Source organism: Natrinema sp. CBA1119 (assembly GCF_002572525.1).
GTDB lineage: Archaea > Halobacteriota > Halobacteria > Halobacteriales > Natrialbaceae > Natrinema.
The window spans coordinates 1,752,181-1,807,775 of the sequence record NZ_PDBS01000001.1 but is presented as its reverse complement, the minus strand read 5'-3'; the positions used below and the strand labels follow the sequence as shown (position 1 = coordinate 1,807,775).

55 protein-coding genes, 3 tRNA genes, 3 rRNA genes and 1 pseudogene (2 of these 62 only partly in view) are annotated in these 55,595 nt (G+C 61.3%); 15 read left to right on the top strand and 47 right to left on the bottom strand.

Annotation, left to right across the window (positions count from 1 at the left end):
* From CP556_RS25910 to CP556_RS08830, 6 genes and pseudogenes are all read left to right on the top strand, one after another.
* A protein-coding gene (locus tag CP556_RS25910; RefSeq protein ID WP_176548157.1) for a hypothetical protein crosses the window boundary here: on the top strand, positions 1-128 show its 3' portion. Its footprint begins 13 nt before the window's first position; 128 of the gene's 141 nt are visible here — the last part of the coding sequence; the start codon falls outside the window, past its left edge; its stop codon occupies positions 126-128.
* A 56-nt stretch (positions 129-184) separates the two neighbouring features.
* A complete protein-coding gene (locus tag CP556_RS08850) occupies positions 185-880 on the top strand; it encodes a DUF7119 family protein (RefSeq protein ID WP_098725277.1) in 696 nt (231 codons plus the stop codon).
* Between the two features lie 82 nt (positions 881-962).
* A tRNA-Lys gene (locus CP556_RS08845) sits at positions 963-1,036 on the top strand.
* A gap of 371 nt (positions 1,037-1,407) precedes the next feature.
* Complete coding sequence (locus CP556_RS08840; RefSeq protein ID WP_098725276.1) at positions 1,408-2,214, top strand: SWIM zinc finger family protein; 807 nt, start codon at positions 1,408-1,410, stop codon at positions 2,212-2,214.
* A gap of 374 nt (positions 2,215-2,588) precedes the next feature.
* A pseudogene (locus CP556_RS27225) lies at positions 2,589-2,845 on the top strand (DUF8150 family protein); the annotation flags it as partial.
* A gap of 250 nt (positions 2,846-3,095) precedes the next feature.
* A complete protein-coding gene (locus CP556_RS08830; protein WP_098725275.1) occupies positions 3,096-4,427 on the top strand; it encodes a tyrosine-type recombinase/integrase in 1,332 nt (443 codons plus the stop codon).
* Between the two features lies 1 nt (position 4,428).
* Here the strand turns inward: CP556_RS08830 and CP556_RS25905 are convergent, their stop codons facing one another.
* From CP556_RS25905 to CP556_RS08815, 4 genes are all read right to left on the bottom strand, one after another.
* Positions 4,429-4,599: a hypothetical protein gene (locus CP556_RS25905; RefSeq protein WP_176548156.1), complete on the bottom strand. Its 171-nt coding sequence runs from the start codon at positions 4,597-4,599 to the stop codon at positions 4,429-4,431.
* Positions 4,592-4,918 (bottom strand): hypothetical protein, encoded by a 327-nt coding sequence (locus CP556_RS08825; RefSeq protein ID WP_098725274.1) that lies wholly within the window; start codon positions 4,916-4,918, stop codon positions 4,592-4,594. The genes CP556_RS25905 and CP556_RS08825 overlap by 8 nt, the downstream gene beginning before the upstream one ends.
* A gap of 109 nt (positions 4,919-5,027) precedes the next feature.
* Positions 5,028-5,837: a hypothetical protein gene (locus CP556_RS08820; protein WP_098725273.1), complete on the bottom strand. Its 810-nt coding sequence runs from the start codon at positions 5,835-5,837 to the stop codon at positions 5,028-5,030.
* Positions 5,834-7,555 carry a hypothetical protein gene (locus CP556_RS08815; protein WP_098725272.1) on the bottom strand — a complete coding sequence of 574 codons (1,722 nt, stop codon included), beginning with the start codon at positions 7,553-7,555 and terminating at the stop codon, positions 5,834-5,836. Before CP556_RS08815 ends, CP556_RS08820 begins: the two co-directional genes overlap by 4 nt.
* Before the next feature lie 538 nt (positions 7,556-8,093).
* Between CP556_RS08815 and CP556_RS08810 the strand changes: the two genes are divergently transcribed.
* On the top strand, positions 8,094-8,333 hold the full coding sequence (locus tag CP556_RS08810) for a PhiH1 repressor (RefSeq protein WP_098727337.1): 240 nt from the start codon (positions 8,094-8,096) through the stop codon (positions 8,331-8,333).
* 9 nt (positions 8,334-8,342) lie between these two features.
* Here CP556_RS08810 and CP556_RS08805 read toward each other — a convergent pair whose 3' ends face one another.
* Together CP556_RS08805 and CP556_RS08800 are read right to left on the bottom strand one after the other, a co-directional pair.
* Positions 8,343-8,606 carry a hypothetical protein gene (locus tag CP556_RS08805; protein WP_098725271.1) on the bottom strand — a complete coding sequence of 88 codons (264 nt, stop codon included), beginning with the start codon at positions 8,604-8,606 and terminating at the stop codon, positions 8,343-8,345.
* Positions 8,607-8,706: 100 nt separating this feature from the next.
* Positions 8,707-9,729, bottom strand: coding sequence for a Cdc6/Cdc18 family protein (locus tag CP556_RS08800; protein WP_176548155.1), 1,023 nt, complete (start codon positions 9,727-9,729; stop codon positions 8,707-8,709).
* 447 nt (positions 9,730-10,176) lie between these two features.
* Between CP556_RS08800 and CP556_RS25900 the strand changes: the two genes are divergently transcribed.
* Positions 10,177-10,344, top strand: coding sequence for a hypothetical protein (locus CP556_RS25900; RefSeq protein WP_176548154.1), 168 nt, complete (start codon positions 10,177-10,179; stop codon positions 10,342-10,344).
* 87 nt (positions 10,345-10,431) lie between these two features.
* Here the strand turns inward: CP556_RS25900 and CP556_RS08795 are convergent, their stop codons facing one another.
* Genes CP556_RS08795 through CP556_RS08765 form a run of 7 tightly spaced genes read right to left on the bottom strand, consistent with a single transcriptional unit; the run spans position 10,432 to position 12,484 of the window.
* Entirely contained in the window at positions 10,432-10,653 is a 222-nt protein-coding gene (locus CP556_RS08795) for a hypothetical protein (protein WP_098725269.1), read from the bottom strand.
* On the bottom strand, positions 10,653-10,850 hold the full coding sequence (locus CP556_RS08790) for a hypothetical protein (RefSeq protein ID WP_098725268.1): 198 nt from the start codon (positions 10,848-10,850) through the stop codon (positions 10,653-10,655). The genes CP556_RS08795 and CP556_RS08790 overlap by 1 nt, the downstream gene beginning before the upstream one ends.
* Positions 10,851-11,090 carry a hypothetical protein gene (locus CP556_RS08785; RefSeq protein ID WP_176548153.1) on the bottom strand — a complete coding sequence of 80 codons (240 nt, stop codon included), beginning with the start codon at positions 11,088-11,090 and terminating at the stop codon, positions 10,851-10,853. It lies immediately after the preceding gene.
* Positions 11,087-11,419, bottom strand: coding sequence for a hypothetical protein (locus tag CP556_RS08780; RefSeq protein ID WP_098725266.1), 333 nt, complete (start codon positions 11,417-11,419; stop codon positions 11,087-11,089). Before CP556_RS08780 ends, CP556_RS08785 begins: the two co-directional genes overlap by 4 nt.
* On the bottom strand, positions 11,419-11,835 hold the full coding sequence (locus CP556_RS08775) for a hypothetical protein (RefSeq protein WP_098725265.1): 417 nt from the start codon (positions 11,833-11,835) through the stop codon (positions 11,419-11,421). The genes CP556_RS08780 and CP556_RS08775 overlap by 1 nt, the downstream gene beginning before the upstream one ends.
* Positions 11,835-12,287, bottom strand: coding sequence for a hypothetical protein (locus tag CP556_RS08770; RefSeq protein ID WP_098725264.1), 453 nt, complete (start codon positions 12,285-12,287; stop codon positions 11,835-11,837). The genes CP556_RS08775 and CP556_RS08770 overlap by 1 nt, the downstream gene beginning before the upstream one ends.
* On the bottom strand, positions 12,284-12,484 hold the full coding sequence (locus CP556_RS08765) for a hypothetical protein (RefSeq protein ID WP_098725263.1): 201 nt from the start codon (positions 12,482-12,484) through the stop codon (positions 12,284-12,286). Before CP556_RS08765 ends, CP556_RS08770 begins: the two co-directional genes overlap by 4 nt.
* Before the next feature lie 188 nt (positions 12,485-12,672).
* On the opposite strand from CP556_RS08765, the gene CP556_RS08760 reads away from it, so the two are divergent.
* Genes CP556_RS08760 through CP556_RS26615 form a run of 3 tightly spaced genes read left to right on the top strand, consistent with a single transcriptional unit; the run spans position 12,673 to position 13,796 of the window.
* The gene (locus CP556_RS08760) at positions 12,673-12,954 is read left to right on the top strand and encodes a MarR family transcriptional regulator (protein ID WP_141551655.1); all 282 of its coding nucleotides are present in this window, start codon (positions 12,673-12,675) and stop codon (positions 12,952-12,954) included.
* Positions 12,947-13,150 carry a hypothetical protein gene (locus CP556_RS25260; RefSeq protein ID WP_141551654.1) on the top strand — a complete coding sequence of 68 codons (204 nt, stop codon included), beginning with the start codon at positions 12,947-12,949 and terminating at the stop codon, positions 13,148-13,150. The genes CP556_RS08760 and CP556_RS25260 overlap by 8 nt, the downstream gene beginning before the upstream one ends.
* Positions 13,143-13,796 (top strand): J domain-containing protein, encoded by a 654-nt coding sequence (locus CP556_RS26615; protein ID WP_098725262.1) that lies wholly within the window; start codon positions 13,143-13,145, stop codon positions 13,794-13,796. The genes CP556_RS25260 and CP556_RS26615 overlap by 8 nt, the downstream gene beginning before the upstream one ends.
* Here CP556_RS26615 and CP556_RS08750 read toward each other — a convergent pair whose 3' ends face one another.
* Complete coding sequence (locus tag CP556_RS08750) at positions 13,797-14,129, bottom strand: hypothetical protein (protein ID WP_098725261.1); 333 nt, start codon at positions 14,127-14,129, stop codon at positions 13,797-13,799.
* Between the two features lie 894 nt (positions 14,130-15,023).
* On the opposite strand from CP556_RS08750, the gene CP556_RS08745 reads away from it, so the two are divergent.
* A complete protein-coding gene (locus CP556_RS08745) occupies positions 15,024-17,480 on the top strand; it encodes a BGTF surface domain-containing protein (RefSeq protein ID WP_098725260.1) in 2,457 nt (818 codons plus the stop codon).
* A gap of 139 nt (positions 17,481-17,619) precedes the next feature.
* Entirely contained in the window at positions 17,620-18,255 is a 636-nt protein-coding gene (locus CP556_RS08740; RefSeq protein WP_098725259.1) for a hypothetical protein, read from the top strand.
* A 300-nt stretch (positions 18,256-18,555) separates the two neighbouring features.
* Here the strand turns inward: CP556_RS08740 and CP556_RS26610 are convergent, their stop codons facing one another.
* From CP556_RS26610 to CP556_RS08585, 29 genes are all read right to left on the bottom strand, one after another.
* Positions 18,556-21,309, bottom strand: a complete 2,754-nt coding sequence (locus tag CP556_RS26610; protein WP_255291432.1) for a fibronectin type III domain-containing protein — start codon at positions 21,307-21,309, stop codon at positions 18,556-18,558.
* A complete protein-coding gene (locus tag CP556_RS08730; RefSeq protein ID WP_098725258.1) occupies positions 21,309-23,384 on the bottom strand; it encodes a fibronectin type III domain-containing protein in 2,076 nt (691 codons plus the stop codon). The genes CP556_RS26610 and CP556_RS08730 overlap by 1 nt, the downstream gene beginning before the upstream one ends.
* A complete protein-coding gene (locus CP556_RS08725; RefSeq protein WP_098725257.1) occupies positions 23,385-24,548 on the bottom strand; it encodes a hypothetical protein in 1,164 nt (387 codons plus the stop codon). It lies immediately after the preceding gene.
* Positions 24,549-25,205 (bottom strand): hypothetical protein, encoded by a 657-nt coding sequence (locus CP556_RS08720; protein WP_098725256.1) that lies wholly within the window; start codon positions 25,203-25,205, stop codon positions 24,549-24,551.
* A 276-nt stretch (positions 25,206-25,481) separates the two neighbouring features.
* Positions 25,482-26,531 carry a glycine zipper 2TM domain-containing protein gene (locus tag CP556_RS08710; RefSeq protein ID WP_255291431.1) on the bottom strand — a complete coding sequence of 350 codons (1,050 nt, stop codon included), beginning with the start codon at positions 26,529-26,531 and terminating at the stop codon, positions 25,482-25,484.
* Between the two features lie 310 nt (positions 26,532-26,841).
* Positions 26,842-27,393 (bottom strand): hypothetical protein, encoded by a 552-nt coding sequence (locus tag CP556_RS08705; protein ID WP_098725253.1) that lies wholly within the window; start codon positions 27,391-27,393, stop codon positions 26,842-26,844.
* Positions 27,394-28,305, bottom strand: coding sequence for a phage tail tube protein (locus CP556_RS08700; protein WP_098725252.1), 912 nt, complete (start codon positions 28,303-28,305; stop codon positions 27,394-27,396).
* Entirely contained in the window at positions 28,302-28,586 is a 285-nt protein-coding gene (locus tag CP556_RS08695) for a hypothetical protein (protein WP_098725251.1), read from the bottom strand. The genes CP556_RS08700 and CP556_RS08695 overlap by 4 nt, the downstream gene beginning before the upstream one ends.
* On the bottom strand, positions 28,583-29,134 hold the full coding sequence (locus tag CP556_RS08690; RefSeq protein ID WP_098725250.1) for a hypothetical protein: 552 nt from the start codon (positions 29,132-29,134) through the stop codon (positions 28,583-28,585). The genes CP556_RS08695 and CP556_RS08690 overlap by 4 nt, the downstream gene beginning before the upstream one ends.
* Positions 29,131-29,586: a hypothetical protein gene (locus tag CP556_RS08685; RefSeq protein ID WP_098725249.1), complete on the bottom strand. Its 456-nt coding sequence runs from the start codon at positions 29,584-29,586 to the stop codon at positions 29,131-29,133. The genes CP556_RS08690 and CP556_RS08685 overlap by 4 nt, the downstream gene beginning before the upstream one ends.
* Positions 29,586-30,323, bottom strand: a complete 738-nt coding sequence (locus CP556_RS08680) for a hypothetical protein (RefSeq protein ID WP_098725248.1) — start codon at positions 30,321-30,323, stop codon at positions 29,586-29,588. Before CP556_RS08680 ends, CP556_RS08685 begins: the two co-directional genes overlap by 1 nt.
* A gap of 4 nt (positions 30,324-30,327) precedes the next feature.
* Positions 30,328-30,633: a Rho termination factor N-terminal domain-containing protein gene (locus CP556_RS26375; RefSeq protein WP_098725247.1), complete on the bottom strand. Its 306-nt coding sequence runs from the start codon at positions 30,631-30,633 to the stop codon at positions 30,328-30,330.
* An 11-nt stretch (positions 30,634-30,644) separates the two neighbouring features.
* Positions 30,645-30,830, bottom strand: a complete 186-nt coding sequence (locus CP556_RS08670) for a hypothetical protein (protein WP_098725246.1) — start codon at positions 30,828-30,830, stop codon at positions 30,645-30,647.
* 11 nt (positions 30,831-30,841) lie between these two features.
* Positions 30,842-31,882: a phage major capsid protein, P2 family gene (locus CP556_RS08665; protein WP_098725245.1), complete on the bottom strand. Its 1,041-nt coding sequence runs from the start codon at positions 31,880-31,882 to the stop codon at positions 30,842-30,844.
* Positions 31,883-32,129: 247 nt separating this feature from the next.
* Positions 32,130-33,623 carry an XkdF-like putative serine protease domain-containing protein gene (locus CP556_RS08660; RefSeq protein ID WP_098725244.1) on the bottom strand — a complete coding sequence of 498 codons (1,494 nt, stop codon included), beginning with the start codon at positions 33,621-33,623 and terminating at the stop codon, positions 32,130-32,132.
* A 486-nt stretch (positions 33,624-34,109) separates the two neighbouring features.
* Positions 34,110-35,969 carry a phage portal protein gene (locus CP556_RS08650; RefSeq protein WP_098725242.1) on the bottom strand — a complete coding sequence of 620 codons (1,860 nt, stop codon included), beginning with the start codon at positions 35,967-35,969 and terminating at the stop codon, positions 34,110-34,112.
* Positions 35,970-36,065: 96 nt separating this feature from the next.
* Complete coding sequence (locus CP556_RS08645; RefSeq protein ID WP_141551653.1) at positions 36,066-37,658, bottom strand: phage terminase large subunit family protein; 1,593 nt, start codon at positions 37,656-37,658, stop codon at positions 36,066-36,068.
* Entirely contained in the window at positions 37,645-38,382 is a 738-nt protein-coding gene (locus CP556_RS08640) for a hypothetical protein (protein WP_098725241.1), read from the bottom strand. The genes CP556_RS08645 and CP556_RS08640 overlap by 14 nt, the downstream gene beginning before the upstream one ends.
* Before the next feature lie 44 nt (positions 38,383-38,426).
* Positions 38,427-38,687 carry a hypothetical protein gene (locus CP556_RS08635; RefSeq protein ID WP_255291430.1) on the bottom strand — a complete coding sequence of 87 codons (261 nt, stop codon included), beginning with the start codon at positions 38,685-38,687 and terminating at the stop codon, positions 38,427-38,429.
* An 80-nt stretch (positions 38,688-38,767) separates the two neighbouring features.
* A complete protein-coding gene (locus CP556_RS08630) occupies positions 38,768-39,277 on the bottom strand; it encodes a hypothetical protein (RefSeq protein WP_098725240.1) in 510 nt (169 codons plus the stop codon).
* 2 nt (positions 39,278-39,279) lie between these two features.
* Positions 39,280-39,756: a hypothetical protein gene (locus tag CP556_RS08625; protein ID WP_098725239.1), complete on the bottom strand. Its 477-nt coding sequence runs from the start codon at positions 39,754-39,756 to the stop codon at positions 39,280-39,282.
* Positions 39,757-39,928: 172 nt separating this feature from the next.
* Positions 39,929-40,186, bottom strand: a complete 258-nt coding sequence (locus tag CP556_RS08620; RefSeq protein WP_098725238.1) for a MarR family transcriptional regulator — start codon at positions 40,184-40,186, stop codon at positions 39,929-39,931.
* A complete protein-coding gene (locus CP556_RS08615; protein ID WP_098725237.1) occupies positions 40,173-43,676 on the bottom strand; it encodes a hypothetical protein in 3,504 nt (1,167 codons plus the stop codon). The genes CP556_RS08620 and CP556_RS08615 overlap by 14 nt, the downstream gene beginning before the upstream one ends.
* A complete protein-coding gene (locus tag CP556_RS08610; RefSeq protein WP_176548152.1) occupies positions 43,673-43,912 on the bottom strand; it encodes a hypothetical protein in 240 nt (79 codons plus the stop codon). The genes CP556_RS08615 and CP556_RS08610 overlap by 4 nt, the downstream gene beginning before the upstream one ends.
* 152 nt (positions 43,913-44,064) lie before the next feature.
* Positions 44,065-44,140, bottom strand: a tRNA-Cys gene (locus tag CP556_RS08605).
* Positions 44,141-44,288: 148 nt separating this feature from the next.
* Positions 44,289-44,410 (bottom strand): 5S ribosomal RNA (gene rrf, locus CP556_RS08600).
* 129 nt (positions 44,411-44,539) lie between these two features.
* Positions 44,540-47,460: ribosomal RNA gene (locus CP556_RS08595) — 23S ribosomal RNA — on the bottom strand.
* Positions 47,461-47,686: 226 nt separating this feature from the next.
* Positions 47,687-47,758, bottom strand: a tRNA-Ala gene (locus tag CP556_RS08590).
* A 154-nt stretch (positions 47,759-47,912) separates the two neighbouring features.
* Positions 47,913-49,385 (bottom strand): 16S ribosomal RNA (locus CP556_RS08585).
* Together the 16S, 23S and 5S rRNA genes with 2 tRNA genes alongside form the textbook arrangement of a ribosomal RNA operon.
* A 908-nt stretch (positions 49,386-50,293) precedes the next feature.
* On the opposite strand from CP556_RS08585, the gene CP556_RS08580 reads away from it, so the two are divergent.
* Positions 50,294-50,671: a winged helix-turn-helix domain-containing protein gene (locus CP556_RS08580; protein ID WP_098725236.1), complete on the top strand. Its 378-nt coding sequence runs from the start codon at positions 50,294-50,296 to the stop codon at positions 50,669-50,671.
* Positions 50,668-50,964 carry a DUF7521 family protein gene (locus tag CP556_RS08575; RefSeq protein WP_098725235.1) on the top strand — a complete coding sequence of 99 codons (297 nt, stop codon included), beginning with the start codon at positions 50,668-50,670 and terminating at the stop codon, positions 50,962-50,964. The genes CP556_RS08580 and CP556_RS08575 overlap by 4 nt, the downstream gene beginning before the upstream one ends.
* 297 nt (positions 50,965-51,261) lie before the next feature.
* On the opposite strand, the gene lpdA is transcribed toward CP556_RS08575, so the two are convergent.
* The 4 genes from lpdA to pdhA all read right to left on the bottom strand — a co-directional run.
* Positions 51,262-52,728 carry a dihydrolipoyl dehydrogenase gene (gene lpdA / locus CP556_RS08570; protein WP_098725234.1) on the bottom strand — a complete coding sequence of 489 codons (1,467 nt, stop codon included), beginning with the start codon at positions 52,726-52,728 and terminating at the stop codon, positions 51,262-51,264.
* A 71-nt stretch (positions 52,729-52,799) separates the two neighbouring features.
* Positions 52,800-54,464: a dihydrolipoamide acetyltransferase family protein gene (locus tag CP556_RS08565; RefSeq protein ID WP_098725233.1), complete on the bottom strand. Its 1,665-nt coding sequence runs from the start codon at positions 54,462-54,464 to the stop codon at positions 52,800-52,802.
* Position 54,465: 1 nt separating this feature from the next.
* On the bottom strand, positions 54,466-55,461 hold the full coding sequence (locus CP556_RS08560) for an alpha-ketoacid dehydrogenase subunit beta (RefSeq protein WP_098725232.1): 996 nt from the start codon (positions 55,459-55,461) through the stop codon (positions 54,466-54,468).
* 4 nt (positions 55,462-55,465) lie between these two features.
* Positions 55,466-55,595, bottom strand: partial view of a pyruvate dehydrogenase (acetyl-transferring) E1 component subunit alpha gene (pdhA, locus tag CP556_RS08555; protein WP_098725231.1) — the end only. Its footprint extends 977 nt past the window's final position; 130 of the gene's 1,107 nt are visible here — the last part of the coding sequence; the start codon falls outside the window, past its right edge — the gene reads right to left on this strand; its stop codon occupies positions 55,466-55,468.

The following is a 55,595-nucleotide window of genomic DNA, read 5'->3' as shown; positions in this document are numbered from 1 at the left end:
CCGAATGCAAACCAGAGCCGATCAAGCAGGAAGCCGAAGAGCGTGACGACGCTCACCTCGACGATATCGAAGAGGGAGCCGGTTGTACGGAGATCTGGGAACATCTCGCCGAACAGCGCGAGGAATAACCGAGTCTTCAGTCCCGATAACGACCTTTTTGACAGCGGAGCTCCTACCGAGGTTCATGACCGACAATCGCCCCGATGATCGTTCGCACAGACGTGACGAGAGCGATCGATCGATCCCGACGGATCGCGAATCGCCCGTCGGTTCACCGGTTATCCGGGGCGATGAATCGGTCGCCGGAACCCGCGCCCGCGAAGCCGTCCAGTTCGATCCAGACGACCCCGAGAGCCTCGCAGACGCCGCCGAAACCGTCCGCCGGTTCGCCGGCGGTGAGACCAACGACGATCACCTCTACATGCTTCGCGGGGCAGCTGCCTGCGCTGCCCTCGTTCGCGGCGAAGGCTCCTACAAGGCCGCCGCCGAACGCGCCGGCGGCGACGCTACCGTCTCCTTTATCCGCAAGTGGGCTCGCGTCCACGATCTCCCGCGCTCGGTCCGCAAACAGGTCGCACTCGGTCAGATCGCCCCGACAGCCGCCAAACACATCGCCCGTGTCGGCGGCGAATCACGGCTCCTCCTCGCGTGGGCTACCCTCGACGGAGACCTCACCGTCCGCGACGTCCGCAGCGTCGCCAGCGCGATCAACAATGGTGCCTCCATCGATCAGGCCCTCGACGAACACGATATTACCCTCGGCCGGCTCGAGCTCACCCTCTCGCCGACGACCTATCGCGCTCTCCGGCGGCGTGCCTCCATCGACGATGTCAATCCTGGGGAACTCGTCACCGAGGCGCTCGAACAGTACTTCGAATAAAGAGTGTTGGACCGGCGAGGTCACTATCGAAGCAGTGGAGAAAGAAACGTTTAACCGCTGTTCCCCGAAAAAGGAAACTACAGGGCCGGTAGCTCAGTTTGGCAGAGCGTCTGGCTTTTAACCAGACGGTCGCGTGTTCAAATCGCGCCCGGCCCGCTTTCTATCAGCGATCGTTTCTCAGTGCTATCAAGAAGGCTGAGTAGGACACTGTTGAGATCGGTTATCGTGAGTGACGGCTATGAGGACGAACGATGAATCTGGGACATTGCATTCAAGTGATCGAAAGCAGCAGCCACTGCGCTCTGGGAGTTGCGGAAAGAAAAGCCAAGGGTCCGAGTCAAGGCAGCGTTTTCTATCGCAAGATTTGAGATGCGGTTAGTTCCCGGCAATACCCGTCTGTCAAGCCCAAATACGGGCCAATCCGTGAAGGTAACACTACTAGTTCGGAGACAGCGGTTGGCTGTGATGGTGACTAGCAAGACGACGAGGGAACAAAACGATAGCAAGTCCATAGTACTCATTAACGGATGAACATCGACGAAAGGACCATCCGAAGTCTATGTACGGATGTAGTATTTGAACGGGGACAGAAGTACCGCAACGAGGAACGTATTCAACGTGTCGAACGGTTCGACGACATCGTCACCGCCGTCGTACGAGGATCATCCCAATATGACGTGACCGTCGAACAGGGAGAAAACACCATCGACGCCCGATGTACGTGTCCCTACGACGACGCTGGCGAATGTAAGCACGCTGTCGCAGTGTTGTTGGATGTCGCCGCCGACCCGCCCCAAGATGAGAGCAAACGTGTAAGGACACTACTTCAAGATGCATCGTCCGACGACCTTCATGAATTCGTGCACGACGTACTCGCGGAACATCCGGATCTCCGTGATCAGTTCCTCGCCCGCTTTGGCAACGGCAGCAAATCTGTCGAAGAGTACCGCGCCCAAATCGAACAATTATTTGACCAGCACACACAGGACTACCCAGCCGTCACTGATTCCATCGACTTTTCACACTTCTTCGAGTTGGCTGAACAGTACCACGAGCGCGACCACTACCTAGAAGCCGCGGCCGTCTATCGCGCGCTGTTCGAGGGGATCAACGATAACGAGGTCCGGATCGACGCCGCGTACGACCACTACTCCAAGACCTTGCAGTCTGCCCTTGACAGATACGTCGAGTGCATACTCGCGGCCGATTCTGATCAAGACGAGTTTGAGAAGTACATCGGCGTGCTGGAAGAACAGGCGATGTTGGAGCATCCAGCTCACAGCGAGCAGTTCTACCGAGCGATCGACGACCTCGAAAACCGAGATGAGCGGTGAGTTCCGGCCAGAAGGAAACCCGTCTCCCTGCACAGAAAATCCTTTCAGCAAGAGATTAGCTACGGACTCAGAGTCGAAGTTGAACATCGATGACGAAGAGTCCGAGCGACGGTTCACGGTGCGCACGATTTCGTCGCGTTCGGAGGGAAGACCGGGGAAAGCCGCGCTATGACTACAAACAGGCAGACCAAGCGAACCGTCCTGGATACCGCGGCTCCCGACGATTTATGCGTCCGCCTGCCAACGAACGTCGATGTCCCCCTCGAACGGATCGACAAAGAGACCGCTGACGACCTCGCCGCGACACTGGACGAAGAAGAGTTCTGGGGACCGGCAATGCCGCTCACGTCTCTGTTCAAGACCGAATTTAAGCAACCCAAACACGTGAATACCTCGACGCAAAGCGCAAACGCAACCGCGAGCAGCGCCTCGAGGGCATCAAGCGCTGGGTGGAATACATCAAGTCCGACCCCTCGAGACATGGGGACCACAACAGAACACAGTCGTTAACGATCAACTCGCTACGGCCCAAAGCGTAGAGATGTCGGCTTCCCACCAGCAGTATGTAAAGGACGTAGCGGCGGAGATTCTCGAAGTGAACGACGAGTCAACGACGATTCGGAGTAGATGATCGCCTCGTGCCAAATTTTCTCGATAACCTTACATAGCGCCTTGGAACGGGAATAGTTGTCTGGACGGAGTCGTCCTATAGTAGCCACTGAAAGTCATTGCACTCCCAATCGAACGATTGCTGTACGATCGGTGTGTAAATCGTTTCAGTTGTTACTATAGACTTTAAGGTAATGTGTGAGAGCCAAGGGCCGGCTTCTAGCCGAACCCTTACAATCCATTGGTTCCTTCACGGTTACAGTCACGAAATCATGACCGATGCAGACCCACGCGAAGAGGTCGACACTCTTCGCGAACGCCTCCGGTCGAACGGGGAGGACGCTCGGTACGTCCAGTTCGACGCCGATCGCCGGCATCTCCTGAAGTTCTCCGACAACATCCGACTCGTCCCCTCGGAGATCGGTGAGCACCGTCACCTCAAGCTGCTCCGACACTGCAGCCGGATGGCAGCCCTCGTCACCCCGCCCTCGGTCGAGGACTTCGAGGACAACGACGAGGGCGCCGATGTCGTCGACGAAGACGACGTCAAGGAACTGCTCGAGCAGCAGGGTCTCCTCGGACTCGCTCTCGAGTACCGGGCCGTAGCCGAGGCGATCGTCCGCTGGATCAACTCCGAGTATACGAACGAGCACACCAACCAGGACTACCGGACGGCGCTGCGCTCGTTCGGGCGCTACCGGCTCAAGAAGGACGAGCCGCCCGGGACGCTTACCTGGATCCCGACCGGGACGTCCAACGACTTCGATCCCGTCCCCAGTGAACGCGATCTCCTCACCTACGACGATCTCCAAGACATGGTCGGCGCTGCTCGGAACCCTCGCGATAAGGCGCTGTTCGCCGTCCAGTTCGAAGCTGGCCTCCGCGGCGGCGAGCTCTATGACCTCCACGTCGGTGACGTCTTCGACAGTGATCACTCGATCGGCCTCCACGTCGACGGCAAGGAGGGCGAGCGGACCGTCCATCTGATCTCCTCTGTCCCCTACCTCCAGCGCTGGCTCGACGATCATCCCGCCAGCGAAGACGACCAGGCGTACCTCTGGAGTAAGCTTTCCTCGCCCGATCGGCCCAGCTACAACACCTACCTGAACTACTTCAAGAACGCTGCAGGCCGCGTCGAGATCTCGAAGACGGTCACGCCGACGAACTTCCGAAAGTCGAACACCCGCTGGCTCGTCACCCAGGGGTTCTCGACCGCTCGGATCGAAGACCGGCAGGGTCGAAAGCGTGGATCCGAACACACCGCTCGGTATATGGCTCGGTTCGGTGACGAATCGAACGAGAACGCGTACGCACGCATGCACGGACTCGACGTCGAAACCGACGAACCCGCCGACACGGGCCCGATCGAGTGCCCGCGCTGTCACCGGGAGACGCCCCGTGAAAAGGACTTCTGCATGTGGTGTCACAACGCGCTGTCCCTCGAGGCGACTGAGAAGGTCGACGATGTCGATAACGATATGGCTGAAAGCATCGCCGAAAGTGCTACCGACGAGGACGTCGACGTCGATCCCGAGGACGTCCTCGAGGCTCGGCAGGCGATCGAGAAGAACCCCGCCCTGAAGCAACTGCTCCTCCCCGACTGAACTACTCATCGTCGGCCTCCTCGGCGCGTTCGAGCGCCCGTTGGAAGTGCTCGGACACCGAGAGACCGGCGTCGGCGATGCGCTCGAAGAGTTCGCGGTTCTCCTCGAGGGCGTCGACCCCCGTCTCGGGCTCCAGTTCGTTGTCGCTGTCTACAAAATTCGCTTTACTCATCAGTGGTCACCTGGTTGCGGATATATCGACGGTCAGTTTGCGAGCGGTCCTCCAGCGGCTTGCACGTCACCAGCCCACCCTGCCGGGCCAACAGCAGGGTCTCGGTCTCGAGATCTAGCCGAGTGACGCAGCCGTTGGCAGCACTGGGGTCGTAGACCGGTTCAGCCCGACGCCAGACGTCGCGGAGATCGGCGTCGACGCCGACTCGGATCGGCCAACTCTCCTCGCGGATGTGTCGCGAGATCTCGCCGATCGCCATCTCACGTGCGCGCCGGCGTTGTCGAGCAGCGACCTCCTCCGAGATCTCGGTCGAGCTCATGCGATCACCTCGTAAACGGCAAGCGTGATCCAGAGGAGAGCTGCGACGAAGCCGAGTAGGGCAGTCGTCTGCAGTGGCGTCAGCTGGGGACGAGCGCGGTGTCCAGACATCACCGACCACCTGCCGGGAGGTCTTGGACATCACCGTAGCAACCGAGCGCAACCGTGATCGTTCGGGCCCGGCCGCGAGTGACCCCGATCTCTTCACTGACATCACCGAGCGTCTCGAGTTCGCCGACCGCCGCTTCGACGTTGGCCGTGGTCACCCCATCGGGGAGTTCGAGCTCGGTCTCGTCTGGGTCATCCGGATCGTCGACGGCGTCGACGGTGATCGGTTCGGGATCGGCAGGTTCCTCCTGGACGTCGGCGCCGGCGTCGCCAGCGTCGTCGTCCGCGGCCTCCTCCTCGAGAGCGACGTCGTCCTCTGCCTCTGACTCAGAGTCGACATCGCTGGTGGGTGTGTCGCCCTCGGTGGAGGGGCCGTCCTCCTCGCTGTCGTCTTCGCTATCCGTTTTGTGGACACCGTGTTGGACCATCCGTCGGTAGACAGCGGCGTAGCCGACCTCGAACCGGTCAGCCGCGGCGCTGATGTTGCTGTCCGCCTCGTCGTACGCGAGTTGGAGGTCCTCGGTCGACGTATGGTCAAGCAGTTCACCATCTGGATCAGCGGCATCCTCGTCGACCTCGTCGCTCTCGGAGTCGGACTCTGGATTGTCGGTCGTCTGCGGGTCGCTCTCTTGAGAGTCGGCGACGCCGGCGATCGCGAGGTCGCCGTCGACGGGAACGGTCACCGACACCTGACCGCGAATCTGTGTATCGTCGGCCTCGAGCAGCTGCGCACTGTCGACACCAATCCTCGTTTCGCCGAGCGCATCGACGACGTCGGCGAGGCGTCGCAGGCCATCGGCGTCGGCGGTCATCGGTTATCCCCTCGGGTTCCGGTGGAGTTCTCACTGTCTGAGACTCCACGATCGTCGACGACTGATCGATACTCGACGTCGAGTACCTCCGCGGGATCGTCTTCGGCCCACCCTTCGCCTCCGCTGGCGATCATCGAGTGGGCCGCGTCGCGGGCATCCTCGAGAGTCAGCACTTGATCCGGGACGGACTTCGCGAGCTCTCCTGCTTGGTTGAGTTTGCCGCCCGACATCTGGCTCGAGGTCACGCTGAGGATCGCGAGCAACGTCTGGACGTGGACGCGGTCACCGCGGATCCGCAGCTCGACCTCTTCATTCATGTAGGCCGCGGCCTCCTGGCCGCCGTCGGTGGCGACCGCCCGCTCGAGGTCGACGTCGTGCATCTCCTTGCGCACGTGACGATCCATCTCGTCGGAGACGTCGACGAGGTCCGAGTCGCTGTACGACCAGGCGCAGTCCTCGCAGCGCGCCCGGTGCTCCGACTGCCCGCCGTCCGTGACCGCAATCGGCGTGCCACCGTCGTCATCGTCATTGTCGTACGGCGGTGCGCCGTGCTCGAGGAGGAACTCGATGGTTTCGGTGTGGAATTTGATCATCCCGAGGTAGTCCTCGACAAGCCGCCGAGTGGTCGACTCGAGTTCCTCGTCATCGAGGTCCTCAAGGATGACCCCGGCCTGCTTGTCGATCTCGGAGAGGCGGGTCTCAATCGAACCGGGTTCGTGGCCTCCGTCGGCAACTGCGGTCTGTTCAGAGCCGTCGTTGCAGTCGTGGTGGATCAACTCGGCGAGGCTGTCGAACGGGTTCGAGCAGATATCACACCAATGGGCGTCGCCGGCGAGGAACGCCTGGCGTCCCTGGAGATCGCGACCACCGTCGGTGACGACGTCGAAGCCCGCCTCCTCGAGGACGTCCGATGGCTTCCGTCCGCACTGTTCGTTGGTCGGTCTGGATGCAGTCCCGAAGCATTCCGAGCAGCCGCGTTTGATGAGCTGCCAGTCTGGCGTCGCATCGAGTTCCTGCGGCCGGAACGCGACTCCCTCGCGGTTGTTGTACTTGCATCGGACGGCGGGATCCTCGCGGGTGGCGCCCTCTGCCGGAAGATGCAGCGCCGCCTTTGCACCCCCCGAGTTGGCGCGCCGGAGGAAGAACGACACCTCCTCGCGGATCGCGTCGAAATCGACATCGATGCCGCCGTCGGTGACGACCTCCAGCTCGAGTCGCTCCTCGAGGCGCTTGCGAACATCGTCGCGACGGTGCTCGAGTTCGTGTTCGTCGACGACGTAGCCGACGGCCACATCGTTCGAGTCACCGGCACCGACGAGATCGGCGGCTTCGCGAACAGCGCGATCGATGAGCTCGCCTTCGGTCAACGCACCGCCATCGGCTCGGAGTTCGCTCGCACGCTCGAACGTAGCGTCAGCGGGGACTGTTTCGGCGCGCTGGCCCTCGATCGTCGCCACGCAGTCTCGGCAGACGGGAGCATCGTACTCTGCAGGGATGTAGCGGAGATCGTCAGCTACCCGCTCGACGGGCGTTCTGAGCGAGGTCCCGCATATGCAGGTGTGGATGCCGTCTTCGAGCGCCATCGAGGCGTGCCAGAGCCCATCCTCGAGGATCCAATGGTCCGGGTTCTGCTCCGAGGGGAGGCCGTCCCGTTCCTCGTGTCGTTCGGGACACTCTGCGACCGGATGGTTCGCGGTCTCGCAGTAGGGACAAGTCATGTTGAGCCCCCGTGGAAGAAGCTGCCGTTGCGCTGTGGGGCCCGCTCGAGGACGGCCTCGAGGTAGTTCGAATTGGGGTCGCTGGTGTTATCAGCGTCGCGCGCGGACGGTTCAACTGGACGGGGCGAGGCTCCTGAATATCCTCCCGTCCGTGCTGCCGCGTTACTGCGCGGCGGCGTTTTCGATGAACTGCTTGTGTCCGTAGTGTCATCTCGGCCGTGGGGACGGCCGGCTGTTCCGCGTTCAGTGGGGTAATATCTATTTACCCCGGTGCTCTCGTTCTTCATGGTCGGAAACCTCCAGCAGAGGTCGACCCGACCCCGGCGTGTGCCAGCACGCCGGACCTTTGCGGCCCGGAAGGGGTGGGTCAACTAAACGTTTTAACCCGAGGTTACTAATGCTTTGCTGTGAGACTCACAGCAGAAGCAGTAGGGTTAGGAGTAAATTTACAACTGTCCTTCGCAAATACTGGTTCATCGATAATACTATGAGTTCCACAGTACCACCCTCCGGCGTGGCGAGACAACGTGCAGAGTGGATGCGCCCCAAAGACGAGCATATCCTTGAAGTGATGCGAGATGAGGGAAATATGACCCCTGGGGCACTCGAGGAACTCGACGTGACGGTCGCGAACTACGCTAGCAACCGGCTCTCTAAGATGGCCAATTACGGCCTCGTCGAGCGGGTCGCGCACGGCCTTTATCGGATTACCGACAAAGGTGAGGCTTTCCTTGACGAGGAGCTTGAGGCGGGGGAACTCGACACGGTTGAAGACTGACATCCGTTCTCACCGAATCTCGCTTTTGACCAGGTCCATGGCCTCGCTGATCCACGGCGGGATCGGACGCGTCGCCGGATCGCGATCTATGCACTGGCCGTCCTCGAACTCGAATATCCACTCTTCCTGGCCGTGATCAACGGTCACCGTCTTCCCACGCGATCCGTAGCCGATCTCGATTGTAGCTGCTCGAGGGACGTCTCCAGGAAGGTCGGCCTCGATATCGGTTCGGAGATCGACGTCGATCGTTCGGGTGTCAGTTGTCGCTGCCATTGTATCTGAACAGTCACACAGAGATACCAAAAGAGAATCCACCGTCATTCCGGGTTTCCGCGTTGTACGGTTATCTGGCCAATTCAGCCGGCACAGGATCTTAATCGCCGAGATCCGCGTTTCCGGGATGGAACCGCTTTGCCTTCCCACTCCCGATGCTGGTGACGACGCGGTAGTGTTCGAGCTTGGTCATGTACCCTCGGAGGGTACGCTCAACACGCGCATCGTCGACGCGATCTCGGTACGCATCGTACAGTTCTCCCGGAGCGATGGGGGCCTGGTCACAGATAATCTCATAGAGGGTCTGCTGGTCGTCGTTTAGACGGTCGAGGCTGCGGTTATGGATCTCCTCGTTGGCCTGGGGAATCGCCGCTTCGATATGCTCATTCTGGACGGACCTCGCGTTCTCATCGCGATTTCCACTTTGGACGGCTACCCGAAGCGTGGTGATCGCGATGCGGGCATCCCCGTCTGCAGCAGCGGCGATCCGCTCGAGTTGTTTCCGAGTAATTGTCGACGGGTGGAGTCCATGATCGGCACGCTGCTCTAGGACGTCCGCGAGTTGGGACGCATCGTAGCTGTCCTGGGTGAGCAGTGGACCGGCACTGACACGGCTTTGGATGTGGCCCGGAACGGTCGCCCACATGTCCTCTTCGGTGTGCGCGATCAGTATGAGCTGGAGGTGGGGGCAACTGTGGAGGTCGCGAAGAAGATCGGGATCGTCGATCTGGTCGGCCTCGTCGAGGACGAGATGGCGGTACTGACCTGGCTCCTCCTGGAGCTTCGAAATCACCGTGTCCAGGGAGGTCGTATCCGGGTGAACGGGCGTCTCGAGCAAGGAGTCGCCGATCGCATAGAGAATGTCCGCACGCTTGTAGTTCTGCCAGCAGTCCACGTACCCAGTCCGGGCACCCGTCCGGTCCTGAATAAGTCGAAGTGAGAGACGCGCGAGCATCGTCTTTCCTGTTCCCGTTGGCCCAGTAATGAACAGGTTGCGGGCGGACTTCTGCTCGGCAGACAGCTGGTACTCTTCGAGGACTTCCTCGAGTTCGTCGCGTCGGTGAACGACGAGCTCGCGTTCGGGAACTTCCTCGTCGTCGAGCACCCGGTCATTCAGTATCATATTCATCGAATTTGACCGGTCAAAAGATAAAGACGACGGCCCCGTTTCCGGAATTCCGTTATCGATACATATGGACTGACCGTGGGACACAGATTGTCTCTCGGTTAATCAAAACACATAGTTACAGTGAAAATGGAGAGGAATAAGAGCCAGTAACTCCTCATACAGTAAATGCGCAATACCAAACAACCCAGAGCCCGATCACGGAATGATCCACCATCCGCTAACGAAGATGTGGCAAAACTTCGCCTTCAACTGTCACATCTATCCCTTTCAGAATTAGAAGCTGAGGGATTGATTAACTATGATCGAGATAAACAGATTGTGAAGAAAGGGCAAAAATTTGACGGAAGTCAACTAGAGTTGTAGATGGTTGACTGTTATTCCACCAGCATTGTGCACCATGCCATACCGCTTTCTCTGTAACAACACTATCTAAACTTGGTCATGTCAATGAACTCGCCCACTTCGAAAGAGGAGTTGCAAGAAGCACTCGATGAACTCATACAAAGAGCACATCAAAACGGTGTAGAAGTTGCTGATGGAGGCTATGAACTAATTCATCATGACGAATCCACTCCTGACTGGGACATGACAATAATACGTATGAAATAGCTCGCTCTTCACTGAACAATTCTTGACCTGCCCAGAAGTTTTCGGGGCGAGTTTCGAGAAGAGATCAATCTGAATAGCGGAAAATCGCTACTCGCTCAGGAACCGCTCACGCCAGAAATCAGTACGGGCCCAGCGCTGGTCGCAGTCCTGGCGGTGGGGAATCTCGTCGATGTTCAGCGCCGACCGCCCGCAGCTGCAACACTCGATCTCGCCGGTCGGCTCGCCGATCTTGAAGCCGTCGACGTTGACCGGAGTCTCGCTGCGGACGACCTGGAACTCCGTGTCGGGATCCAGCGCGTGCTGTCCCATCACTCGGCCCCCAGCGTGATGACGAGGCGGCCGATCTGGATCGAACGATCGCCGGCGTGACGGAGGACCGTCGCGATCTTGCTGCTGGGCTTCGGACCGACGACGACCTCGAGGTCACCGTCGCCGGTGACGTCGGCGAGCCGCACGAGTGGGAGCCACTCGATGATCGCCGCGACGGCGCCGCGAATGAGCGACATCTACCGCACCTCCGCAACGAGAAACATCCCTTGCGGCTGCGTCAGGCCGACACCGCAGTCATGTTCGGCGAGAGTCCGGAGGACGCCTGGCGGGATACGGTCGACCCGTGGACCCAAGACGATCTCGAGCTTACGGCGGCCGCCGTAATCGCGACGATCAACGAGTCGGACGTCGTGGACAGTCGGGTGCGACGGGACGGCCTCCGCAGCGCCCTCAAGGTCGGCGGTCTGGACGCTCATCGCGACCACCGTGGTTCACCGGAAACATGCTCTCCGAGCTCGCCGGCGACGTCATCTCGGTCGACGATCGGGGGAACGGGGCGCTCCCCCGTCGCGTATGCAACGCGCTTGATGTGCTTGCACTCGCGATCGCGGAACTCATGGTCGGGACACTCGCATGCCTCCAGTCGCGCGTCGACAAGGTACTCCGAACCGGATTCGGAGACGACGAGGTACTGGCCTGGGCAGTCACGAACACGGCCCTGGTCCTCGAGGACGGTCAAGTACTGGCTCAGTGCCCGGCGGTCGAGGCCGTCAACGTCGGCCTGGAGGAACTCGGCGGCCGCCATCAGTTGCTCACCTCGTCCCAGACGCCGGCGCGCTTCGCGGCTTCGCGATGTCCCTGCAGCCAGTCTCGAGCCTCCGCCTTCGCGTCCGAGATCTCGTCATCGCTCCAGATGACATCCCAGTCGTCGACGACCTCGAGCAGATCTGCGAGTGCGGCGACGATGGCCTCGTCGACGACGTCGTCGATGTGGTCGTTGATCTCCTCCGCAGCGCCGAAGATATCCAGTCGGCGGTCCTCAAGATCCTCGTCAGCCGAGAGATCATAGACGTCCTCCGCGACCGAGACGTACCGCTCGAGGTCGACCCCGTGATCATGGTGGCCCTGGACTGCCTCGTAGACGTTGTTGTGGCAGATCGTCGTATCGAACGCGTTCGCACGCTTGTGGGCGAGTTCGTTGAGTCGCTTCCGAGCCTGCATCACTCGCTCACCTCCTCGTCGCCGTCGCCATCGTGGAACGAGTCGACGAGTCGTATCCGCGAGCGCGGGTAGGCGTACGTCTGCAGCGGCTCGAGGATGGAGTCAGTCCGTTGTGGGTACTTAATTACGACGACGTCGTCGGTCGCTGGGTAGTCCCGATTTATATTCGCGACCGTGGTCCCCTTCTCGTCGATCTCATGCTCACACGCAGGCTCGGACGGCAGTGCGTGGACGAGCATGTTCGCGTCCGGGTCGTCGCGATCCTCGACCGTGTCCGCGACGTGCAGCTGCGGGAGATCATCGTCGCCACCGTCGCCGCCATCGGTCCGGATCGGTGGCCTGGGGGTGACCGTCGCCTGTGCCCGTTCACTCTCGAGGGCCTCGGCCTGGTGCTGATCGTCACGCGTCGAGTCGCGGTCACCGGCGACATCGCTCGCAGTGATGATCGTCATGTACGATCGACCTCCGCGGCGATCACACGCTCGAGCGTGTCCTTCGTAGCTTTGCAGACAGCGTTGAACTCCTCGAAGTCCGGGAATTCGTCACCGATGGGAACCGTCTGAGCGACGATCTCGTTCAGATCGATGGAGGTGTGGTTGTCGGTCGGTTCGTCCGAAACCGTTTCGTGGGTCCGCGTTTGAATACTCATTGTCCTTCTTGCGAGGACACAGGTCGGGTGCTCTAACACCCGGCCGAGATCGGTTTTCCCGGCCACCCTGCGTCACAGTTACTACTCTATTTGCCAACCTATTAAGCGTTACGTTGTAACGTACTATAGATAGGACACCCAAAAATACAATAGCATAGACACTGATAGGTACTTTTGTAGGGATAGCTATGCAAGGATACAGACGATTCAACGTGGCGAACAAGAAGTTCGATCCGTCGAAGCAACAACGGCAGGTGCTCGACGTCTTCCGCGACGAGTTTCAGGTCAATCCGCGCCGGATTCGTGACATCACTGGGCTCGAACGGCAGCGGGTGAACGATGCGCTGAACGCTCTCGAAAACGCGGGGTGGGTGGAGAAACAAGCTCGTGGCCTCTACCGACTGGTGTACGACGGAGAGTGCTATGTCGAGCAGATCATCCAGTGCGAGGACGGTGGTCCCGATGAGTAGTCCGGCAGATCACCTCCGTTCCGCAGTGGACTCCATCAACGATGCACGGATCGATCTGGATCACGGCGATCTCGAGGTCCCAGACGACGAACTCCAGCGACAGGTTGCCGGCCTGGACGATGTGGCCCACGATCTCGAAGACACGCTTCGTGAAATCGCGATCCTCGCAGAAGTTGAGGAGGTAGACGGTGAGTAGTACCCAGTCCACCCACGAACGGACCATCGATTGGCCTCGAGGCCACGGCCGCACCGACCCAATCGACCGAGAATCCTACCCGGGCGACCTCTCACCCACGCGCAAAGAGTCGTTCCAGAGCGTCGTCGACGAGCTCGAAGCGTGGGAAGCCACCGAGGGAAGCGTCCGTATCGAGACGGCCTCGCAGCACTACGCCGACCGGCCGAACATCCCCCATCAGCACGACAAGCCCGACGACGTCGGCGTCGCGGCCTACTTCCGACGTGAGGGTGAGGCCGCCGATCACGAGTTCGCCGTCTCCTGTGACTGCTGGGAAACCCAGCGCGAGAACGCCCGTGCGATCGCACTCTGGGCCCGTCGCCAGCGCCTTGCCGAGCGCTGCGGCGTCCAGACCGCCGCCGATACAGTCGAGACTGCGCGGCTCCCGCCCGCGGACGAAGAAGCGATCGCCACGCCGCCGGCCTCGAGCGAAGACGAACTCGACAAGGAGCCTCACGAGATCCTCGAGGTCGCGCCCGGCGCGTCGGACGACGTCGTCACAGCGGTCGTCCGCCGGAAGTCGGCGAACGTCCATCCAGACAGTGACGACCCCGACGTCGCCGAGTACAAGCGGATCCAGAAGGCGAAAGAAGCGATGCTCGAATAGCTATTCTCTATATTCGTGATGTACCCAGTCCAGTTCATCGCGATGCTCCTCAAGCCAGTCCTCGAGATCGACATCGTTCTCGAGCCGTCCGCCGTAGGCCTGAGTGCCGTCGGTGTTGATCTTCCAGGCGTCGAGTGTCGCCCCTATCGCGAAGAATTCGTTTGATCGGTAGACCAGCGCCTCGCGACCACGATCGCGTACTGCAACGAGATCTCCCTCAAACATCGTGACAAGCGCCTCGATCATCGGCTCAACGTCACCGTCACGGGGCACCAGGAGTCGCTTCCCGAGCTCGTATCTCATGACGCGTCGATCCCGTTCCTCTTCGTGCATACCCAGAGAACGGTCACGGCCCCTCTTAGCGCTGGCCGGGCCGGTTCCGATTCTTCCGATATCGCCATGAAAACGGGATGGGGGGATGCAGTGTGCCTCCGGGTAGGTGGGGGAGAGGTGGATCGGAGGCGTCCAATTGTTTTTGGTGATAGTCATTAACTGTTTGGGCCAGTGCCAACTAGCCAATAAATTGATGAGTCACGGATTCCAAGGTGTCGGTGGCGAGGGGAGAGGATTCAGTCGTTGCCTGACAGGATCCGCCCGACCCGAGACATACGGTCCCTCGCCTTCCGAGATCGAACCACGTTCCAACGTGAAGCCAATTGCCATATTGTCTCTCGATTTCGGACCCACCCAAGTCGATACCCATTGACGTTGGATGGGGGCTCAACGCTGGCCTCTGGCCGGCGTTTCTGCGATGTGCGAGCTTCTGATTTCAGTCAGCATTATAGGGATTCCTGAATCCATAGAGTTAGCACTTCGAGATTGGGGAAAACGCGCCGTGGGAGAAGAAAAACTACGGTCCCTACCCGGTAGCTTTCCCCAGGCAGCGCGAAACGCCATATCGCAAGATAGGCGTTACGTGGGTAGTAATCCCACGCTAATGGCGTATTTCCGGATCATCATTATTCTTCCGACAGCGTCCGTGTGGAGAGCGGATGCTCTTGCATCAATTTGACCGTGCGCGTGCGTTGGCCGTGAAATACATAGTGAATTAAACCAGTTATGGGGATGGGTAATAGAACACAAAACTTATGCCATGAGTGGTAATTTAATATTAACACCCCTATCCGGAGGCCCGTCGGTATGCGACGAGATGTCGATACCACGTGGACGGTCGCTTCCGTTGAATAGTGCGTTAACCAACCGAAAAACGATAATAACACAACATAAATGACAAACGAAACGACCTATCGCGAGAAGGGACGTGCAGTCGTCCTGGCCGCGCTGATGGTCCTTTCTGTTGTTGCGATGTCCGCAGCGTTTGTGGGCGGAGCGGCAGCAGCTAACCAAACTCAGACGGTCACAGACGGTGACCTTGTCTGGTCCGGCCAAGTAATCGAGAACAGTAGCTTCAATAACAATGAAGATGTCCAGCTCCGTCAGAGTAACAGTGACGGAAATGACGAAGGGCTTGAAGAGGAACTCTCTGCCAACGGGACAGGCGTGTTGACTATCGACACGGACAACCTTGACGCAGGTTACTACCTCTTCCAGACTAATGCTGGTGAAGTCCACTTCGAGATCGCAGAACAGACTCTCGACGTTGACTTCGAGGCCAGCCAAATCGAGAACGAAGGTGCCGAAACGGAGACCGAACTCACGTTCGACTCCAACCGTGGCACCTATGACGTGAACGTCACCGCTGACGGCCTCGACGTCGCGGATCTCACGAACATCTTCGACGATAACCACAATGTTATCGACGACAACGCAAACGGTGACGACGATACAGTCACCGTTGAGGATGTTGAAGGCTCCGCAGACGCCAATTTCTCGGGTATTGATGAATCCGAGTACAACTTCACCTTTGACGTGACGGACTCGACCGCTGAAACCAGCGCCTCGATCACTGTCACTCAAGGCGACGATGCCAACCGCGAGTTCACCAACGCACCGCAGGGTGCCCAGGGTGACATCATCCCCGTTACCGTTGATCTCGACGGCGCCACCAGCGGCGCAGTTGTCCTCGGTAACGTCGACAACGATAATTATCAGACCTGGACCGAATTCAGTGTCACTGACAGTGAATTCGATAGCGAGGTCACTCTCCTGTACAATACGGCCAGCGCAAACAATGGCCCTTGGACTGTCCACGAGAGTGTTGAGGACGATGTCGAAATTGACGGCCAGAACGTCTCTACGGAAGTAGGCACGCCGCCACTGGCTGCTACTGACTACGAGATGACCCTCGGTAGCTCCATCGTTGATACGTCTGCATCTGATGTTAGCGTCAACGATGAAAGTGACAGTACGTACCTGTCGCTGGCCGAGCGTGAAAACCCAAGTAGCGTTACGTCGCACACCGCACCTGCTGCTGACGGCGTCTACGGTGAGGACTTCGAAGATGCAACGATCACCGAGACCGAGAATATCGCCAACGGCGACAAGTTCCTCATCAGCATTGAGGACTTCGGCGCAGAAGGTGACATTGCAGGGCTAGTGGCAAACGGTGCCAATAACGGCGACAACATCAACGACAAACTCGCCAACAACCACGGGATCTCGCTCGAAATCGAAGAGCAGGACCCTGGTGCCAACGCGCAGGCTGAGGTCTGGAACTCCACGCCCGGTGTGGAGAACCGTCTCGATCTCAACGCAGTGAACATTGAGAACTACGACGGCGACCTCTACCTTGAAGTTGAGTACAACTCTGCGGACTACGCAGAGAATCTTAGCGAGGATAAGTCGTACGACACGACCCTCAATATCGACGATACGAACCAGTACGTCGACGATGGTGACAAAATCGAGATCGAAGGCGAAGTCTCTCTCAACGAGGCTACCCTTGAATGGGACCTTGAGGATGAAGACGAAGTGCCAGCCGGAGAAGAGGAGCTGACGGGCGAGACGACGCTCGCCCCCGGCACGGAATTCGACACAGTTGCTCGATCCTCGGGCAACTTCGTGATGAACAATGAAGTTGTAGTCAATGAGGAAAACGGCGTTCGTACGTTCGCCGCTACCTACGACTTCAGTGGTGAAGCCGGCAACACGTTCAATCTCGAGACCCGCTACGGTAACGGAATCGACGCATCTGTTGAGGACCTTGTCCTCGTCGAGGCCCAGCCCGAACCACAGCCAGACATCTCTGTTGAAGGTCAGGTTTCATCCTCTGAGGTTCAGGTTGGCGACGACGCCACGCTCGACGTGACCGTCACCAACGACGGTGACGCCGCAGGTACTGTCGACTTCCACATCGACATCGACGGCGAAACCGTCCAGCAGGAAGAGATCACTGTCGAAGCTGGCAGCACCTACGACGCCAGCGCAGACTTCGACACCAGCTCCGCAGGCGACATCAGCTGGGAGACCCACGCTGGCAACGCCAGCGACTCCGGTACGCTGACCGTCAACGAAGCCGACGGTTCCGATGGTAGTGACGGATCCGACGGCTCCGACGGTTCCGACGGTAGTGACGGATCCGACGGCTCCGACGGTAGTGACGGATCCGACGGTGACGACGGCTCCGACGGTAGTGACGGATCCGACGGTGACGACGGCTCCGACGGATCTGACGGCTCCGATGGTTCCGACGGTAGTGACGATGGTACGCCCGGCTTCGGTGTCGGCGTCGCTCTCGTCGCACTCCTCGGCGCTGCCATGCTGGCACTCCGCCGTCAGAACTAAACTGTAGAACTACCGGCTTCCGCCGGCCCTAACTTCCGCGGTTTCTTTTATCGGACGCTACACCGACCAGCGACAGCACTCGAGGCTGACAGACGAAGACGGAACAGATACAGTCACGAAACCCCAAGGCCGTTCTATCGTGACCTCACTCTATGACCAGCTTGCTGAGCGCCCCCAAACGAAGATCAATGTTGGAGGGTTATCCTACGACGAACGGGCCGATCTCCGCCAGATCAAAGTCACGCAGTCAACTGATCTAACGAACAAAGGCGGATCAGGTCGGTTTACGACCGTCTATTACCTCGAGAGCGATGAGCCCCAAGCAGCGGAAGTGTTCGTCGAAACGAACCGCTCGCAACTCGAGGGGATCGATTTCTCAAAGAAGAACGTCGTCCAGCGCGGCGTCGAACGCGAAGTATATGACTGGATTCTGCACACACTCGGAAAGCGTGAGCTAGAGAAATACGACTCAGTTGTTCGGGAAGTACGACCAGACGAAAACGTGACGTGGGTGATCAGCCGCGATCATTTCGACGCCTATCCGATGCGTCGGTACTCAGTCGGCGAAACGCCATCAGTACGCATTGATGGGACATCGCTTCGAAAGCTCTACGACGGCTTTGGCGAAGTGATTACAGCAGGCAATCTCGAGGAGTATGATACCGTAGAGGGGGATGTTCGCTACGTTCTCGAGTACTACCGTGTAGCCGACGGGTTTGCATGTGATCCCGTCACCCACAAGAGTGAGATGGCGATTGAAAAACGCGATCAATAACCCGGTTTTTGAAACGGTGTGCAAAAGGGTAGTGAAGAGTATGCATCAAGCCTGCTGAGGCTGCCACTATACTCGAGATCTGGTGGAGCCATTCGAAGTACGGTCGACTCGAGAAAACCTCAAAGATCGTCCGGATGGGCCGTGGGGATGGCCGCCGGGCGTGGTTGGGACAATGGCAGATGGGTGCTGATTGGATCGTGTCGCGCGGTGGGAAACGCGACAGTGAATATGTTCGCCTCGAGGGTTATCAACACGCCTCCGATTCCAAGGCCGTGGGAACCGTCCCCGCGGCCTTTTGTATCACACCCGTTCGCTGTTCGACGATAGCTGACTCTGGATCTGCCGGACCGTCTCGTCCACCCGAGCCCGGTCGCCGAGGCGCAACTCCAGCCCCTGGGGCGAGTCCTGGAGCTCGTAGATCGCCATCGCGTCGCCGGGGACGTCCTCAAGGCGGAGCTCCTCGACGAGCGAGAGGTCCACCGGGATCGACGGCGGCAGGGAGACGTCGGCCTCGGTCCGGGCCTCCGACCCCTTGTCGACGATCACCTTCGCGGCCTGCGCGCATCCGCGCTCGGTCGTCAGCTGCGGGATGGTCTCGACGTGCTCCTCACGCGGGTCACCGGAGTAGTGGCCGGTCTCGAACTCGCCGACGACCTTGTACTCGTAGTCGATCAGGCAGTCGGTGCCGTCCGGGATCGTGCCGTCGGCGAGTACCGTGATCGTCAGATCGTTCCGGCTGATCTCGTAGTCGCTGCCTCGAGAGTAGACGTTGCTGTTGACGTCGACGACGCGGTCGCTTCCAGGGACGAGGACGGCGTCGTCCGAGTTGATCGGAGCGCCCAGGTCGACGGCCGTGCCGACGTCGGCGGTAAACGCCTCCTCGCGAACAGGCTGCGCCCCGCCTTTGACGATCGCCCGCTGGATGTTCGGTGCGACTTTCCGCGTCGTGTAGTCGACGATCTCGAGGTCCTGGTCGGACGTCCGCTGGCCGGGACGGGTCCACTCGATCGCCATCGACCCCGCAGCGTCGTCCCACGTGACCTCCATGATCGAATACGTGTCCTTGGCGATGGTCGCGAGGACGGCGCCGAGGTCATCGTTGTACACCTGGTCGATCACCAGCGGTGTGTCATCGAGCGTCGCGGAGAGGGTGTAACTCGAGACGGTCTGGCCCTCGAAGCCGGTCGCGGGGAAGGCGTCGCGCGTTCCGTAGCGCCCGAGCGTCAGCTGGGCTTGGATCATCGCCCCAGGGTCGGCCCAGTCGTGGCTGACCGTCTCGCTGTTCGATGCCGTCTGGAACGATCCTCCAGAGACGTTCCGGATACCGACCTGCTGGCCGTCGGAGACGTCGTCGAAGTCGGCCGTGAGCTCGCCGCCGATCACCGAGAAGATGGACTCGGCCTCGTCGAGGTCGATCGTCGGGATCGGCCTCGGCTCTGGTCCGTCGAGGTATCCGCCGGCGTTCGTCGCCGCGTCAGGGTTCGACCAGGTGAAGGAAAAGCGCTGGTCGTAGACCGCGATCGCGTCGACGCCGAGCCCGGTGTTGCCGTTGCTCTCGATGCGGAGGGTGTAGGTTTCGCCTGCTTGGAGGTCCTGCCCGACCTCGGCCTGATACCCGCCTGGACCGCCGGAGAACGAGTCGCTCCCGATCTCGTCCCAGCCGAGAATGAGTTCCGCACTCGTCGACGCGATTGCAGTCCCGTCCCAGAGGATCGAGAGGGTGCCGTCGTGTCCGGTTTCGATGGTGTCAGTGCGGACCTTGGCCCCAACCTGATCGGCGGGGATGTCGTACGCCGGCGTGATCTCGAACTCGGTGTAGTAGCCATCGCTCGAGAAGAAAGCCGCCTGTCCATCGTTGAACCGGTCGCCGGATGTCGGAACGACGCTCTCACGGTCGTTATCAGCCAGTGCGTCCCGGGGGAAGCATGCATCCTGCGTGTCGAGATCACCGTTCTGGATCGTGAACGGCAGGCGATCGAGGTTCGTCGTCTGAGTAACGGCCTCCCAGTCCGTTTGCGTCGAGGAGACTTGCATGTCCGTCTCCTGGACGCTCCCCTGGACGTCGTCGACGTTCGCGACGAGGCCCGTGTTCTCCTGAATCAGCCGGCGGACGAGATCCGGTGCAGGTTCGACGGTGACATCGGCGGTGACGCGCTTGTCAAGTTCCTCGCCACCGATCGCGTGGAGCACTGCCCGGTCGGCCGATATCTCCACGGGGTCCTCGGCGAGCTTGTCGATCGGCAGGCGCTGGCCGTCCTTCCAGGCGCGGACCGGAGCGCCCTCGAGGTCGGCTGAAAGCCAGCGTTCGTTACGCGGCACCGGGATATCGATCTGTGTCTGTTCGTTCAAGGTGGGCCGGCGCTCGAGATCGTCGAGGATCTCCGGCGTCAGCACGGTCCCCGACGGGTGGTCGATCTCGACGTGCCAGCCTTGCGAGCCGGTCGGAGACTGGGCGAGGCCGGCATCGTCAGTCGTCGTAGTCTCCGTTCCACTGTCGGCGTACTGCCACTGGGTCAGCGTCCGGACCTGATATTCGAACCCCCGATCAGGCTGAACGCTGTCGTCGACGAACGAGCTCGCGTCGGAGGCGACGGTACCAACGAGTCGCCCCATCCCACCATCGTAGTCGTAGTCGGTCCGCCGGCGATAGACCACGTGCGAACCCCGAAAGTCGTTGTTGATCATCCACGAGACCGTCGCAGACGTCGCCGTGACGTTGGAGAACGACAGCGAGTCCGAGGCCAGCAGTTTAGTGATCTCCTCGGCTGCCAGCCACTCACCGGTGACGTGGTTGGTCTCGGTCCTGATCCGGACCGAGTACTGCTCGCCGCCGAGGATGTTCTCGATCGTATGCTGGAGCGTCCCGTCCCAGCTCACCGTCGTCTCGAGCTCGTACGGCGGGTGGTCTCCCTCGGGATCGTCGTCGCGAATCTCGAGGCGGAACTCACCATTGTTGATGACGTCGTCCCAGGTTGCGGTGAGGGTCTCGGAGTCCGAAGCGTCGAGGCTGAGACCCTGTGCGTCCGGCAGGTCAGTGGTGAACGTAGCAGGCATTATTGGCCCTCCGTCTCGGTGTGCTCAGTGACTGCGACGACCCGCGTGTCGTACCGCTCGCCGTGGAGGAGGTCAGTGAGTGTCTCCGCCTCGGTGTTACGAGAGAGCGTGCTGACCGTCGTCCACGACCCCACATCGGACTGCTTGAACTCGATCCGTGTGTCGCCGTAGTTGTGGTTGTCCGTCCACGAGATATCGGCTGAGGTTACGGTAATCGCATCGACGGAGAGCGTCGTCGGGGCTGGAAGGACCGTAACTACTGTGTCCGTCCCGCTCGAGGCCGTTGTATCGCCCGTGTCTCGCTCGAGGCTGTAGGAGTACTGCTCTCCATCCAGATCGACACCGGTGTCGGTGAACATCGTTTCATCACGGGAAATCGACGCGATGGATGCGCCATCGCGGTAGATGTGGATCTGGCCATCTGAGTTGTCGTCGCTGAGGATCCACGCGATATCGATCTCCCGTAACGTATCTGCAGTGAGGCTATCCAGCGTTGGCGATGGGAGATTAGTTGTTACCGCAGCCTCGTTCGAGAGATTGGATTTTGTCCCGTCTTTCTCCGCTTCGATGCGGTAGTGATACTTGCGTCCATCGGTGAGTCCAGTATCGCTGTGTGCCGTACCCGTCACGCCTGAAGCGACCACTGAGTAATCGCTCGTCGTTGATCCTGACGATGTCGCTCGGTGAATATTGTAGACGGTCCCGCTCGGGTTATTCGGATCGTCCCAGTCGAGATCGATCCGGTCACTGCTAATGGGAGTCGCAGACGGGCTCTCCGGCGGTGCCGGGTCCGGAATCGCACTTGCAGTCCCTGAGGCTGCCGTTGAATCGGCCGTGTACGCTTCGACGTAGTAGGTATTCGAGACCCCCGCAGTTGCGTTCGAGTGTGTATGAACCGTGCTGTTCGCGGAGAGATCTGCGATCTGTGTATACCCACTCCCGTCGTCCCAGTAGACCCGATACCCGGCTTCGTCGATCGCGTTATCGGTCCACGAAAGGTCAATCGTGTCGTAGTCGACAGCTGTCGCAGCCATGTCCGTCGCCCCCGGGATTGTCGTCGTTCCGCTTGCTTCGTTCGACGCAGACTCTCCAGCGACATTGTATGCAGTGACGACGTAATAGTACGTCTGGCCGTTGCTCAGCCCGGTATCACTGTAGGTCGTCGTGTTCGCGGATAGCGTTGCGATGCGGTTGCTTGAATCGATCGCGACCCCACTCGAGGTATCGCGGTAGATCCGACACTCCTCCTCGTCGCTCGCGTTATCGGTCCACGAGAGGTCAGCGGTGGTGTCGTCAGTTGCGTCGACGGAGAGATCCGTTGGCTCACTCGGCGACGTAATAATCTCGACTTTTCCGTGACCCGTCGCATTCGCGTTCCCTTGCTCGAGGGTCGTCGATGAGAGGCTGCTGTCAACATATCCAGACCCACCTCCTCCACCGCCACCGAGATCATCTGAGCCGACTGCAGAACCTCCACCGCCTCCGTAGTAGCCCCCGCCACCCCCGCCTGCACCTGCGCTACTGAATCCGCCATAGCCACCTTGTCCGAGGGACCCATCGGTTCCGGGATCACCTTCGTTTGCTCCAGAACCACCACTCGTTTGACCGCCGCCATATCCACCGAGCACATCACTGTATGATTCGCCACTATACCCTCGATGCCCCTCAAGACCTCCACCTTCGCCACCGGGCCCATCGGCGAGATTACCGCTATGCATCCCGAGACCACCACCCCCACCAGCAATGATAATGCGATCGCTGAGTGAGGTCCCACCTCGACGAACGTCACTTGCGCCACCACCACCGTAACCGTTAGGACCGCTGCCAGTCCCTCCATCGCCACCACCATTGGAACCACCGAGGTATCCGGTCGGTCGTTCACCAACGTATATATCGAGTGTTTCGCCGTTGTTTGGTGTGATTACCCCCTCTGCGTATCCCCCTACACCACCGGTGTCGCGCCATCCTTCAATATCGCCATCGTCTCCACCACCTTGCGCGCCCCAAACACGGATGAGGATCTGAGACCCGTCTGAAGTGTACGTATGATTCCCAACAGTATCGAAAACAACCATCTACCGACGCACCTCCTTCCTCGAGACGAGCGTCTTCTCAGCCTGTGGATCGACGATGCTCGTCGACGCGATCGGCGACAGCCAGTTCTCGAGATCCGGGTCAACCGGTCCCGTCTCGTTCTCCGGGAGAGCGAACAGAACAGCGTCGTCCCCTCGAGCGAGGATCGTGTTCAGTGCGAACAACTCGCCGTCGACGTCGAAGGTCAGTTGGGCTCGAACCCGAGCCATCGCGACCGTCTCGAGGTCGACATCGAACAGCGTGACCGTCGACGGCTGATCTGCCTCGAGGCCGACCGTCGTCCAGGAATCGGTCCCGGAGTCCCACGTCTCGGCCTCGATCGAGCCGGCGGCCTCGTCGAGGCGGAGTCGGATGAGCGCGTTCGAAAGAACCACTGGATTATCGATATCGTGCTCCGTCGAGTGGACGGTCTGCCACTGCCGTATCCCCTCGGCCGTGAATTTCGCGTCGTAGCCGCGAGTATCGTAGGCACGGATCCCGCATGGGACTTCGTCTGCGTACCCGACTGTGTAGATCAGCGTCGGTGGATCTTCGTCGAACGGCGGCGGATCGTACCACGGGGCATCGGTGAGATCGTAGACGTCGACGTCGGCTGCAGCTGTCGTTCGCGTCTCGATCGGCGACGCCGGCACTCGAGTCCCGTCTCCGGCAGCGTTTAGCCACTGGACTTTGCTGGCGGCTGCTGGGACGCCGACGTGGGACGTAAGGTCGTTCCCCCAGGCGTCGCGATCGAGCTGGCCAGGCGTCGTCTCGAGCGCCCTGAAGTAGCTTCCCTTCTTTCCGACGAACGTCAGTGAGAGCGTGTACGCCCAGACGCTCCGATCGTTCGCGTGCAAGGGCTCGACATCTGCGCTCGCGATCTCGTAGTAGCCAGCGTTCGAGTAAACGCCACTACGCCGATACAGCGGAAGCGTGGGGAGGCTCGAGTCCGACAGTTCGTCGAGTTCGTCGGCGAGCATCGTCGAGATCTCCTCACCCCAGCGGTACTGTCCACTGAGCGTGAGGTCGGCAGCCTGCGAGGAGAGTGACTCGACGACCGCGCCGTCCTCCTGGAGGATGCCCGCCTCCGCGAGTTGCTGGCCGAGGCGATCGCGTTCGTCGGTCTGTGCGGCCTCCGGGATCGGACTGTTGTAGATGTATTTCATTTAAAAGTCCTGTACGAAGTCGGCGATATCGTTGAGGCCATCTTGTACCGCTCCCTGCAGGTCGACATCGGGAAAGAGCGACGTCCAAGTCAGCGTAATCGACCCCTCGATCGCATTCGGATTGTCCGGGTCGTACGTAATACTGCTCTCGTTGATCGCGACGGGCATCGGCTGCCCGAAGGCGCCGGCGCCGCTCGAGTGAGACCCGTCGGTCCACTCGCCGATGTGGAGGCGTGTGCCGCCGGAACTGTCGCTCTTGCTCTGGGTGACGAACCACTCGAGCACCTGTTTCATCGCGATCGGATCCGAACCAGTCGCGTCGGTCTTGTTGACGTCGTCAGGGTTGTCGGGATCGGTCGACCCGTCGCCCCATTCGTCGCCCGGACTGGCGGCGAACGACAGCGTCTCCTGGTAGTGGCCGGAGCCGCCGTCGACGTGGTACCCTTTGCGATTCTCGAGGTCCGCATTCGCGACGTCGTCCGGGAGGAGATCCGTGCCGATGTCGAAGGCCTCCCTGAACCGCTGTCCTCGGTTGCTGAGGAGGTAGTTCTTGGTCACGTCGCCGGTATCTGAAAGGTCTTCCCTGAGCTCAAAGACGCCGGTAGTGTCGCCACCGTTGATGTCGATCTCGAGATACGCTGTGCTCCTCAGTGTCATTGTTATCGAAAAGTACCGCGGTGACCGTGCGGTGGCGGTGTTAGTGCGCTATTCGTCCATACCGGAATCAGACGTACGCTCAACGCGGAGGCGATATTTCGGAACGACGTAATAGACGACCACGATGAGTGCGAAAACGATAGCGGAGGTGGGTAAGCCACCCCCGAGATAGGCCGTGATTACGCCCGATAGCACGATCGCGAGTATGGCGAGAGTGAGACACCGGGCCCAGATATTCATAAGTACTGTTTTGTTTGAGGGTAGTCATAAAGACCATTACCCCTGGATATCTCGCTCGATCTTGTCCATCCGATCATTCAGATCGTCGCGTGCATCCTCGACCTTCTGCTCAGCGCTCGCCAATACCTCGTCGACGAAGCGATCCAGATCACGAACATCGACGTTGATATCGCCGAAGTTCGCGTTTATCTCGGCTGGTTCCGACTCACCGGATCCACCTCCGGTGGTGACGGTTGCTGTGGTCTCTACAGAGGTTTCGGTAGTCCCTCCGCCGCCGTTGTTTTCAGCAGCCTGCTCAAGGAGTGCCTTTCGCCTCTTTCGACGCTGTCTGTTCTCGCGTCTTCTTGGGGCGCTGCCAGGTGCGTTTTTCCCGATCCCGGCACCAAGGCCGTAGAGTCCCCCAGCAACATGCCCCACGACTGGGACAGCATCCCCGCCAGCATCCGCGGTGTTTTTGACAGTCTCGCCAACACCTTCAACTTCGTCGACCTCGGGGATATCCTCGGGCTCACCACTACTTCCTCCCCCACCAGTCTGGGCTATCGTCTCGACCTCGACCTCAATTTCGACTCCTACAGGATCAACCTCTTCGACCTTCAGCGGGAGTAGTTCGTCGCTGATCGCGTACGGTTCATCCGGATGATCGACGTCGTACGCATCCTCTGGATGATCCAGTGCATACGGTTCATCCGGATGATCGACATCGTATGGATCCCCCGGATGGTCCAGTGCATACGGTTCTTCCGGATGGTCGAGGGCGTACGGGTCCTCCGGATGGTCCAGCTCGTATGGATCCTCTGGGTGGTCGACGTCGTACGGCTCTTCGGGCTCATCGATATCGAGCGGGATCCAATCGGGCTCCTTGACCTCGAGCTTGTCTCCAGTAACAGCATCTCCAACAGCACTACCGACGGCCGAACCGACTGCCGCACCGATGCCCGTGGCGACACCGCTACCGATACCGCCGGCAGCGCCGCCGGCCCCTCCGAGGAGGCCACCGATCGCACCGCCACCGAGCAGTTCGCTGAGCATTCCGCCGCCGTCTCCGCCACCGACCTTGTCTTCGATGTCCTTGAGGTAGACCACCGCCTCCTCGAGGTAGTCAGTCCGCTCGCGGGCCCAGCGGTACTCGCGGCGAGCACGCCGGCGTTGACGTCCACCTCCGCCACGACCGCCGCCAGCGGCCTGGGCCGACGCCGACCCGCCGTCCGTAACTCCGATCTCGGTCGTGCCGATCTCGGACTCGATCTGCTGTCGAGCATTCCGCAGCTCACTCGACGGGATCGCGATTGAGAGTTGTGCTTCAGTATCGAAACTCATAGTCTGGGTCGTGTGGCCGCGTAGGCGTCAAGCAGTTCCAGATAGTCGAGCGGTACCTCCATGACGTCCGTGTAGCTCATGCCATGGGCGAGTCCGACGACGATGTAGTAGTCGAGTCGGGCCCGTCCGTCGAGGTCTCCGACTCCTCGGTCGTGGTCTCCGTCGAGGACGTCGAGGATCCGTTTCCCGATTCATTCGGGATCCCGAGCCCATTGGCCTTTGCCTCGAGCCACTCGACGAACGCCGGATGGGCGCCGGAGAGTTCGGAGAAACGCTCGGAAAGGTCGTCGTCTTCGCTACCGTAAGGCGCGTCGACCGTGCTCGCAGCGACGAACCACAGCCGCATCTCCTTTCGTCCGGCGTTGTCGGGTGCCTCACGGTGCATGATCGCCTCTTCGCCGGCGGTCATCGAGCCGAGCTCGATCTCCGCATCGCCACCCCAGTCTTCTTCGTCGCGTTGCCAGCGTACCCCGCGCTCGAGGTAGCTGACCCGGTTACGTCGAGCCTTGATCGCTGAATAGTCGTCCGTCCCCTCCTCCAGACCCTCGAGGTCCTCCTCGAGCGTGTCCATCCGGTCTTCCAGTTCCTCGATCGCGTCGTCCAGTGTGTAGGTTTCAGTTGTGAGCATTTAGATCGCCTCAACGTCGGCAACGTGGTAGTCGATCGGCTCCGCCAGATCGCTGTCCGGTGTGACGAGATCGGACCAGCTGTAACTGGCTGGCTGACAGTCCGAGAGCGTGTAGTCGATGGTCGTCCCCTGTCCGTTCTCGAGCGCGAACGTCGCCGGGACCTTGCCAACCGGCCCCTCTCGAGAGTTGTCGACCGCTAGCGCGAGCTGGTCGCGCTCGGTAAACGTCGCGTCCGTGCTGAAGTTGGGCTCGATCGCGTCGACGACCGCGTCGAACGGATGCCGATCCTGACCGCGTCGGAAGCGCGCCAGTCCCGACAGGGTGAGCGTCGCCGACTGCATGAGGGGCTGGTTGAGGCCGTCGACCTGGAACGTCGCACCGTGCCAGCTGAAGACGTCCTCGTCGGACGGCTGTTGGATGTCCGCATCCGCAGGTGCCGTGATGTCGTCGGGCTCGTCACCGTAGAGGATCGTCAGTTCGACAGTGATGTTGCTCCCCTGCTCGTAGTTGACCGTCGCCTCCTGGACGATCGCGCCGGTCGGCGTACGGGACTCGGTTGTCCCATCTGGCATGTCGACGGCGAGGTACCATGTCGACGACGGTGCCCGCATCGGGCTGTGCGGCAGTGCAGTCCCGCCGTCAGCGAAGACGAGGTCGTGCCAGTTGTCGTCCGTCAACTCGAACGACACCGAGAGCGCGCCCTCCCAGTTGCCTTCTCGAGAGCCTGCCGGCGTCGGATCGTTCGGCTGGCGGACGCGCTCGAGTGCTTGCTCGACACTCAGATCACCGACTGTGACGTTGACGCCAGGCTGATACCACTCTGGCGTCCCGTCGGTGTCGCTGTCGGTGAGAGCCCCCATGTAGGAGTCCTCGAGTGCGTAGCAGACGGTGGCGGATCCAGCTCCCGTCATTCGGGATCGCCCTCCTGGTCCGGAGTGATCGGCGTGATCTCGAGGCTGAGACCGTTGGTCCAGACCTCGTCAGCGTCGAGTCGCCGTTCAAGTTCTCGCTCGAGCGGATTGAGTTCGATGTTCACAACGAGCCTGTTGCCATACGTCTCGTCGACGCGGACTTCTGCCTCGTCGACCGTGAGACCAAATCCGAGGGCGTCCTCGAGGTGCGCTTCGAGATCCTCCTGCAGGTCCTCGATCGATGCCGCTGTCGTGTCGATTGTGTCTGTGAAATCTGTCATGGGAGTGATTCATATCCTCGGAGCGCGAAGTCGCCCTGCCATCTGTAGAAGTCGCGGTACTCGGCAGACTGGGGGTCGTTGGACGTCGGGATCAGGTCGTGATACGACGTATTCGGGACACCGAGATCGGGGTAGGCTCGCGTGTCGGAGGCGAGTAGCGTACGACGGATCTGCCGCACGGCTTCGATGAACGGGACGCCGTTCTCGCCGTCCGGGTCGACATGGCCGTGGAGCCCGCCGTGGGATGTCATCCCCTCGACGGTGAGGCTGACGACCGTCTCGATTTTGAGGTTGTACTTCGTCCCGACGGGATCCTCCGCCCGATCGGCCAGCGTTGCGCCAACGAAGATACCGCTCTTGAGATCGTCCTTCCGCTTGTGCATCGGCTCGTTGAAATCGAGGCTCTCAGAGCCCTCGTAGACGCTGCTGTCGTCGCGGTTGACCCGCTTGAGTGCGACCGGATTGCCGTTCCGGTTCGTGTAGTTGGCCGCGAGGTCGTCGACGACGCTGTCCAGCTGCTCGAGGACCCAGTTGACTTCCGTGGTCATGATTCGAACCTCCGACGGACGTAGTTCAGCGAGTCGCGGATGAAGCGGGACTCTGGCAGCCCCGAGACGTTGGTTTCGGGTAGGAACACACGCCAGCCCTCGCCTTCGCGATCGTACTCCTCGCGGACCCACTGCGGTGGATCTTCCCAGATGAACGAGAGGACGTCCGCGTTTCTCGCCTGGACAACGTGGTCGACAGTTCCCCTCTCGAAGAAGATCGCAGGACGCGGCCAACCCCAGCGGACGAGAACGCGACCCTTCCGCCTCTCGACTCGGGTCGTGCCGGCCTCGATGATCGTGCCGACGTCGTAATCGTGTCGCTGGCCGTACGCCTCGAGGAGATCGTGGGCGTGGGCCTGGACCTCCGGCGCGATCACGTCGCGGGCTCGCTGCTCGATGTCGTCCAGGAGTACCTCCTGGAGGTCGGCCTCGAAGCCGGAGGCGAGCTCCATCAGAGATAGACCTCGAGGAGTTCCTCGGCACGGGACTCCATCGCCTGTTTCTTCGTCTCGGCGGCGACGAGATTCGCGTTCTCGGGGATGCCGAGGCCACTTTCGTCGTCGATCAGTAACTCTGCGGTCGCCCGCAGTGCCACCGCCTTCCGGACTGTCTCTGGGATCCCTTCATGGCCGTACTCGTAGGTCACGTAGACCGCGTTTGAGTAGGACTCGAGCAGCGGCTCGCCGTCATCGTCGAGCAGGTGCTCCACGTCGAGGTACAGCTGTGAGACTCCGTCGTTGTTGACCCTGACGTAGTAGTCATCCCCGAGCGCGTCGGGCCACTCGCCGCCGTTGTAGTCGCCAGTGGTCCAGTCCTCGTAGCCGTCCGGTGTACGGACGAGCAACTCAGAGACTGCCTGGGCGTGGCGACGGGCCAGTTGGATACGTGTGTACGAACCCTGCCACGTCTTCGGCTTTGGAGGCTCGCCGACAACGAATGCCGACGCCGTCGGGATCGACTCCTCGTCGTTGCGAGACTTCGCCGACGTCGGGATGATGCCGTGCTCGTCCTCGTCGATCCCGCCGGGTTCGTACCAGTGACGTTCGGTCGTCTTCTCGAGCCACTCAGTCTGACTCGTGATTGCTCCGACGACGACCGCGTTGTTCTCCGATACGAGTTCACCGGACAACTCGGCCTTTTGCTTCGCTCGGCGGACATCCGGCACGGTACAGTATCCCGACTCTGGCATAGGATCAGTCCTCGCGCAGCGCGGCGATCAGTTCGTCCTTGTTCATACCCGACCGACCTTCGATCTCGGCCTCGGCGGCGAGGTCCGACAGTTCGTCGACGGTTTTCTCCTCGAGACCGTCGGCGTCGTCCGCATCGACCTCGGTGAACTCGACGTCCATCGCCTGGACGCGCTCGAAGAAGCCGCGATCGTCGCAAAGGTACTCGGCAGCACCCTCGGTGACCTCGTGCGTGTCGCCGTAGCCGGAGACCCGATCCAGCGCGGCATGGCTGAACCGTCCCGGACCGTCAACGTGGCGGATAGTTTCCATCAGTGGTCACCTCAGGCGTCCGCCGTGACGTCGAACGTGACGTAGCTCGAGCCGTCGTAGCCGCGCCAGGCACCGTCGGTCGTGTTGAACCACATCTCGCCGCCCTCGAGGTTACCCGCGGGAGGGTCCGAAGCGAGCCGGCGGATGATACGGTTCTCCTCGAACGCCTCGCGGACTCGGTTGTTAGTTGTAGGCATCAGTGGTCACCTCAGGACAGCGTCGGCGCCGCGATGTTCTCGCCGAGCGCGCCCGCCTGGAGCTCCTCGATCTGGTAGTCGAACTGCCCCTCGATCAGGTTGCGGCTGTGGAGGCGGCGCTCCATCGTCTTGTCCGTCTGGGTGAGCTGCGTGATCTCGACCTCCTCGAAGAGACCGTAGACGAGGTTCGACGGATCGACGAGCATCGCGACGTCGTCGGGCCAGTAGGAGACACCGACGATGTCGTACTCGAAGGGCGTGACGTCGTTGTCGCCCAGCAGCGCCGCGACACCGAGCGCGTCCTCACGCTCGGTCAGCCCGTACGCGTAGCTCTGGACCTGGGACTTGCTGGTGAGGAAGACCAGGTCGTCGGGGTCGCGGTAGCGCTCGGGGACCGTCTGGATCATGCCGTTGAACATGGTCGTGTTGACCGGCTGCGCGGTCCCGGATCCGTCCGAGTGGTCGTAGGCCGGCATCGTCGAGGCGTCGGCCTCTTCGCCGGTCCCGATTCGGTCGGAGGCCGTGTCGTTGCCCTCGGCGATCGAGAGCCAGCCATCGAAGGTGTTGTTGAACGTCGTCGGCAGGCCGCTGCCCGTTCGGCCTGCGTTGATGCCAATGTTCTGGATGTCATTCCCCCAGGCGCGTTCGAAGTGCGAGAGGATGATGTCGGCGACGCTGTCGGCGTCGCTGATGACGTTCTTGACCGAATCGCGCTTGAGATCGTACTGGATGTAGTACGACTGGTCGGTCGCGTTGAACTCGACCGAACCGGTCTCCGCGTCGGAATCGGTGGTACCGGTTTCGTCTTCGCCGCCTTCGGTGCGGACATCACCCGAGAGTTCGGGGACGCCGATCTTCGGGACGCCCATCTCGAGGCGCGGGAGCGTCTCGACGCGGACCATTTCGAGGAGATCCGCCGACTTCTGCTGGCGCTCGATAAACCGCTCGTAGAGATCGCGCGGGAGCTGCGCGCCGTTGAGGCTCGAGGTGTCGATCGTCTGCTTCTGGACCGAGGTCTTGTTCTGTTCGCGTGCGCCTTCGATGTTCGTCATTAGATTTCACCTCCGCCGACGCCGCCGCCCAGCGCCTTCTTAAACTGGGACGACTCGTCGGATACGTCGCCGTCTTCGCCGCCCTTTTCGACGCCACCGATCTGCTGGCTCGCGCCGGTCTGCTTAGAGATCGCATCGACTGCCTCCTGGATTTCGCCGATCGCCTCGGCGTTCTTCTCAGCCTGCGACGGCTCCTCGTCGGGCTCAGTGTTCTTTTCGTCCGGTTCCTCGTCGGCGGTGAGGGCCTTCAGCGTGTCCTGAATGTCCTCGAGCGCCTCTGCGTTCTGTTCGGGGAGGGACTTCTCGTCCCCTCGTTGTCGGTGTTTTTGCTCATGGTGAGGTCCGCATCCGCGTCTGATTCCGTGTCTACCCAGTCGACGAAGTCCTCGGTGACCGGGGTCTCGTCGCGCCGTTCGCGAACGAACTCGCGATACTGCCAGCCAGCCTCGTCGGCCGCGAAGGCCGTGTCGTCATCGAGGACGTCCGTCTGCCAGACCCAATCCTGGAAGTCCGAGAACGGGGCCTCTCCCTGGGCGTCGACGAAGCGCTGGAGCGCGTTGACGACAAGGTCGCCCTGCTCCTCGGTCAGCTTCTCAACCGGGGCGACTTTCTCATCGTCCTCGTCGTCATCGTCCTCATCTTCGCCATCGCCGCTGCTGGCGTCGTACTTGTCATCGTACTCGGAGAGGTCGAAGTCCGAGTCTGGGTCATCCGTAAAGCGATTCGTCTCGAAGTCCTTGTCCGACGCCAGTGACGCCTCGATCGCGTCGTGGGCGGCCATCAGCGACTCGCGGTTATCCGTGTTCAGCGGCCGGCCCTCTTTGACCGCATCGAGGGCTTTCGCGAGAGATACTTCGGAGACCTCGGACTGCCCGGGCTCGGGACTTACGCCGTCATCGGGATCACCGAAGAGGAGCGCCTTGAGGCGCTGGCCGAGCGTCGCATCGTCGACGTTTTTGAAGCCGTCGCTTGGCTCAATATCGCCGAGACTCGGCCGGTCGGCGTCGGGATCGGTTTGTGATTTGCTCATAGCATGTTTCGTGTCAGCTGCCTCGATCGACTCGAGGTAGCCCCACAGGTCGCGGGCGTCCTCCTCGGAATGACCGCGGCCGGGCGTGTCCTCGTCGCCAGCCATCACAGCGACGAACTCATCCTCGCCAGCGACGTCGTCGACGATCGACTTGTCAGTCTTCGTGGTCGTGAACTGTGCCGAGACCACGGCTGGGATATCGACGTCGGAGATCTCGCTCACGGAGCCGTTGGTGACCTGGACTGGCGGCCAGTACTTGTCCTCGACCGCGTCGGGGTTGACCGCGTCGGGGATCGCGACGTCGTCCGGGAGATCCTCGATCGAGTCGTACTCGACACCTTCCGTGACCTCGCCGCCGATCGAGTAGCCGCCGATGACGCCCCGTTCAACGAGACCCCAGAGGTCGTCATTGAGATACTGGCGCTGGACAACCCAGTCGCCGGCCTCGAACGCGGCGCCGTCGATCTCCTCGTCCTCGTCGAGAACTTCGTTCCGGACGAGCTCGGCGTCGTCCTCGGGGAACCGACCGTGCATGACGCCGTGGTCGGGGTCGGGATTGAACATCGCCTCGACGCCCTCGGCGCGGAAGAAGTCGAGTTGGTGGTCGACCTCGTCGGCCGTGAGCGCAAGCCCCGTGGCTATCTGCTCGGCGTCGTCGGTCGCTTTGATCGCGACCTGCTTGGTGAACTTTCGACTCGAGTTGTCTGTCATCGTAGGTCCTGTGAGAACGCCGGAACAGATCTCGGGCAGAGGCCCCGGCGGAGGCGTGCCGTCATCGGTGGTCTGTTGCTGAGTCGGTTTTAAGAATAGAGAGAATCAACGAATTACAAATATGATAGCTCGAATGGGTGAGCTTCTGAAGGAACATATAGACCCCGTCGCAGCGGAAACAATAAAAACGGTTCTCGGTGGCGCTTATGGCGGTTTGGCGCTTCGGTTGACGATGGAGGATTCCGTTAGTGCTCTGATCTTTGGGCCATTTATATTCTTAGCTACATATGTCGTATTTAGAATTATAAGATACGCAAATACTGATCAAGAATACCAAGCGGAGATGTTATTGGGTAATCAGCAGTCAAAGTCGTCTACCAGAGAAGTTGGATCCTTCCAACTTCGCCAAGATTGATCCCTGCCGTTTGGCCGGTACAAAACCTCGAGCAGAGCCCCCGGTGAGGGCGTACCGTCATCGGTAGTCCGCTATTGGCCGATCTGCGGCCAGCCAGTTGTGTTGGTCAGCTCCTCGTACGGGTACGCCATCCGGATGTTGTCGTAGTGATACGACCCCGCAGAACTGGCACTGGTCCATGAGTCCCACTCCGACTCGTCGACGCCGAGGTAGACGTAGATCCGATCCTGCCTATCCTCGCCACCGTGGAAGCGGACGTACAGGTCCTCGGTCAGGCTCTGGTAGAGGGCGCTGTGGATGTTGCTCGAGTCGAACTCCTGCATCCGGACCTGGTCGTTCTCGTCGTCCTTGGCTGCCTCGCGGTCGACGTCGATCGCCTCGCGCGTGCCGACCATGTTCTCGACCGGCGGCGCGTCCTCCGGCCGATCGCCCGGGACAGCAGCGGCCGCCTGATCGCCGAGGTTCGCGAGTAACGTCGACCCGTCGATCGGGTGATCCTCGGGCAGCGGATCCTTCCCCAGTTCGGCTCGAGCCTCGTCGATGGTCAGCGTCCCGTTCGACGCACCGATGCGCTTCTGGGCGATCGTCGCATCGCGATCGGGGCGATCGGCACCCTTCAACTCGAACTCGATCGTCCAATCCGTGACGTCGAGCGCCTTCTTGTGGATGATCTCGTAGAGCCGGGCCTCGAACTTTTGCTGTTCGGGGGCGATGGTCTCCTCGGCGAACTCGCGGACCTGCTCTTTCGAGTTCGATCGGTTGGACTGGCCCGGCCGGTTGTAGAGGACCGGCGGCACGCCGTGGACCTTCGCGATGTCTTGCTCGGCCTCCTTCCGGAGTGTCTCGTAGTCCATCTGGCCTGCGTTGTCGCCGGCGAGCGGGCGGAGCTCCACCTCGATCCCCGAGCCACCCTCGCCTTCGAGGCCGAGGTTGTTCGCTTCTTCCTGGAGCTTCTCGACTTCGAGGACCGACGCTCGATGCGGGTTGTCCTCGAGATCCTCGAGCATCTGCCGGAGTTCGTCCTTCGAGTCCTCGGTTAGCGTACCGCCCTTGACGATCACCGCGAAGTGCGAGATCCCGAAGTGCTCGAGCTTGTCCTTGTTGTAGCGCTTGGCCGCCTGGTCCATCGCGAGCGTCTCCATCGCGCTGATCCAGTCGGGGATCCCGTAGTAGGTCGCGATCGGCGACGGGTTCGGGATGAAGATGAGTTCGTTCGCCGGATCCTCACCGTCGAGCTTCTCTGCCGAATCGTAGACGACGTCGCCGGACTCCTGGCCGACGAAGACGCGCCGATCGGTCGGGTCGTCCTCGTCGACGTAGCGGTTCCCGGCCTCGCCGTAGTACCGGCGCTGACCGTGTCGGCGCTGGACGTATCCATGTCCGCTCGTGACGATCGTCTCGTCATCGTCGGTCTCCTTCTCGGTCTTGCGCACGCGGACCGTCGTCGCCGGAACGTGTGCCAGCCCGGTCGGCGTGCCATCGGGGGCGACGAGGATCTCGAGCGCGCACCATCCGATCATGTGGTAATCCATCCGCGCGAGTTCGAGGACCTCCGTCGGCGTCGTCGCCGGCGTGTGCTCGGGCCCGGTTTGCCACCGCGAGCCACTGCCGTACCAGAAGTCGTCGACAGTGTCGTACTGGTCATCACTGGCCTCGTCGGGGTCGACCGACATGTGCGGGACGACGTCGAAGCCGTAGCCCGCCTCCCAGCGCGCCTTCTTTCGGATCGCCGCCGCGTGCGTCTCGTTCAACTCGGAGAAGGCGGCCAGCGTCTCCGGCGGGTACGGCGGCCGGATCCCCCAGCCCCGGCCGGTCGCGATGTGACGCTCGTCGAGCTGCGTGGTCTCGCGAGCCTTCGACATCGCGTCGTTGGTGCCCATCTTCGAGACCGTGACGGAGACGTTGCCGTCGTCGTCGTCGGAGCTACTCATCGTCTTCGTCCTCCTCGAGGCTATCACGGACCTTGTCGACCGTCTCGGTACCGCCGACGATGCCGTGTTTCTCTCGGGTGTCGTCCTTGTCAGAAGTCATAGATGGGTCACCGCACCTCCGCTGTCCTCGTCCGGGTCCGGATCCAGCGCCCCGCTGCCCTCGAGGCGACGGATGCCCTGCTCAGCCATGTACCAGGCTGCGATCAGGTCGGGCGTATGGCCCTTGAGCTTACCGTCGGAGAGCTCGAGCGACAGCGCTGCCTGGACGAAGTCCTCGGTGCCGTCGTGGCCGCGGTAGAAGTGGATCCCACCGTTCTCGACGAGCGTCCGCAGCCGGGGGATGCCGTTCTCCCAGCTGTGCTTCTTCCCCGTCGTCGGGATGCCGACGATCTTCGTCATCATGCTCGAGGAAAACTGGATCGCGTGGTTTCGGACGTACTGCTGCATCCCGTTGTCCTCGATCACGATCACCGCTGGATCGTACCGGTCATCCAGGTCGAGGATGGTCGCCTTGACATCCGACGGCTTCATGCCCTTGGTCGCGACGGCGTCCAGGAGCGTCCGGCGTCCATCGCGACCGACGCGGAACGCAACGAACGCCGCGTTGTCTCCCGTCGACGACTGGGCCGGGTCGTGGGCAACGATCGTCGCCTCGCCGGCGCCGGGAGAGAGCTGGCGCGGAGGTGACTGCCCGCGGATCGAGCAGCCGCCGTCGTCGACGAGCTGGTTGATGTCCGCCTCGTCAACGAGGTTGCCCGAGGCACCGCGGATGACCATGCAGTACTCCCGCCAGAACAGATGCGAGCTCATCTGCTCGCGCTTCTTGGCGAGGTACTCCGGGCCTCGAGCCTCGGGCCAGAGGACGTGGATCGTCTCGCCGGCGTGCCACGGATCCTCGACCTCGGTGTAGAGCTTCTCCGGCGGTCGGCGCTTGCGCCAGTTATCGTCATCACCGAACTCCCGGTCCCACTCCTCGAGGATCGCCGGGTACTCGGTGAAGTCGTAGGCGTCGCGATCGATGAGGTGGGAGTAGATGTCGTCCGGTCGCTTCCGCGTCCCGACGACGGCGGTCTTCCCGGAGTCCTTGACCATCGGGACGGTGACGCCCTCGATCCACTGGACGATGTTCTCCGTGTCTCCGTCGCCGTGCTCTTTGATGACGTCGTCGAGGACAAGCAGGTGCGACCGGTCGCCCTCGATCGCGCCGAAGAGCCAGCCGGCATAGAGCATCGAGCCGTGGGGCCACTCTTTGGCCTCCTTGGTGTCTTGGACGGGGTCAGCGTTCAGCTTCGTCAGCCACGGGTTCCGGTCGACCATCTTCCAGAACTCCGTGTCGGCCTTCTTGTGGGCCTGCCCCTGGGTGTTCGTTATCCAGTGGGCCCGGAAACCGTCGATATACTCGAGACAGGCGATGAGATAGCCCAGCGTGAACGTCGTTTTCAGTGCATCACGGTGGGCGAGCATCCCGATGTTGCCCTCGCCGGCGAACTGTTCGGCCCAGTGGACGTGGACGTCCCCGATCGGGACGTGGGGATCCCGCTCGGCGGCCATGTACCCCTCGGTCAGTCGGTTGAAGTAGACGTCCCAGGGGCAGCCGTCGAACGGGTTGAGGACCTCGCCAAGGACCGCCGGATCCTCGAGGGTCTCGACGAGCGTGTCGGCGTCGACGTCGAGTTCACTCGTCGACATCGTCACCCTCCGTGCTGTAGCGTTCGGCGAGCACCTCGCGGGCGATCTCCTTCGTGTCTTCGTCGAGGCCGACCGTCGACTCCGTCTCGAGTGAGCCTTCGACCTCGAGGCGGTCCTTGTAGACGCCGAGGACCTCGCCCTTCGCCTGTAGGTGGGAGCTCTGTTCCTGCCGAGCCATCGCCTGACCCTCGAGGTTGGGCTGATCGCGCTCGAGGCCGTCGAACTCCTTAGTGTAGCGCGGCGAGCCGTCGACCGATCGGAGCGGGTAGGTCTCCCCCGGCATGACCGACGTCGTCTCGTCCTCGAGGAAGCGGATGATGACGTCACGTTCGGCCGCCCAGTCCGGCCAGTCGTCATCGTCGGGATCGACGATCTCCCACGCTGGCCAGCGCATTGCCGTTTCACGATCGGTGGAGACAGTGTCCGTCTTCGGGACGACGCGGATGATCGGTTCGTCCTTGAGAGACTTCGATTCGGCCTCTCGAGCACGCTTGTACATCCGCTCCTCGCGCTCGGCGATCTGGAGACGCGTGTTGGCGTGCTCCTGCTCGATCTGCTCGAGGACCTTATCGGCGGGGTCCTCGTTGAGGTAGCCCCGGATGGTCGATCGAGCGTAGGAGCCGATCCCCTCTTCCTCGAAGCGGTCCCGGATCTCCTCGGGTGAGAGGTTCTCCAGATAGTGCCACTTGAGGGCGAGAGTGACGCGGCGTTGTTTCGTGCTCATAGGTGTCGAAAATCGTTCTTCAGCGTTCTGCTGAAATATATACTTTAAATAGGTCGGTCAGTCGTCGCGATCATCATCTTGTGACTGGGATTTCCCCCGTCGGGAAGCGCCACGTTGAGCGCTCGTTGTACTTCGAAGTCCCACATCTTCCCGAGGACCGTGAACGCGATCGCGGTCGTCCCGATGACGATCTCGTAACGCGCAGGGTCGGCGCCGGTGAACATCGGCCCAAGGACGATCGCCGCCCAGACGACGAATAGGGCGAGCGTGCCGATCGTCCGTTCGAGCGTTTCGTCGTCGGGCATCAGTGTTCTCCCCAGGCAGATGAGTTCGATTCTCGCGCGCTCCAGCGGATCGTCGGTATTCGGTTTAACAGACATGGCATCTATCGAGCCTCCTCGAACACCTCGACGTCGACGCCGGCGTCCTCGAGGATCGTCCGGACCGCAGCAGTACCGACCTCGCGGTTGAACGTCTCCTCGCGGATGTGCGGCCCCTTGTGCATCAGTGCCGACGCCTCCTCGTGGGCATCGAGCGTGCCGTCGGCGAACAGCCGAACGTGCAGCTGGCGGAACGGCCGCTCCGGGAAGAGGTCGGGATCGTAGTGGAAACGGACGAGGTTCGCGACCTCGCCGCCGTACTCGTAGGAGAGTAGCCAGTTCGGGGTGAATCCTTCACGGGCGAGTGCGACGACGACCTCGTTGGTCGACGCCTGCGGATCGAGCGTCGCGACATCGTCCCCGTCGACGGTCCCGATCCAGTCGGAAGCGTGGGCCCGACCGATTCGGACAGCGTCCTCGACGAGACGGAGGACTCGATCATCCTGGAGTGCTTCCTCGAGCAGCTCGTCCGGGTCGAGATCGGCGAGGTCGTAGGCGGTGAGGTTCTGGACCATCGTCACCCTCGCTGGGCCGCCAGTTTGACTGAGCGGCGGAAGATCTCGGTATCATAGCCCTGAACGTCCTCGCGACTTTTGAACAGTCGAACGGCCTTCCGAAGCGTCCCTTCGTCGAACTCGAGGCCCTGCTCGCGAAGGCGATGAGCGAGTGGTCCGATGAGACGAAGCGCCTGGACTTTCGAGAGCGTGTCGTCGTCGGCCCAGCAACCGACTCGGGCGCAGGTCCGACAGGTTGTCATCGGCTGGCCGGACTCGAGCTCGCCGTACTCGTCCTGGGGGATCGATCCCTGCTCGAGGCTGGCTTGGGGCGTCCGGTTTCGCTCCTCGACGTCGAGGGACTTCCGTGGCGAAAACTCCTCGATCTCGCGGACGTGTTCAAAGCAGCCGTTACACACGCGGTCGTTGTACCAGACGAGCCGGTCGAACGCCCGCTGCGGGGAGACGTGACCGTCTGGGTTGGGTTGTGTCATTGCCATACTGGAGAAAAGCGATGCTGCAGGGCGGACGTGATCATCGTCGACGACGCGGTCGCCGACTCGACGCCCTGTAGCAATCGTGTTGTTTTCCTAAAAGTCGCTGTGGTTGATAAGAGTCAGCGCGTGCGCCGTATTGGCGACTACCTCTCTGAGAAGGACGGTTTCGGGCTCCTCAGGATGTTTCATCAAATTCAACGCGAACAAAACGCAGGTCGTCGGAGGTGCGATCGCGGCGGATCACGTCGGCGGCCTCGAGTCGATCCAGCGCTCGATCGAGGGTCCGGTCGGGGAGATCGGTTCGCTTCTGAAGTTCGCATCGAGTAACCGAACCGTCCTCTCCCTCGAGGACGAACACGACGTACTTGGCACTCGGCGGGAGCTCCTCGAGCACCGCGTCGCGGGGGGTATCGATGAGGTCAGTCACCAGCATCAGGCGGTGATCGCCAGTTCCAGACCTGGGTAGTGTCGCCACTGGAACCGTCACTCACCCCCTGATCGACGTCTCCGCGTGCATCGGGGTCTCGAATCGCCAACGCCCACCTACTAGAGTCCCCGTAGGGGGTAGTTGGCGATTCCTGAAGATCAACGAAACCGACAGATGGGAGCCCTGACTCGCTGTAGAGCGTCGCCCCGTGGGATCCAACACCCTCGGAAACGTGGACTGCTGGCTCACCGAACTCATCATCGGATAGCCGCTCGAGCGTCTGGCGGACGTGCTCTTTCGTACAGCCGACTGCCTCCGAGATCTCCTTCGCTGTTCGCGAGCGATCACTGGATCGGAGCTCGTCGACGATCTCCTCCTGGAGGTCAGTAAACACCCACTCCACTCCTGGCGTCTGGACGTCGGCGAACCCGGTAGGCATCGCGTCGGTCCGAACGAACACCGTCGCGTTGACGTCGGGATCAGTCGGGTCACGAGCGTACCGACCGGCAGCCTGGGCGATGTGGTTCTCGCGAACGCTCGCGAGGATCTCCTGGGCAGTCTCTGCGTCCTCACCATCGAACCCGCGACCACGGGCCCGGTACTCCTCGCCGGCATCGTCGACGGCAGTCTCGACTTCGGCCTCGAGGTCGAGCTCGGCGAGCAGGTCCAGAACGTAGTCGTCACCGGGATCCATGCAGCCGTTGACGAGCCCGACGCGTTCGTACTCGAAGTCGTTGCGTGACTTCTCCTCGCCGAAGTGCATCAACTCGGGGCGGTGGACGCCGGCGTCTTCCATCAGCTCCTCGAGGCGGTCCTCGACCTGGGCGGTCGTGATCGCCGTTCGGAACTGGGTGCCGTACTCGTCGACGAGGTGATCGAACAGCGCCTCGAGTTTGTCCTCGTTCAGCCACTCGAGGGCCTTGTCGCCGGAAAGGGGACGGGTCGCGTCGCCGACCTGGACGACACGGAGGCCGCGTTCGTAGCGCCGCCACAGCTGGCGCTCTTCGGGTTCGAGAACCTCGGTGGTCTTGATCCACGGAAGCGTGTTCGCCTGCCAGAGTGGCGTCGCAGGGTGGGCGTCGAGACCGACGACCGACCGAGCCGATCCAAAGTCGGGGACGACGCGAACGGAACGGACGTCGTTGCTCTCGTCGAGGACGATCGAGACCCACTCGCGGTTCCAGTCGTCGTCATCGCGAACAGCGGCCTCGAGGCGCGGGGGTTCGTGCATCGTCTTGCCGAACCGCCGCCCGTTCGCTCGGTCCTCAGCACGGAAGATCGCCCGTGCCAGCGCCGGCGCGAGGGTGTGGGCATCTGGGTTCTCGAAGTACCAGTCACGGTCCGGCTCCTCGTAGAGGACGTCCTCGAGGGCGTCGCGCTCCTTGGCGGCGTCACCCTGGTAGTCGTCGTGCCGGGAGAGCTGGACGAAGGCTTCCCACGTAGTGACCGGCGCGTCGATCTCGCGGAGGTACGCGCCGACGGCACGCCGGATGCGGTCGGTCGAGAGCTCCTGCTCAAAGGCAGGCTCTTCGTCGACGACGATGTTATTGTGCATCCGCAGCCCGGGGGCATATCCAAAGTTGTGCGTCGCGATGACGAGCGGCCAGTACTCGAGCGCTCCGTCGGGTCCCTCACGATACTCATCCCACTGGGCGATCGCGGTACACTGGCTCTCCTCAGAGCAGGGGAGGGTGGCCCCCTGGTCGTTGTTCTCCGCGAGGTAGCGGTGGGCGGCCGAGAAGGCCATGCCCTTCCCCTCGCACTGGCGATCGAGCCACTCGCTGGCAGGTTCTCCGTTGATCGTGATCTCCTCGTCATGGTCACCGGCGCAGACCGGGCAGGCCTCATGGCGACCGAGGAGGACGTGATACTCCCCGCCGTGTTCTTCGGCAACGTCGACGGCCTCGTCGCGAGCGTCGCGCGTCTCAAGGAGGTGGACGACCGGGCGCTCGCCGGTGATCTCGGTACGGGCACCCCACCGCGTCGACGCGATCGTGTAGGACTTCCCGAGCGACGTCGGCGCGTCGACGATCCGGACATCTTCGTTTCGGATCACCTCGGCGATCGTGTCGAAGAGCTCTTCGCGAGCGCTGTCGGTCGACGGCCACTCGAGGCCGCGCTTCTTCGCAAAGCGCCGGCGGTCGGCCGGCTCGAGCGCGTCTAACTGGCCGATCGGGAGTGCTGAAACAGCTCGCTCATTCCCGTCTCCATTATAGGCGTCGTCAGTTGATGGCTCGTACTCTGGGATCGCGAAGCCGAGATCGCGAAGCCGCTCGACTCCGCGCCACCACGTCTCGCCGTCGACGGGACGGGCGTTCGCCGGTCGGATCTCGCCGGCGTCGATCGCGGCCATCGTGACAGGACCACCATAGCCACCGAGGTCGCCGGTGTCCTGCCAGCGCTGGTCGTTGACGATGTTCGCGGTCCCGCCATCGGAGAGTGAACCCCACGTCGGCCAGAACGCACGCTCCCCCTCGCTCGTCGAGGCGGTGTCGTTCCAGCGCTGGACGATCGTCTTCTCAGCGACGCGCTGTGCATCGAGACGGTCGACTGCGGCGAAGACGTCCCGAATCTCGTCGGTGGTCTCGCTGCTCGACGTCGCCTCCGGTGTATAGTCCTCAAGGTCGTACTCCTCACGGTCGACCGAGATCTCCTCATTGCGAGCACGATCTCGAGTATCGACCTGGTCGGTTGCCTCGAGGATCGGCTCAAGGACATCGGCGTTCCACTCGCGAACATCGGTCGGGGTGCCGGGAACGTGCTGCCCGGTCGCGACGCACACCCGCTTCCCGTCGTAGATCTCGATCGAGGGGAGGTCCTCGTTCGACCCCCACGGATCCTCGTCGAGCTGCCAGGCAGCTTGCTTGACATCCTCCGGTAATGTGCCCTTGTACTGTGCGTGGACACCAGCCTCGGACTGCGAAATATCGGCATACGTGGCCCCAAGCTGTTCAAGAATCGCGATGAATGCAGGATGGACGTCGCCGGTCTCGGGATCGCGGACGTCGTCGCCGTCGACGTAGACGAACGGGTCGTCCTCCTGCTGGAGGAACGCCCGGCCGTCGAGTCGGGGATCGACTTCGGCCATCGCGATGGTTTCCCCGTCGCCGTAGTTGTCCGTAATACCCCATTTCCAGCGGGCGTCCTTGTCGGGATCGGCGTCCGGATGATCGCGGTCAGCCCACGGTGCGAACGGTTTCTTCTCGACATGGCCCATCCACTGCTCGCGATCGAGGAGTTCCTCAGGCCAAATACCCGGGGTTGGGGCCTCGAAGTCAGCACTCGCCCAGCTGCTCCAAGACGGGTCGCGGTCGAGATCCTCTGACGAGAGCTCGTCGACGGGATCCGGTTCCGTCGGATCCTCACCATCGACGATCGCCTCGGCAGCTTCGAGGTAGCTGGGATCGGCATCGGCCAGCCAGAGTAGACGCTTCGGATCAGCATTCGGATTGTTCTCGAACGCTCGATCCAGGCGCTCGAAAACGTCGTCGCTCACGCCTGATCACCTCCCCAGTCAGAGAGGGTCGTCTGGCCCTCAGCATCGGGCCGGTCGATCTCCTTGGATTCATCGGCCTCGGGAACCGGGACGTTCTCGGCTCGCTCCTCGCCGACGTCCTCAGGATTAGTTGCGTAGACGACGTCCTCGGCCTCGTCGTCGAGCTCGGGACGTTCAGTGATGTACTGGACGGTCCCATCGATCGCGCCGCCGGAGTGCGACCGGCGGCCGATCATGCTGACCCCCCTGCTTCCGCTGGAGATCCAGCAGTAGCTATCGCGAAATGTGGTTCATGAAGTCTATCGGAAGTATCGGAAAGATCCGTTTCAGCCGCCGTTCGTGACGACTGAACCTCACAACCCGGTTGGATTGTAAGGAATTTGGTATAAGCCAAGGGCCGGATTTGAACCGGCGGTGGGCGGCTCTGCAGGCCGCTGCGTTCGGCCGGACTCTGCCACCTTGGCGCGTTCTACCGTTGTTACTGCGTTCGTTTAAGCATAGCGGTACGGCACAAACCGCTGTGAGTTGCTGTCCCGTGTATAACTGCAGAAAACCCCACACAGCCAGCGCCGACGCGGTGGCTCTGTAGGGGGTGAAAGTATGAATTATGAGTGGAGGCGGCGAAACGGATTTCCCAGAGGCTCGCGCACTCCAGTACTCCCCGGAACGCTGGCGAGCTTATCTTCCGTGTTCGGGATGGGTACGGGAGGTACCTCGCCGCTGTGGCCGCCCTAACGCCGACCAACGGAATCGAACCGCTGTCATTCCAATATCGGTGGTATGTCTCAAACCGTGTGTATGTGTAGTCCAGTTTACGTCCGGACCCGTTCTCGCGTCACGGATCCAATGCGATGTAATGTATGAATGTGTGGCTTGGCCAATTAGTGCTCGCGGGCTCAACACCTCGTTGCCTTGGTGCGTACACCCCGAGTCTATCGATCTCGTCTTCTACGAGTGGCCTCAGTGGTATCTCTTTTCCAGGTGGGTTTCGAGCTTAGATGCGTTCAGCTCTTACCCCGTGGTGCGTCGCTGCCCAGCACGTGCCCTTTCGGACAGCTGGTACACGAGTGGCACCCATTCGTAGTTCCTCTCGTACTATACGAACGTTCCCGTCAGATACCGTAACACCCCCAATAGATAGCAGCCGACCTGTCTCACGACGGTCTAAACCCAGCTCACGACCTCCTTTAATAGGCGAACAACCTCACCCTTGCCCGCTTCTGCACGGGCAGGATGGAGGGAACCGACATCGAGGTAGCAAGCCACCCGGTCGATATGTGCTCTTGCGGGTGACGACTCTGTTATCCCTAAGGTAGCTTTTCTGTCAGCAATTGGCCGCATCAAGCAGCCTAATTGGTTCGCTAGACCACGCTTTCGCGTCAGCGTCGATCGTTGTGTTCGACACTGTCAGACTTCCGTTTGCTCTTGCGCTCTTCCTCGGGTCTCCGACCCGAGTGAGGAAATCTTGGGGCGCGCCCGATATCTTTTCAGGCGCGTACCGCCCCAGTCAAACTGCCCGGCTACCAGTGTCCTCCGCCAGGAGTGAGAGTCGCAGTCACCATCGGGTAGTATTTCAATGCTGGCTCGGTGGGCCGCTAGCGCGGCTACCTGTGTAATGCCTCCTACCTATGCTGCACAATGGCGACCACGTCTCAGTGACAGCCTGCAGTAAAGCTCTATAGGGTCTTCGCTTCCCCTTGGGGGTCTCCAGACTCCGCACTGGAACGTACAGTTCACCGGGCCCAACGTTGGGACAGTGGCGCTCTCGTTGATCCATTCATGCAAGCCGCTACTAAAGCGGCAAGGTACTACGCTACCTTAAGAGGGTCATAGTTACCCCCGCCGTTAACAGGTCCTTCGTCCCCTTGTACGGGGTGTTCAGATACCTGCACTGGGCAGGATTCAGTGACCGTACGAGTCCTTGCGGATTTGCGGTCACCTATGTTGTTACTAGACAGTCGGAGCGCCCGAGTCACTGCGACCTGCCTCTTCGCGAGGCAGGCATCCCTTATTGCGAACGTACGGGACTAACTTGCCGAATTCCCTAACGTCGGTTGCTCCCGACAGACCTTGGCTTTCGCCGCCATGAGTACCTGTGTCGGATCTCGGTACGGACAGTGTGCTCGCCTTTTCACGGGCTCTAGGTTGGCCTCTCTTACGCTATCCTACCATTCATCCGCTTCGTACCATTACGGTTTCCACGGATTTCGATAGTTAGACTGGGCGAAAGCCCAGCAGAGGCGGCCCCAAAGCGTCGGCTTTGAGTGCACACTGGCATAGGAATATTAACCTATTTCCCTTTTGTCAATTTCGACTTACGGATTGACTTAGGACCGGCTAACCCTCAGCTGATCAGCATTGCTGAGGAACCCTTACTCGTTCGGTCGTCAGGGGTCTAACCCGACTAACGCTGCTACTATGACCAGAATTTTCGTTACTGAACGGTCCACACGATCTCTCGACCGTGCTTCCACCCGAACAGAACGCCAACCTACAAGATTGCGGTATGAACCGCACTGCTAGGTCTCGGTGGTAGACTTGAGCCCCGATCATTTTGGGCGCCTCAAACCTCGGCCGGTAAGCTATTACGCTTTTCTTAGAGGGTAGCTGCTTCTAAGCTCACCTCCCGGCTGTCTAGGGCTTGAGACCACCTTCGATCGCACTTAGTCTACACTTGGGGACCTTAACCCAGCTCTGGGTTGTCTCCCTCACGGTACACAGGCTTACCCCGTGCACCGGACTCCCTGCGTCAAACGGCGTTTGTAGGTTCGGAGTTGGACAGGGGGGCGCACTCCTCTCGGAGTGCGATCCCCCAATCCGTCGCTCTACCCCACAAACTACCTCGGCAGAGGTCATGCTTCGACATGTTTCGGTTGGAACCAGCTGTTTCCGGACTCGATGGGCCTTTCACCCCTAGACGTAAGTCACGAGAGGGTATTGTAGGACACCAACTCTAACAGACTTCCACGTGCCTTTCGGCACGCTTCATCTTGCTCACGCCTAGATCGTCCGGTTTCGGGTCGTGCCCGTTTGACTCCCCGCGCTTGAACACGGTGACCCTGGTGCAAAGCACTGCGGTCATATCGGTTTCCCTACGCCTTCCTTGATAATCAAGTTAGACTCGTCAAACAGGCACACTCTCTGGTTCGTTTTTCAAAACGTACGACGGAACTTCGGCTTCCCCTGTCGCTTACTACAGGTTCGCACCTGATTCATTGAACAGCGGACCTTGTAAGCCCCGTCGCTCTATCGCCAACTGATTTCACGCCCTATTGCACCTCCCTTCGTGGGGTGCTTTTCAGCGTTCGTTCACACTACTTGTTCGCTATCGGTCTTGAGGAGTGTTTAGTCTTCGCGGTCGATGCCCGCGATATTCACGAGGGATATCCAACCCCCGATACTCTGGAGCTGACTCGTTCCTTACTCGTCGACGGTACGGGACTGTCACCCTGTCTCGTGCTCTGTTCCAAGAGACTTCGCATCGAGTGTCGGGAAGTGATCGTCAGTCCGAACACCACATTGCCCGTGAGGGCTTCGGTTTGGACTCTGTCGCGTTTATTCGCCATTACTAACGACATCGCGTTTGCTTTCTTTTCCTGTCGATACTAAGATGTTTCAATTCTCGACGTTCCCCATTGCGCGAAGCAATTGCGGTGGGGATTCCCATTCGGAGATCCTGAGTTCTTAGCCTCCGTGCGGCTCCCTCAGGCTTATCGCAGCTTGGCACGTCCTTCTTCAGCTCTCAAGCCGAGCGATCCACCAGCTGGCACAGTAGCCACGTTCATCGGATCTGAATTGCAACCTGCAGTTGTAATTCAAGAGTGACCCGGGAACGGGTCCAGTGGACGCCTGGACTACACGTACACACGGTCTCATCTGCACGCCGTAGACGCGGCATGCATTAACCCTTCCCACCCGCGTTTACACGGGGTGGTGCATCGGTTCTGTCGTACTCAATCATCGCGCCGTCTCCCACTTAAGGGGCACGATTCGATGATCAGTACGAGACATGGACCCACAGGGATTCGAACCCTGGGCATCCTCCTTGCAAAGGAGGCACTCTACCACTGAGCTATGGGCCCACGCCCGTCTCAACAATGAGACGGGCACGGGAATTGGGTGTGAGCCTTGGTAGTTCTAAGGTGCCCGATCGGCCAAACGGTGGTCGATCGAACGTGGAACCGCAATTCGTAATCCGCTAAGGTGGGTCAGGCACGACGGCCTGATCCCGGTCTGTGGAGGTGATCCAGCCGCAGATTCCCCTACGGCTACCTTGTTACGACTTAAGCCCCCTTGCGGAGCCCAGATTCGACCCTGGAATCAGGGCCTCATCCGGACCCCACTCGGGTGCTTTGACGGGCGGTGTGTGCAAGGAGCAGGGACGTATTCACCGCGCTCTTCTGAAGCGCGATTACTACCGAATCCAGCTTCATGAGGGCGAGTTTCAGCCCTCAATCCGAACTACGACCAAGTTTCGGAGATTAGCGCCCCCTTTCGGGGTTGCATCCCACTGTCTTGGCCATTGTAGCCCGCGTGTCGCCCAGCACATTCGGGGCATACTGACCTACCGTTGCCCATTCCTTCCTCCAGTTTGGCACTGGCAGTCCTCCTAATGTACCCAACCACCACAAGGGTGTTGCTGGCAATTAAGAGTGTGGGTCTCGCTCGTTGCCTGACTTAACAGGACGCCTCACGGTACGAGCTGACGGCGGCCATGCACCTCCTCTCAATGGCTCCAGTAAGATCATCAATCTGACCTTCACTGCACATTGTCGATGCTGGTGAGATGTCCGGCGTTGAGTCCAATTAAACCGCAGGCTCCTCCGGTTGTAGTGCTCCCCCGCCAATTCCTTTAAGTTTCATCCTTGCGGACGTACTTCCCAGGCGGTCTGCTTCTCGGCTTCCCTACGGCACAGCACAGGCTCGTAGCCTGTGCCACACCTAGCAGACATCGTTTACAGCTCGGACTACCCGGGTATCTAATCCGGTTCGTGACCCGAGCTTTCGTCCCTCACCGTCGGATCCGTCTTCCAGAGGCGCTTTCGCCACCGGTGGTCCGTCCAGGATTACGGGATTTCACTCCTACCCCGGACGTACCCCTCTGGTCTTCCGGTCCCAAGCCACGCAGTTTCCACCGGACGCCTGCGCGTTAAGCGCGCAGATTTCCCGATAGACTTGCCTGGCCAGCTACGGACGCTTTAGGCCCAATAATAGCGGTCATCACTCGTGCTGCCGGTATTACCGCGGCGGCTGGCACCGGTCTTGCCCAGCACTTATTCCTCGACCACCTTACGGTCGAAAAAAGCGAGGACTATATGCCCTCGCACTTGGAGTCCCCTTATCGCACTCGCGTGCAGTGTAAAGGTTTCGCGCCTGCTGCGCCCCGTAGGGCCCGGTATCTTGTCTCAGATACCGTCTCCGGGCTCTTGCTCTCACAACCCGTACCGATTATGGGCACGGTGGGCCGTTACCCCACCGTCTACCTAATCGGCCGCAGCCACATCCTATAGCGCCTGAACGTTTCGCGTTCACGCCACTCCAGGCAGTGAACGGTATCGGCTATTAGCCTCAGTTTCCCGAGGTTATCGCCGTCTATAGGGCAGTTTGGCCACGTGTTACTGAGCTATCTGCTACGAGTCTGAACTCGTGCAACTAGCATGGCTAAATCGGACTCCAATAGCAATGACCTCCGGCAGGATCAACCGGAATGCTATAATGTACTCCCAGCTTGGCTGGGAGGGTCTGTTGGCGGTGAATGTTGCAAACACACTCACACATAAATGGTCCACGTTCGATGACACTGATCGAGTGACCGATCGGGCGTCACCGAACTACCAAGGCTCACATCAGATCCCATCTGTACGGCGGACCGCAGGGGTAGGATCCTCATCTCCTTCGGACGTATTCATAAGCCGTCAGGGGTACATAACCCCTTCGAACCCAGATCGTCCGTGTCGACACGGCGTATCCAAACGCCCCGTCGCCACATCTTCGTGTTCACATCCGAATGCCCTCGAACGTATAAGGGCGTCGGATCGCCCCCACGCCAGAAACCGCATCCAGCGGGGGTGTGTACGATCACAACTGAACGCCCAGACACGTATAAGGGCTCTGGATCGCCGCGGCCGGCAGTTCCGATCACGACCATCACTCGTGTGGAGCCCTCGAGTACGCAGTCTCTCGCCGGGTCGACCCGACGACGTGTCCGAGGACGGATGTAATTCATCCCCCCGTGCCGGGTTGCGGCCGGAGGGAACGTGGCGGCGTGCGCCACGTCGTTCGCATTACAATCGAATGCCGGGTACACATATAAGGCCGTCGGACGAGACCTGTATCGGAATCCGATACCATGGCACGGTTTTCCACGAAAACATAGTGTCAATAACACTGATAAGTGCGATAGCTACTCGAGCGCGCTGCATCGATCGCGAGAATGTCACGCGGGCGGAGGTCGGCCGGTCATCCCACCCTTGCAGGTGCGGTCTGGCCGAATGATACCCGCGTGGATCGCACTCGAGCGCGCACGCGCAAGAAGGCTTCGTGTCGAGAGTTCCCGAGCGGGGGATAGAGACACGCATCGATGCCGATAAACCATGTGCGTTGCAAGGGGGAGATGAATGGTCCGGGACCCGTTCGCTTCGGAGTCGACGCCGTCCGCCGAGGAGATCTGCTCTGCGCTGGACGATCCCGACTGCCGTGAGATTATCCGGAAACTCGAGGAGCCGATGACTGCATCGGAGCTATCGAAGCGGTGTGAGATCCCGCAGTCGACGCTGTACCGGAAACTCGAGTTGTTGACCGAGTCGACGCTGCTCGAGGAGTCGACCGAGATTCGACAGGACGGTCACCACGCGAGCAAGTACTCGGTTGCGTTCGACGAGATTACGCTCGGGCTGGACGAGGATCGGTCGCTGTCGATCGATATCGAACGACCGGCCCGGACGGCAGACGAGCGGCTCGCGGAGCTGTGGTCGGAGGTGCGAAAGGAAACATGAATCCGATTCCGACGGGGCCGACCGAGACGATGCTCGCGCTAGCGGTCGTCAAGACGCTTGTTCTCGTGGTCGGGGGTGTCATCACGTACTTCGCGTTCAAGGCGTATCGGCGGACCCGACAGCGCGCGCTGGGGTATCTCGCAGCCGGGTTTGGGCTCGTCACGCTCGGCCTGGTACTCGCCGGGATGTTGTACGAACTCCTCGAGGTCGATCTCGCGACGGGAATCCTGCTCGAGAGTCTGCTCGTCCTGGCCGGGTTTCTCGTGATCGCGTACTCGCTGTACGTGCAGTAATGGGTGCGAGCGCCGATCGATAGAAGACGGACATGAGATGAAAGCGACGTGGAACGGACTCCTCGTGTCGCCTCGATACGGGAGACGAAATAGCAGACTGGTATCGTGGCAACAGGGGATTACCACGCCCTCCCCAGCCGATTCGTTCGCTCTCTTCGGTCGCTCACTCATCCCTCGCACGGAGTCGTCCTGCGGTTCGCCGTCGGCGAACCGCAAGCCAGCGCGCGCCATAGTGGATTGCCAAATAGCGCAACGCGGCGGATCGTGGCCGTCGCGTCGACGGTTCGAATCAAGCCGTCATCGATTCAGGGTATGAATCGCGTGTCCGAGCGCGTTTTCCGCGGCTTCCATCACCGACTCCGAGAGCGTCGGATGGGCGTGAACCGTCGCGGCGACGTCCTCGAGCGTCGCGCCGAGTTCGACCGCGAGGCCGAGTTCGGCGATCAGTTCAGAGGCTTCGGGGCCGACGATCGAGGCGCCGAGGACGTAGCCGTCTTCGTCGTCGGCGACGATTTTTACGAAGCCGTCCGAATCGCCGGTCGTCAGCGCGCGGCCGCTGGCTCGGAACGGGAACTGGCCAGTCGCCGTTTCGAAGCCGGCTTCTTCGGCCTCGGATTGGGTCATTCCGACGGTGGCGATTTCGGGATCGGTGAAGACGACCGCGGGGATCGCCTGGTGGTCGAGAGCCGCGGGCTCGCCGGCGATCACTTCGGCGGCGACTTTCCCTTCCGCGCTGCCTTTGTGTGCGAGCATCGGTTCGCCGGCGACGTCGCCGACGGCGAAGATGTGGTCGACGTTCGTGCGTGCGCGCGAGTCGGTCTCGATGAAGCCACGGTCGTCGGTTTCGATCCCGGCTTCCTCGAGATCGAGCGTCTCGGAGACGGGAGACCGGCCGATGGCTACGAGGACGTTCTCGACATCGAGCTCGAGACGTTCCGCTTCGATCGCCTCGGTGCTTCCCCCATTCGCTGCAGCGCCGTCGACCGGCTCGGCGACGACGCGGATACCGTCGCCCGGTTCGTACCACTCGGAGGCGGTGTACCCGAAGTGAAAGTCGATCCCGAGGGCTTCGGCTCGCTGTTTGACCGGTCGTGTGAGGTCGTCGTCGTCGTAGCCCGGTAGGATCGAGTCGAGCATCTCGACGACGGTCACATCGGTGCCGAGTTTGGCGAAGACGCTCGCCAGTTCCATCCCGATGTAGCCCCCGCCGACGACGACCATCGAGTCGGGGACGGAATCGATCGCGAGCGCCTGTCGCGAGTTCAGGACGGGCCCGTCGTCGAACGAGAAATCGGGGATCGAGATTGGGCGCGACCCGGTCGCCACGATGGCGTGCTCGAACTCGAGGGTCTCCGAACCCTGACCCTCCCCGCTGTGGGAGACGCGGACGGTGTTCTCGTCCGCGAATCGGGCGGTGCCCTCGAGCAGGTTAACCTGATTCGCCTTGCAGAGCTTCTCGACGCCGCTCGTGAGCTGATCGACGACGCCGTCCTTCCAGTCCATCATCCCGGCGAGGTCGATCGCGGGGTCGGCGTGGATCCCCATCTCCTCGGCGGTGGCGGCCTCGTGGGCGACGTCGGTCGCGGTAATCAGCGCTTTCGAGGGGATGCAGCCGTAGTTCAGGCAGGTCCCCCCGTAGGCGTCCTTCTCGACGAGCGTGACGTCCAGATCGAGCTGGCCGGCGCGGATCGCAGCCACGTAGCCGGCCGGGCCCGCGCCGATGACCAGTACGTCCGTTCCGGTGGTGACGTCTCCGACGACCATTAACTATCCTCCTCCGTCGCGTGCGCCGTGCGTGAAATGTGCGCGTCCATAGTCGGTAGCTTCGCCTTCGATCACTCGAGCAATAGTAGGCCGGGGTTCTCGAGGTACTCCATGACGGTGTTCGTGAACCGGGCACCGACGGCTCCGTCGATCAATCGGTGGTCGAACGACAGCGACAGTGTCAGCACCGATCGAGGTTCGATCGACTCGGTTCCGTCCTCGTCGGTCACCACGCGCGGTTTGCGCTTGATCTCGCCGATCGCGAGGATCCCGGCCTCGGGGTAGTTGATGATCGGCGTGGCGTACTCGCCGCCGATACCGCCGACGTTGGTGATCGTAAACGTCGACCCCTGCAATTCGCCGGGGCTGATCGTCCGATCGCGAGCCTTCTGAACGAGTTCGTTCATCTCCGACGAGAGCTGAAGCAGTCCCTTCTGATCGACGTCGTCGACCACCGGCACCATCAGTCCGACGTCGGTCGCGGTCGCGACACCGATGTTGTAGTAATCACGGTAGACGACCTCGTCGTTCTCCTCGTCGATGACCGCGTTCATCTCGGGGTGTTCTTTCAGCGCCGCGACGACGGCTTTCATGATGAACGGCATGTAGGTCAGCCGGATTCCGCGCTCCTCGGCGCGCGGTTCGAGGTCCTCGCGGACCCCCACGAGTTCGGTGACGTCGACCTCGTCGTGATGGGTGACGTGGGGGGCGCTGTACTTCGACTCGACCATCGCCTCGGCGATTCGCTTGCGGACGCCCCGGAACGGTTCGCGGCGTTCGCGCTCGCCCTCCGCGAAATCGGTATCCTTCGTCCCGACCGATTCGCCTGCTTCGACCGCTTCCCTATCTGCTGCTTGGGCCTGACGCTGTGCCTCGGCGTACTCCCGAACCGCGTCCGGCGTGACGAATGCCTCGCCGTCCCGCTCTTCGGTCGCCGGGACGGCGTCGAGATCGACCCCCTCTTCCTCAGCCATTCGTCGGGTCGCCGGTGCTGCCAGCGTCTTGTCCCGGTTCGCCGATTCGACCTGCGTCGGTGTCTCGGTCCGCTGGGGACTCGAGGCCCCGCTCGCCCTCTCGATTGACGTTTCCTCGGTGGTATCGGTATCTGTGCTCGCTCCGCTCGAGTCGCTCGGTTCGGATTCCGCTCCGCCGGGTGCTGCTTCGGCCGCCTGTGACTGGACCTGTGCCGCGCCGTCACCGGACTCGCCTCCAGTCGCGGCCTGCACGTCGGCTGCGGTGATCCGGCCGCCGGGGCCGCTTCCTCGAATGCTCGAGAGGTCGATCGTCTGTTCGCGGGCCATGCGACGAACGCGCGGCGGTGCGAAGACGCGATCGTCGGGCGGTGCAACCGCTTCGGTGTCCGCCCCGGTCGCGCCGGGTTCGCCGGCGGCGTCAGCGGTTGCGTCCCGTGGCTCGCTTGGTTCGTCGACGCCAGCGTGTTCGCTTGTCTGCTCTCGCTCCGATTCGGCCTCCGTCTCGGCTGCCCCTTCAGTTTCTCCTTCGACGTCGAACGAAATAATGACCGTCCCGACCGGGACGATTTCGCCCGCCTCGACGTGTAACTCGCGGACCGTGCCGTCGACCGGCGCGGGAACCTCTACGAGGGCTTTGTCCGTCTCGACCTCCGCGACCGGCTGGTCCTCGGAGACCGTCTCGCCTTCCTCGACCAGCCACGAGACCAGTTCACCCTCCGCGACACCCTCGCCGACATCAGGTAACTCGAACTCCCTGACCATGTTAGAACTCCACCGCATTTCGGATGCCGTCCTCGATACGCGCCGACTCGGGCAGGTAGTAGTCCTCGAGCGCGTACAGCGGGAACGGCGTGTCGAAGCCCGTGATGCGCTCTACCGGCGCCTCCTGATACAGGAGCGATTCCTCCTGCAGGGTCGCGGTGATCTCGGCACCGAGACCGCCGGTCTTGGGTGCCTCGTGGACGACGGCAGCGCGGCCGGTCTTCTCGAACGATTCGACGATGGTCTCCTCGTCTAGCGGGGACACCGTCCGGAGGTCGACCACCTCGGCGTCGATCCCCTCGCTCGCGAGATTCTCCGCGGCCTCGAGCGTCGGCCGGGTCATCGCGCCCCACGTATAGACCGAGATATCGCTCCCCTCGCGGCGGACGGCCGCCTCGCCGATCGGGATCTCGTACGATTCCGCGGGCACCTCCTCGCGGAAGGCCCGGTAGATGAGCTTCGGCTCGAGGAAGAGCACCGGATCCGGACTCCGGATCGCGCTGGTCAGCAGCCCCTTGGTGTCGTAGGGGGTAGAGGGGATGACGACCTTCAGTCCAGGCTGGTGGACGAACATCGCCTCCGTCGACTCGGAGTGGTGTTCCGGCGCGCGGATACCGCCGCCGTAGGGGGCTCGGATGACCATGGGGCACGTGTACCTCCCGCGCGAGCGCGTCCGCAGGCGCGCCGCATGCGAGACGATCTGGTCGAACGCGGGATAGATGAAGCCCATGAACTGGATCTCGGGCACCGGCCGCATCCCGTAGGCGGCCATTCCGATCGCCGTGCCGACGATCCCCGACTCCGCGAGCGGCGTGTCGATCACGCGATTCTCGCCGAACTCGTCGTAGAGCCCCTCAGTCGCGCGGAAGACGCCGCCGTTCTTGCCGACGTCCTCGCCCATGACGAGGACGTCGTCGTCGCGCTCCATTTCGGTGTGTAAGCCGTCCTGTACCGCCTGTACCAGCGTGAGGTTCTCTGCGTCGGATTCTACGGACATGATATCACTCTAGCAGCGCGTCGTCGCCGTGATCGTCGCGAATCGATTCGAAGTACTCGAGCTGTCGTCGTAACCGTCGGGGCATCCCCTCGTAGACGTGAGCAAAGATCTCCTCCGGGTCGGGTCGCTCGAAC

What these genes read in the sequence shown, in the direction of transcription:
- CP556_RS08705 (WP_098725253.1), bottom strand. Translation starts at nt 27,393, where the DNA reads ATGCTCACAACTGAAACCTACACACTGGACGACGCGATCGAGGAACTG.
- CP556_RS08830 (WP_098725275.1), top strand. Translation starts at nt 3,096, where the DNA reads ATGACCGATGCAGACCCACGCGAAGAGGTCGACACTCTTCGCGAACGC.
- CP556_RS08650 (WP_098725242.1), bottom strand. Translation starts at nt 35,969, where the DNA reads ATGAGTAGCTCCGACGACGACGACGGCAACGTCTCCGTCACGGTCTCG.
- CP556_RS08610 (WP_176548152.1), bottom strand. Translation starts at nt 43,912, where the DNA reads ATGATCGGCCGCCGGTCGCACTCCGGCGGCGCGATCGATGGGACCGTC.
- CP556_RS08635 (WP_255291430.1), bottom strand. Translation starts at nt 38,687, where the DNA reads ATGCCCGACGACGAAACGCTCGAACGGACGATCGGCACGCTCGCCCTA.
- CP556_RS08815 (WP_098725272.1), bottom strand. Translation starts at nt 7,555, where the DNA reads ATGACTTGTCCCTACTGCGAGACCGCGAACCATCCGGTCGCAGAGTGT.
- CP556_RS26375 (WP_098725247.1), bottom strand. Translation starts at nt 30,633, where the DNA reads ATGGAAACTATCCGCCACGTTGACGGTCCGGGACGGTTCAGCCATGCC.
- CP556_RS08750 (WP_098725261.1), bottom strand. Translation starts at nt 14,129, where the DNA reads ATGCACGAAGAGGAACGGGATCGACGCGTCATGAGATACGAGCTCGGG.
- CP556_RS08670 (WP_098725246.1), bottom strand. Translation starts at nt 30,830, where the DNA reads ATGCCTACAACTAACAACCGAGTCCGCGAGGCGTTCGAGGAGAACCGT.
- CP556_RS08640 (WP_098725241.1), bottom strand. Translation starts at nt 38,382, where the DNA reads ATGAGCACGAAACAACGCCGCGTCACTCTCGCCCTCAAGTGGCACTAT.
- CP556_RS08785 (WP_176548153.1), bottom strand. Translation starts at nt 11,090, where the DNA reads ATGAGCGTCCAGACCGCCGACCTTGAGGGCGCTGCGGAGGCCGTCCCG.
- CP556_RS08850 (WP_098725277.1), top strand. Translation starts at nt 185, where the DNA reads ATGACCGACAATCGCCCCGATGATCGTTCGCACAGACGTGACGAGAGC.
- CP556_RS25905 (WP_176548156.1), bottom strand. Translation starts at nt 4,599, where the DNA reads ATGAGTAAAGCGAATTTTGTAGACAGCGACAACGAACTGGAGCCCGAG.
- CP556_RS08765 (WP_098725263.1), bottom strand. Translation starts at nt 12,484, where the DNA reads ATGAGTATTCAAACGCGGACCCACGAAACGGTTTCGGACGAACCGACC.
- CP556_RS08775 (WP_098725265.1), bottom strand. Translation starts at nt 11,835, where the DNA reads ATGCAGGCTCGGAAGCGACTCAACGAACTCGCCCACAAGCGTGCGAAC.
- CP556_RS08660 (WP_098725244.1), bottom strand. Translation starts at nt 33,623, where the DNA reads ATGACAGACAACTCGAGTCGAAAGTTCACCAAGCAGGTCGCGATCAAA.
- CP556_RS08825 (WP_098725274.1), bottom strand. Translation starts at nt 4,918, where the DNA reads ATGAGCTCGACCGAGATCTCGGAGGAGGTCGCTGCTCGACAACGCCGG.
- CP556_RS08760 (WP_141551655.1), top strand. Translation starts at nt 12,673, where the DNA reads ATGCAAGGATACAGACGATTCAACGTGGCGAACAAGAAGTTCGATCCG.
- CP556_RS08725 (WP_098725257.1), bottom strand. Translation starts at nt 24,548, where the DNA reads ATGAAATACATCTACAACAGTCCGATCCCGGAGGCCGCACAGACCGAC.
- CP556_RS08645 (WP_141551653.1), bottom strand. Translation starts at nt 37,658, where the DNA reads ATGTCGACGAGTGAACTCGACGTCGACGCCGACACGCTCGTCGAGACC.
- CP556_RS25260 (WP_141551654.1), top strand. Translation starts at nt 12,947, where the DNA reads ATGAGTAGTCCGGCAGATCACCTCCGTTCCGCAGTGGACTCCATCAAC.
- CP556_RS08620 (WP_098725238.1), bottom strand. Translation starts at nt 40,186, where the DNA reads ATGCTGGTGACTGACCTCATCGATACCCCCCGCGACGCGGTGCTCGAG.
- CP556_RS08790 (WP_098725268.1), bottom strand. Translation starts at nt 10,850, where the DNA reads ATGTCGCTCATTCGCGGCGCCGTCGCGGCGATCATCGAGTGGCTCCCA.
- CP556_RS08780 (WP_098725266.1), bottom strand. Translation starts at nt 11,419, where the DNA reads ATGGCGGCCGCCGAGTTCCTCCAGGCCGACGTTGACGGCCTCGACCGC.
- CP556_RS08820 (WP_098725273.1), bottom strand. Translation starts at nt 5,837, where the DNA reads ATGACCGCCGACGCCGATGGCCTGCGACGCCTCGCCGACGTCGTCGAT.
- CP556_RS08685 (WP_098725249.1), bottom strand. Translation starts at nt 29,586, where the DNA reads ATGGAGCTCGCCTCCGGCTTCGAGGCCGACCTCCAGGAGGTACTCCTG.
- CP556_RS08580 (WP_098725236.1), top strand. Translation starts at nt 50,294, where the DNA reads ATGGTCCGGGACCCGTTCGCTTCGGAGTCGACGCCGTCCGCCGAGGAG.
- CP556_RS08565 (WP_098725233.1), bottom strand. Translation starts at nt 54,464, where the DNA reads ATGGTCAGGGAGTTCGAGTTACCTGATGTCGGCGAGGGTGTCGCGGAG.
- CP556_RS08695 (WP_098725251.1), bottom strand. Translation starts at nt 28,586, where the DNA reads ATGACAGATTTCACAGACACAATCGACACGACAGCGGCATCGATCGAG.
- CP556_RS08770 (WP_098725264.1), bottom strand. Translation starts at nt 12,287, where the DNA reads ATGACGATCATCACTGCGAGCGATGTCGCCGGTGACCGCGACTCGACG.
- CP556_RS08800 (WP_176548155.1), bottom strand. Translation starts at nt 9,729, where the DNA reads ATGATACTGAATGACCGGGTGCTCGACGACGAGGAAGTTCCCGAACGC.
- CP556_RS08730 (WP_098725258.1), bottom strand. Translation starts at nt 23,384, where the DNA reads ATGGTTGTTTTCGATACTGTTGGGAATCATACGTACACTTCAGACGGG.
- CP556_RS08560 (WP_098725232.1), bottom strand. Translation starts at nt 55,461, where the DNA reads ATGTCCGTAGAATCCGACGCAGAGAACCTCACGCTGGTACAGGCGGTA.
- CP556_RS08810 (WP_098727337.1), top strand. Translation starts at nt 8,094, where the DNA reads ATGCGCCCCAAAGACGAGCATATCCTTGAAGTGATGCGAGATGAGGGA.
- CP556_RS08575 (WP_098725235.1), top strand. Translation starts at nt 50,668, where the DNA reads ATGAATCCGATTCCGACGGGGCCGACCGAGACGATGCTCGCGCTAGCG.
- CP556_RS08840 (WP_098725276.1), top strand. Translation starts at nt 1,408, where the DNA reads ATGAACATCGACGAAAGGACCATCCGAAGTCTATGTACGGATGTAGTA.
- CP556_RS08625 (WP_098725239.1), bottom strand. Translation starts at nt 39,756, where the DNA reads ATGGCAATGACACAACCCAACCCAGACGGTCACGTCTCCCCGCAGCGG.
- CP556_RS08795 (WP_098725269.1), bottom strand. Translation starts at nt 10,653, where the DNA reads ATGGGACAGCACGCGCTGGATCCCGACACGGAGTTCCAGGTCGTCCGC.
- CP556_RS08630 (WP_098725240.1), bottom strand. Translation starts at nt 39,277, where the DNA reads ATGGTCCAGAACCTCACCGCCTACGACCTCGCCGATCTCGACCCGGAC.
- CP556_RS08720 (WP_098725256.1), bottom strand. Translation starts at nt 25,205, where the DNA reads ATGACACTGAGGAGCACAGCGTATCTCGAGATCGACATCAACGGTGGC.
- CP556_RS08665 (WP_098725245.1), bottom strand. Translation starts at nt 31,882, where the DNA reads ATGACGAACATCGAAGGCGCACGCGAACAGAACAAGACCTCGGTCCAG.
- CP556_RS08805 (WP_098725271.1), bottom strand. Translation starts at nt 8,606, where the DNA reads ATGGCAGCGACAACTGACACCCGAACGATCGACGTCGATCTCCGAACC.
- CP556_RS08745 (WP_098725260.1), top strand. Translation starts at nt 15,024, where the DNA reads ATGACAAACGAAACGACCTATCGCGAGAAGGGACGTGCAGTCGTCCTG.
- CP556_RS25900 (WP_176548154.1), top strand. Translation starts at nt 10,177, where the DNA reads ATGTCAATGAACTCGCCCACTTCGAAAGAGGAGTTGCAAGAAGCACTC.
- CP556_RS08690 (WP_098725250.1), bottom strand. Translation starts at nt 29,134, where the DNA reads ATGACCACGGAAGTCAACTGGGTCCTCGAGCAGCTGGACAGCGTCGTC.
- CP556_RS08680 (WP_098725248.1), bottom strand. Translation starts at nt 30,323, where the DNA reads ATGCCAGAGTCGGGATACTGTACCGTGCCGGATGTCCGCCGAGCGAAG.
- CP556_RS26610 (WP_255291432.1), bottom strand. Translation starts at nt 21,309, where the DNA reads ATGCCTGCTACGTTCACCACTGACCTGCCGGACGCACAGGGTCTCAGC.
- CP556_RS08700 (WP_098725252.1), bottom strand. Translation starts at nt 28,305, where the DNA reads ATGACGGGAGCTGGATCCGCCACCGTCTGCTACGCACTCGAGGACTCC.
- lpdA (WP_098725234.1), bottom strand. Translation starts at nt 52,728, where the DNA reads ATGGTCGTCGGAGACGTCACCACCGGAACGGACGTACTGGTCATCGGC.